This window comes from Azospirillum sp. (assembly GCF_050789165.1).
Genome location: NZ_JBOZRT010000058.1, coordinates 1 through 55178 on the forward strand (window position 1 = coordinate 1; position 55178 = coordinate 55178).

Genomic DNA, 55178 nt, shown 5'->3' on the forward strand with positions numbered 1-55178 from the left:
CGGCCGGTGTGCGGCGCCCCCAATAGCCGCACACCGCGCCGCACCGCCACGCCCCCGCTGGCGGAAGCCAGAGCCGCGCGCTATGTTGCGCGCCATGAGCGAGACCACTCCCCCCGACTCCAAGCCCAGCGCCGGCCAGGAAGGCCAGTGGTTCGGCTTCCGCCCCGTCGACCCGGACGCCAAGTCCGGCCTCGTGCGCGCCGTCTTCGACAGCGTGGCGGGCAAGTACGACCTGATGAACGACCTGATGTCGGGCGGCATCCACCGGCTGTGGAAGGACACGCTCATCTCCCTGGTCGATCCGAAGCCGCACCAGACCCTGCTGGACGTGGCCGGCGGCACCGGCGACATCGCCTTCCGCTTCCTGGAGCGCGGCGGCGGGCGCGTGGTGGTCTGCGACATCACCGAGGCGATGCTGCGCGTCGGGCGCGACCGCTCGGTCGACCGCGGGCTGCTGGGGGGCCTGAGCTGGGTGGTCGGCGACGCCATGAAGCTGCCGGTCGCCCCGCGCTCGGTGGACAGCTACACCATCGCCTTCGGCCTGCGGAACGTCACCCACATCGACCAGGCCATCGCCGAGGCGCACCGCGTGCTGAAGCCCGGCGGCAAGTTCTTCGTGCTGGAGTTCAGCACCGTGGTGCTGCCGGTGCTGAAGGAGATCTACGACGTCTACTCCTTCCAGCTGCTGCCCAAGCTGGGCCGGCTGGTGGCGGGCGACGCCGAGTCTTACCAGTACCTCGTCGAGAGCATCCGCCGCTTCCCCGACCAGGCGTCGCTGGCCAAGCGGATCGAGGCCGCCGGCTTCGCGTCGGTGCGGGTGCGCAACCTGTCGGGCGGCATCGCCGCCATCCATTCCGGCTGGCGGGTCTAGACGTTGTTCCGGCTGATCCGCAACCTGCTGCGCCTGCTGGTGATCGCGCGCACGCTGGCGCGCCACAACGCCGTGCCCGAGGCGTTCTCCGACATCGCGCCCGGCTTCGCCTTCCTGTGGCGGATCGTCGCGAAGAAGCACGTGCACGGCCGCGAGGGCCAGCGGCTGGCCGCCGCGCTGGCCGAGCTGGGGCCGACCTTCATCAAGCTGGGGCAGATGCTGTCCACCCGCTCTGACGTGGTGGGCGAGCGCATGGCGACCGACCTCGCCGAGCTGCAGGACAAGCTGCCGCCCTTCCCCGGCAAGCAGGCCCGCGCCATCGTCGAGGCCGAGCTGGAGCAGCCCATCGCGGCGCTGTTCGCCAGCTTCGACGAGGTGCCGGTCGCCGCCGCGTCCATCGCGCAGGTGCACTTCGCCGTCACCACCCAAGGCGAGCCGGTGGCGGTCAAGGTGCTGCGCCCCGGCATCGAGCGCGCCTTCGAGCGCGACATCGACCTGTTCTTCTGGCTGGCCGAATGGGCCCAGCGCGTGCTGCCGAAGCTGAAGCGGCTGAAGCCGGTGGAGGTGGTGGACACCTTCGCCCGCACGTCCCGTCTGGAGATGGACCTGCGCATGGAGGCCGCCGCGGCGTCCGAGCTGCGCGACAACTTCACCGGCGACCAGACCTTCCTCATCCCCAAGGTCAACTGGGACCGCACCGCCCAGCGCGTGCTGACGCTGCAGCGCATCGTCGGCTTCAAGGTGGACGAGGTGGAGAAGATCATCGCCGCCGGCTACGACCGCGACGAGATCCTGGCCAAGGCCTCGGCCTCCTTCTTCAACCAGGTGTTCCGCGACGGCTTCTTCCACGCCGACCTGCACCCCGGCAACCTGTTCGTGATCGAGGACGGCAACATCGCCGCGGTCGATTTCGGCATCATGGGGCGCCTGGACCGGGCGACGCGCACGTATCTGGCCGACATGCTCATCGGCTTCCTGACCGGCGACTACCGCCGGGTGGCGCTGGTGCATTTCCAGGCCGGCTACGTGCCGGCGCACCAGTCGATCGAGCTGTTCACCCAGGCCTGCCGGTCCATCGGCGAGCCGTTGCAGGACAAGCCGCTGAACGAGATCTCGGTCGGCCGGCTGCTGGCCCAGCTGTTCGCGGTGACCGAGCAGTTCGAGATGGAGACGCAGCCGCAGCTGCTGCTTCTGCAGAAGAGCATGCTGACCGCCGAGGGCGTCGGGCGCATCCTGAACCCCGCCGTCAACATGTGGGAGCTGGCGCGCCCGCTGATCGAGGAGTGGATGCGCGAGAACCGCGGCCCGGAGGCGCAGATCCTCGACGCCGGCGAGGCGGCGGTGCGCACCATCCGCCGCCTGCCCATGCTGGTCCGCGACGCCGAGCGGGTGGCCGCGCAGATCGCCGACGCCGGCCTGCGCCTGCACCCAACGACCACGCGGCACCTGCTCGATTCCTGGAACCGCCGCCGCGCCTCCGACCGGGTCGCGCTGTGGGCCATCGTCGCGCTGCTGGCCTTCCTGGCGGTGGAGCTGGCGCGGCTGTAGCCCCTCACTTGCCCCCACCCCGCCCCTCCCCCGCCCAGCGGGGAGGGTTGGGGTGGGGGCGACCCGCGGCCTTGACCCTCCCCGCCCCCGGGCGCAGAGTCGGGGTTCCACTCAGGACTCCGCGGGGGCGGCCATGGCCTACGACATCCTCGACGCGATGCTCACCGCCAAGCACGTGGACGACTACCAAGCGTCCCGCACGGTGGAGCGCACCCCGCCGCCGGTGGTCACCCTGGCGCGCGACCACGGCGCCGGCGGCGAGGAGATCGCCGCCAGGGTCGCGGAGCGGCTGGGCGTGCGCGCCTACGACAAGGAGATCCTGGAGGCCGTCGTCAAGCAGGCGACCAGCGACCCGCAGCTGATGCGCCAGCTCGACGAGAAGCTGCCGGAGCGGGCCGGGATGTTCCTCTACGCCAGCCTGATGGGCCTGACCGACCCGCTGAACGAGTACCAGCGGCTGCTGACCCGCGTGGTCAACGGCGTGGCGTTCCAGGGCGGCGTGATCCTCGGCCGCGGCGCGCACCTGCTGCTGCGCGGCCAGCTGCGTTTCCGCGTGCGCGTCGTCGGGTCGGAGGACGTGTGCGCGCTGCGGCTGGCCGGCGGCGACTCCGCCGCCGTCCCGGCGAAGCTGGAGGAGGTGCGCACGGTGAACGCGGCGCGCGAGCGCTTCTTCAAGGAGACGTTCCGGCTCTCCAACCACGACGCCCTGCAGTACGACCTGATCGTCAACACCGACCGCTTCACCGACCTGGACGAGGTCGCCGACCTGATCGTCCAGGCCTACCGGGCGCACCGGCGGTAGGGTGGTTTCCGGAGAGAGTGAACCGCCTCATTCCGTCATGGCCGGGCTTGTCCTCATAGGCGCTGAGGCAAGGGTTTTCGGCGCGTACTCGCCGTTCAACCACCTCCCCATCCCGTCATCCCCGCGAAGGCGCATAGGCGCTAAATTAGTGTCCTGGACATCGGTCCAGATATTTTTTGGCCGTCAGCCCCGCGAAGGCGGGGATCCATAACTCCCGAGGCAAGAGGCTGTGGAACGTATGGATCCCCGCCTTCGCGGGGATGACGGTTTGGGGCAGTGAGTGGTCGCCGAAACCGGCCGCCAAACGCTAAACTGAGCGCCTATGCGCGAAGGCGGGGATCCATAAGTCCCAATGCGCCCGCTGTGCCGGTTATGGATCCCGCCTTCGCGGGGATGACGGCCAAAAAGTGCAGGAGAAGTCGGACCCGTCACCGATCCACCGCAGGCTCCCGCCGTCAACCACCTGTTCACCATGCCTGGGTATGTATGCGAAGCCTCGCCGCGGCGGGGATCGTGTGACCGGGTCGGGAAGCGAACGGATGGAACGCCGTCAGGTCGGTTTGAGGGCGATGGTGGCGCTGACCTGCGCCGCGCTTGTGATCGGCGTGTCGGTGATCCTCGCCGCGCTCACCGAGTTCCGCTCGCGCCAACGCCTGGAGGACGAGGTCGGCCGCTCCCTGGCCGAAATCGCCGGGCAGCTCGCCGACAAGCTCGACCGCTCCATGTGGGCGCGCTCCAGCGAGGTCGGGGTGCTGACCCAGCTCATCGCCCGGCGCGAGGCGGTGAACCCGGCCGAGATGCGCCGGCTGCTGGACGAGTTCCAGGCGGCCTTTCCCACCGTGTCGTGGATGGGCTTCACCGACCCGAAGGGCCGCGTGCTGGCCGCCACCGGCGGCGTCCTGCAGGGCGAGGACATCTCCCGCCGCCCGGTCTACCTGAACGCACGCGACGGCATGTTCATCGGCGACGTGCACGACGCCGTGCTGCTGGCCAAGCTGCTGCCGAACCCCAGCGGCGAGGCCATGAAATTCGTCGACATCTCCGCGCCGGTGCACGACGCCGACGGCCGCCTGCTCGGCGTGCTCGGCGCGCACCTGAGCTGGGAGTGGATGCAGGACACCGAGCGCTCGCTGATGGAGGCGCTGCGCGGGCGCGAGGAGCTGACCCTGCACGTGGTCGCCGCCGACAAGACCGCCCTGGTCGGCCCCAAGGCGACGATCGGCTCCCGCCTCGACCTCGAGTCGGTCCGCCGCGCGCAGGCCGGCCGCGGCAGCGGCTGGCTGGTCGAGACCTGGCCGGGCGGGCGCCCCGCCCTGACCGGCTACGCCTTCGGCAAGGGGGTGAAGGACTACAAGGGGCTGGGCTGGACGGTGCTCGCCCGCCAGCCGCTGGACGTCGCCTTCGCCGCCGCCGACGCGCAGACCCGCGAGACGGTGGCGGCCGGCGTGGTCATGGCGCTGGTGTTCAGCGCGCTGGGTTGGGTCGCCGCGCGCCGGATCACCCGGCCGCTGCGCGGCATCACCGAGGCGGCCGAGCGCATCCGCGACGGCGAGTGGAGCCACCGCATCCCGACGCTGGGCGGCGCCCGCGAGATCCGTTCGCTGGCCGCCGCGCTGAACGACCTGGTGGAGAGCCTGACCGACCAGCGCACGGCGCTGACGCGCATGGAGGACATCGCCTACCAGGACCGCCTGACCACCCTGCCCAACCGCCGCTTCTTCGAGCAGTACCTGGAGGCCGCCACGGTGCGCGGCGGCGCCGGGGGCAGTCCCTTGACCTTCCTGTACATCGACCTGGACGGCTTCAAGCCGGTGAACGACCGCCTCGGCCACGACGCCGGGGACGCGGTGCTGCGGCAGGTCGGCGTGCGGCTCGCCGCGTGCTTCCGCGGCGACGACGTGGTGGCGCGCCTGGGCGGCGACGAGTTCGCCGCGGTGCTGGTCGGCGCGGCGGGCGATTCCGCCGCTCCCGACGTGGAGGCGCTGGCCGCGCGCATCATCGCCACCGTCAACGAGCCGATCGCCGTGCCCGGCGACCGCGTGCGGGTCGGCTGTTCCATCGGCATCGCGCGCTGGCCGGCCGACGGCAAGGACCTGGCGAGCGTCATGCGGCGCGCCGACGAGGCGCTCTACGCCGCCAAGCGCGCCGGCAAGAACCGCGCGGTGGTCTGGGGCACCGACGCCGCGGCGGGGTGAGGGCTACTCCCGCCACCACGTCTCGGTCATCGCGCCGTACACCGGGGTGAGCGGCGGGCGCTGCACGCCGGTCCAGTGGGCGATGCGGTCGACGGGGGAGTGGAACAGCGGCACCATGTAGAAGCCCCACAGCAGCACCCGGTCCAGCGCCTTGACCCGCGCCTCCAGCTCCGGCCGGGTGCGGGCCGAGGCGATGGAGGCGGCCAGCGCATCCACCGCCGGATCCTTGATGCCGGCGTAGTTGCGGGTGCCCGGCGTGTCCGCCGCCTTGGAGCCGTAGTAGTAGACCTGCTCGTTCCCCGGCGACAGCGTCGACGACCACCAGCGCGACACCACGTCGTAGTCGTACTCGTCCAGCCGCGCCTGGAACTGCGCGCTGTCCACCGTGCGCACCTTGGCGGTGATGCCCAGCCGCTCCAGCCCGCGGGCGAACTCCAGCGCCGGGCGCTCGTCGGCCGGGTCGCCCAGCAGGATCTCGAAGACGAAGGGACGCCCGGCGCCGTTCAGCAGCCTCCCCTGCTGGATCGTCCACCCGGCCTCGGCCAGCAGGCGCAGCGCCTCGCGCTGGTTGGCGCGGCTGGCGTACGGGCCGCTGCCGTCGCCGGGCGGCAGGGCGAAGGCGGTGGTGAAGACCTCCGGCGGCAGGATCGGGCGGAACGGCGCCAGCACCTTCAGCTCGTCCGGCCCCGGCAGCCCGGTCGCCGCCAGCGCCGAGTTCGGGTAGAAGCTCGCCGTCCGCTTCAGCGCGCCGTGGTAATGGGTGCGGTTGACCCACTCGAAGTCCACCGCGTAGCCCAGCGCCTGCCGCACCTTGCGGTCGCGGAACAGCGGCCGGCGGGTGTTGAAGATGAAGCCGCGCGCGTATTCCGGCCGGCCGGTCGGCAGCTCCTCCATCACGAACTTCCCCGCGCGCAGCGCCGGCCCCTCGTAGCCGGTGGCCCACTTGGCCGGTTCCAGCTCGCGCCGCACGTCGGCCTGCCCGGCCTTGAACGCCTCCAGCGCCACCGTGTCGTCGCGGTAGTAGTCGAAGACCAGCGTGTCGAAGTTGTTCTGCCCGCGCCGCACCGGCAGCTCGCGGCCCCAGTAGTCGGCCACCCGCTCGTAAACGATGCGTCGGCCGGGCTCGACCTGCCTGATCCGGTACGGGCCGCTGCCCGGCGGCGGGTCCAGCGTGGTGCGGTCGAAGACGCGGCCCTGCCACCACGCCTTCTGCTGCACCCCCAGCAGGCCCATCAGCATGGGCATCTCGCGGTCGATGCCGCCGTCCGGCTCGCGCAGGAAGGCGAAGCGGACGGTGCGCGCGTCCAGCCTCTCGGCCAGCGCCACCTTGGCGTAAAACAGCCGGCGGTTCGGCGTGCCGTACTGCCGCTGCACCTCGTAGGAGAACAGCACGTCGTCGGCCGTCACCGGCGTGCCGTCGTGCCAGCGCGCCTTCGGGTTCAGGCGGAACACCACCGAGGAGCGGTCGTCCGGCACCTCGACGCTCTCCGCCAGCAGGCCGTAGAGCGAGAACGGCTCGTCCTGCGCGCGGGCCAGCAGTGTCTCGTACACGGCGCTCAGGCCGGAGGGCGGGATGCCCTTGACGATGTAGGGGTTCAGCGTGTCAAAGGTGCCGACCACCGCCTGGCGCAGCGCGCCGCCGCGCGGCGCGTCGGGGTTGACGTAGTCGTAGTGCTTGAAGCCCGCCGGGTACTTGAGGTCGCCGTGCATAGCGATGCCGTGGGTCGGCTCCGCCGCGGCCGAAAGGGTGGAGGCGGCGAGGATCAGGGCGACGAGGATTGTTCGCATGGCCCCGCAATTGTCGCAGTGCAGCAAAATTTGCGCAAGTGCCTTGGACTCACCTTGGACTCCGCGGGCGATCCGCCTAAACTCCGCCGCCATGGGCGCCGGGAGGCATAGGCCTTTCGGCCGGGCATCCTGGGCAAGACAAGAACAAGGAACCGATCTATGGATCTGAGCAAGGTTCCGGCGGGCAAGAACCCGCCGTGGGACGTGAACGTGGTCATCGAGATCCCGTTGCGCGGCGAGCCGGTCAAGTACGAAGTCGACAAGGAGTCGGGCGCCGTCTTCGTCGACCGCTTCATGCACACGGCGATGTACTACCCCTGCAACTACGGCTTCATCCCGCACACGCTGTCGGGCGACGGCGACCCGGTGGACGTCTGCGTCATCGGCCGCCACTCGGTGATCCCCGGCGCCGTCCTGCGCTCGCGCCCGATCGGCGTGCTGATCATGGAGGACGAGGCCGGCCAGGACGAGAAGCTGATCGCCGTCCCGGTGGACAAGCTGCACCCGTTCTACTCGGACGTCGCCAACTACACCGACCTGCCGTCGATCCTGACCGAGCAGATCGCCCACTTCTTCCAGCACTACAAGGACCTGGAGAAGGGCAAGTGGGTGAAGATCATCCGCTGGGGCGACGCCGAGGAGGCCGCGCGCATGGTCACCGAAGGCCTGGAGCGCGCCGTCGCCGAGAACAAGGGCAAGCCGGGCCCCGTGGTCTGATGAGCCCCGCGGCGGCCCGCGTGAGCGTCGTCGAAGGCGACATCACGCGGGTCGCCGTGGACGCGGTCGTCAACGCCGCCAACAGCGCCCTGAAGCGCGGCGGCGGCGTCGATGGCGCGATCCACGCCGCGGCCGGCCCCGAGTTGCAGGCCGAGCTGGACCGCATCGGCGGCTGCCCGACCGGCGCGTGCCGGATCACCCGCGGGTACCGCCTGCCCGCCCCGTGGATCATCCACGCCGTCGGCCCGGTGTGGCGCGGCGGCACGGCGGACGAGGATTCCCTGCTGGAGTCCTGCTACCGCACCGCCTTCGCGCTCGCCCGCCGGCACGGCCTGGCAAGCCTCGCCTTCCCGGCGATCAGCACGGGCATCTACGGTTTTCCCAAGGACCGCGCGACGCGCATCGCCGTGGCGGCGGTGCTGGACGAACTCTCCCGGGACGGCACGGTCACGGACGTGCGCTTCGTCTGCTTCGACGCGGAGACGGCGGGGCTGTACCGGGCGGAGCTGGCCGGGCGCTGAGCGCCGGCGCTCAATGCGTCTCCTGCACCCGGCTGAGATCCTCGGTGAGGGTGTCGAGACGGCGGATCAGCTTGGCTTCGTCCTTGCGCTCGATCTGCCCCCGGCGCTGGGCGAGATGCAGGGCCGCTTGCGCCTCCTCCAGGCAGTCCAGCGTGTGGCGCAGGTAGTCATGGTGATCCATCCGTCGGTCCCCTTCTGCTGTAGGCCTCCAGGCCGCAAACAGGGACATGGACGAAGCGTTCCGCGAAAAATCCTTTGCGATCCTTCCATTCCGCTTGAACAACAATTGCGCTGAGGCAAGACTTTCCGCAACGGATTGCGACTGATTCACACTGTCGCACCCGGCCGCGAAAACGGCTAGGATCCGTGTGCAGCGCAACATGAGCGGCGTTTGGTCGCGTTTACGGGGGCATCGTATCGGGTCCACCCCTGTTGCCGCTATCGTCACCCCGCTCACCCACGCCAGATCGGAACCGGTTCATGACCGTTCGCAACCTCGACCGCATGTTCAAGCCCACCTCCATCGCGCTGGTCGGGGCCAGCCGCAAGGCGGGCACGATCGGCGCGCTGGTGGCGCGCAACCTGTTCCACGCCGGCTTCGACGGCCCGATCATGCCGGTCAGCCCCACCGAACGCGCGGTCGAGGGGGTGCTGACCTACAAGACCATCGCCGACCTGCCGATCACCCCCGACCTCGCGGTGATCTGCAACCCGGCCGACCAGGTGCCCGGCATCCTGGAGCAGCTCGGCCAGAAGGGCAGCAAGGCGGCCATCGTGCTGTCCGGCGGCTTCACGCCGGAGCAGATGCGCAAGGTCTACGACGCGGCCAGCCCGCACCTGATCCGCCTGCTCGGCCCCAACAGCCTGGGCGCCATGGTGCCGGGGCGCGGCCTGAACGCCAGCTTCGGCCCGGTGTCGCCGAAGAAGGGCGACGTGGCGCTGGTGGCGCAGTCGTCGATGGTGGTGACCTCCATCGTCGATTGGGCGACGGCGCGCGGCATCGGCTTCTCGCACCTGATCTCGCTGGGCGAGAAGGCGGACGTCGACTTCGGCGACCTGCTGGACTATCTGGCCGCCGACGGCGCGGTGCGGGCCATCCTGCTGTACATCGAATCGATCAACGACGCGCGCAAGTTCATGTCGGCCGCCCGCTCGGCCGCCCGCCAGAAGCCGGTCATCGTCATCAAGGCCGGCCGCTCGGAGGAGGCGATCCAGGCCGCCAGCTCGCACACCGGCGCGCTCGCCGTGTCGGACGCCGTCTACGACGCCGCCTTCCGCCGCGCCGGCCTGCTGCGCGTCGATGAGCTGGGCGAACTGTTCGACGCGGTGAACACGCTGGCCACCGGCGCGCCGGCGATCTCCGGCGACCGGCTGGTCATCCTGACCAACGGCGGCGGCATGGGCGTGATGGCCACCGACAGCCTGGTCAAGGCCGGCGGCCGGCTGGCCGCGCTGTCGGAGGAGACGCAGGCCAAGCTGGACGCCGCGCTGGGCTCCTCGGCGGCGCCGCGCGGCAACCCGCTGCGCATCGGCGCCGACGCGCCGCCCAAACGCTACGCCGACGCGCTGGAGGCGCTGCTGGGCGACACCGGCAACGACGCCATCCTGGTGCTGAACTGCCCGAACGCCACCACCGACTCGACGGCGGTGGCGCAGTCCGTCGTCGAGACGATCCACAAGACGACCGGCCGCCGCCATCCGGTGCTGACCAGCTGGCTGGGCGACACCTCGGCCGCCGAGGCGCGCCGGCGCTTCTCCGCCAACCGCGTCCCCACCTACGACACGCCCAGCCACGCAGTGAAGGCGTTCATGCACCTGGTCGAGTACCGGCGGAACCAGGAGCTGCTGATGGAGACGCCGCCGTCCGTGCCGAACGACTTCGCGCCGGATGACATCACGGTGCGCAAGATCATCGCCCGAGCCATCGCCGAGAAGCGCGACTGGCTGACCGAGTACGAGGCCAAGCGCGTGCTGGCCGCCTACAACATCCCGGTGGTCGACACCCGCCGCGCCGAGACGCCGGAGGAGGCCGCGCGCTGCGCCGAGGCGATCGGCGGCCCGGTGGCGCTGAAGATCCTGTCGACGGACATCTCGCACAAGTCGGACGTCGGCGGCGTGGCGCTGCACCTGACCGACGCGGGAGAGGTGCGCGCCGAGGCCGAGGCGATGCTGGCCCGGGTGCGCGAGCTGGCCCCCGACGCCCGCATCGAGGGCTTCACCGTGCAGGAGATGGCGGTCCGCCCCGACGCCTACGAACTGATCGTCGGCATGACCGAGAACGAGCTGTTCGGCCCCGTCCTGCTGTTCGGCGAGGGCGGCATCGGGGTGGAGGTGGTGGAGGACTACGCGCTGGCGCTGCCGCCCTTGAACATGCGCCTCGCCACCGAGCTGATGGGCCGCACGCGGATCTGGCGGCGGCTGCAGGGCTACCGCTCGATGAAGGCGGTGGACATCGACGCGGTGGCGCTGACGCTCAACAAGATCTCGCAGCTGATCGTCGATTTCCCGGAGATCGCCGAGCTGGACGTCAACCCGCTGCTCGCCGACCACGAGGGGGTGCTGGCGCTCGACGCCGCCATCCGCGTCGCGGTGCCGAAGCTGCCCGGCGCCAAGCGCCTCGCCATCCGGCCGTACCCGAAGTCGCTGGAGGGCGACATCCGGATCAAGGACGGCCGGCAGTTCTTCGTCCGCCCGATCCTGCCGGAGGACGAGCCGCTGGTGCACCACATGGTCGCCAACCAGACGCCGGAGGATCTGCGGCTGCGCTTCTTCGCGCCTCTGAAGCGGCTGTCGCACCAGGCGGCGGCGCGGCTGACGCAGATCGACTACGACCGCGAGATGGGCCTCGTCGCCGTCGGCCCCGACCCGGAGACCGGCAAGACCATCATGTACGGCGTGGTGCGCATCACCGCCGACCCCGACAACGTGCGCGCCGAGTACGCGGTGATGGTGCGCTCGGACATGAAGGGCCAGGGGCTGGGGTTCCTGCTGATGAGCCGGATCCTCGACTATGCCCGCTCGCGCGGCATCAAGGAGGTGTACGGCGAGGTGCTGCGCGAGAACACCAACATGCTCGGCATGTGCCGGGCGCTCGGCTTCGTGCGCAAGGAGAACCTCGACGAGCCGGGCGTGGTGGAGGTGAAGATCGACCTGGAGAAGGCGCGGGCGGCGGTGTGAGGTATTGCCCCCACCCAACCCTCCCCCGCTTCGCAGGGGAGGGCTTTCAGGGCTGACGGCGGAGTTCCCTCCCCTGCGAAGCGGGGGAGGGTTAGGGTGGGGGCAAGTGTTCCCCCGAAAGCCTCTCCACCCGCCGCTTGAACTCCTCCCACACGTGCGCCGGCGGCCCCTCGGCCGGCCCCGAGCCGCTCGCCGTCATCGGCTGCTCGAACGCCGCGAGCTGGCGGTCGAAGGAATTGCCCGGCCGCCACATGTAGACCACCGTCTCATTCTCGATGTACCAGCCGGTCAGGAAGCGGTCGGCGAGGCGGCGGTAGACCACGTCCTCGTAGAAGCGGAACGGCGGGAAGCCCCCCAGCCGCTGGTGCGCCGCCTTGCGGATGCCCAGCGTCAGGGACGAGGCCGCGGAGACGCCGGGAATCCAGCTGGGGTGGATCGGCCGGCTGGTCTGGAAGCGGGTGCTGACGAAGTCGATCTCCGGCCGCTGCGCGAAGGCGGCGGCGACCGCCGCGAGGTGCGGCGCCAGATACACGTCGTCGGAGTCGAGGAAGCACAGGATGCCGTGCGCCGCCGCGTCCGCACCGGTGTTGCGCGCCGCCCCCGCACCCTGGTTCGTCGCGTGCCGCACGACGCGCACCGGGCAGTCCGGCGTGCCGAACGCCTCGGCCAGAACCGCCGTGGCGTCGCTGGAGGCGTCGTCCACGACGACGACCTCGGCCGTCACCGGCCACTCCGTCCCTGCCGCGAAGGCGACCGCCAGCCGGACGCTGGCGATCGCCTTGCCGATGCAGGACGCCGCCTCGTACGCGGGGATGATGACGGAGATGCCGGTGCCGGACGTCAGACCAAGCCCTCCAACACCCGATCGGGCGGCTTGTGGCCGTCGATGAAGGTCTTGATGTTGACGATGACCTTCTCGCCCATGTCGATGCGGCCCTCGATGGTGGCCGAGCCCATGTGCGGCAGCAGCACCACGTTGTCGAGCTTGATCAGCTTGGGGTTCACCGCCGGCTCGTGCTCGAACACGTCCAGCCCGGCGCCGGCCAGCTCGCCCTTCGACAGCATGCGGGTCAGCGCGTTCTCGTCGATCACCTCGCCGCGCGAGGTGTTGACGACGTAGCAGTGCGGCCGCAGCAGCTTCAGCCGCCGCTCGGACAGCAGGTGGTAGGTGGCCGGCGTGTGCGGGCAGTTGATCGAGATGACGTCCATCCGCGAGAGCATCTGGTCCAGGCTCTCCCAGTAGGTCGCCTCCAGCTCCTGCTCGATGTCCGGGTGCAGGCGGCGGCGGTTGTGGTAGTGGATCGACATGCCGAAGGCGCGCGCGCGCCGCGCCACCGCCTGGCCGATGCGGCCCATGCCGAGGATGCCCAGCCGCTTGCCCCAGATCCGGTGGCCGAGCATGGTCGTCGGCCCCCAGCCCTTCCACTGGCCGGAGCGCACCAGCCGCTCGCCCTCGGCGAGGCGCCGCGCCACGGCGAGGATCAGCGCCATGGTCATGTCGGCGGTGTCCTCGGTGAGGACCCCCGGCGTGTTGGTGACGACGATGCCGCGCTCGCGCGCCGCCTTGTTGTCGATGTGATCGACGCCGGTGCCGAAGGAGGCGATCAGCCGCAGTTGCGGCCCCGCCGCCTCGATGACGGCGCGGTCGATGCGGTCGGTCACCGTCGGCACCAGCACGTCGGCCACCTTGACGGCGTCGATGAGCTGCTGCTGCGTCATCGGGTCGTCGTCGGGGCTCAACCGGGTATCGAACAGCTCCATCATCCGGGTCTCGATGACGTCCGGCAGCTTGCGCGTGACGACGACCAGCGGCTTCTTGTGTTCGGGCATCGAACGGACGCTCCCCCTGATTCTTATGTCTGGCATAGCAGGCCCCGCGCCGCGCTGTCCAGCCACGCCGCCGTCGCAGCGGGCTGTGACGAACGCAGCTGTGACGAACGCACGGCCGGCCCGCGGTGGCCTTGCTCCGACGAGTTACCCCTAACTATAGTGGCCCCCGAAACACCAGCGACCCTTTTTTCCCGCCCTTGCCGAGGCCCACCCGATGCCGTCCGGACGTCTGCTGCCCACCGCCGCGCTGCTGCTGGCCATGCTGGCCGGCGGTCTGCCCGTGCCGGCCCTGGCGCGGGAGAAGAACCCGACGCAGGTCACCGGCCTGCCGGTGCCGCGCTTCGTCACGCTGCGCTCCGGCGAGGTGAACCTGCGCACCGGCCCCGGCGTGCGCTATCCGGTGGAATGGGTGTTCACCCGCAAGGAAATGCCGGTGGAGATCACCGCCGAGTTCGACACCTGGCGCCGCATCCGCGACTGGGAGGGCAGCGAGGGCTGGGTGCACCAGAGCATGCTCTCGGGCAAGCGCGGCGTGATCGTCAAGGGCGAGCAGCGCTCCATCCGCAGGGAGCCCTCCACCGACGCCGCCACCGTGGCCCGCGCCCAGCCCGGCGTTATGGGCTGGCTGTCCAAGTGCAAGGGCGAGTGGTGCCAGGTCGACCTCAAGGGCTACAAGGGCTGGCTGAAGCGCGGCGACGTCTGGGGCGTCTACCCGGACGAGAAGTTCGACTAGCGGTCTCCTCCCGGAGTTTGTGAGGTTATTCGGCCGTCATTCCCGCGAAGGCGGGAATCCATAATTTGCAATGCGTTACGCTGTGGCAATTATGGATCCCCGCCTTCGCGGGGATGACGGACAAAGGCGTGCCTGCCTAAAATCACAGCCTCACACACCATGAATCTTTCATGACGCCCGCCCCGCCGCCCGCGGGATGGTGTAGAGGTACGTCATGACCCCGCCGCTGCCGCTCCGCTCCCGCCTCGCCGCCACGCTGGCGCTGCTGCCGGCCGCTGTCTGGCTGGTGGCCGCGGCGCTGTCCGGCCAGCCGCTGCTTCCGCTCGGGCTCGTCGCCCTGCTGGCCGCCGCGGCCGGCGTCGGGCTGCTGCTGCGCCAGCACCGCCGCGACCTCGCGGTCCTCGCCGACAGCGTCGCCCAGGGCACGGAGGACGAGGAGGAGCGCGCCTCCCCCGCCGCGCACGAGCTGGCCGGCGCGATCGCCCGCCTGCGCCGCACGCTGAGCGACGACGCGGCCGAGGCGCAGGCCCAGCTGGAGGCCGACGAGGCGATCCTGGAGGCGCTGCACGACCCGCTGGTGCTGATCGACGCCGAGCGTCAGGTGGCGCGCGCCAACGCCGCCGCCCGCGCGCTGTTCGGCGACAAGGTGGCCGGCCGCGACCTCGCCGCCAGCGTGCGCAACCCCACCGTCCTGGAGGCGGTGGACGCCGTACTGGCCGGCGGCTCGTCGCGCATCGTCGAGTTCGCGCAGCCGGTGCCGGTGGAGCGCACCTTCGAGGTGCGCGTCACCCCCTTCCAGCGCCGCGCCCCCGGCTCGCCGCGCATGGCGATCCTGACGCTGCACGACATCACGACGATCCGCCGGTCCGAGCAGATGCGGGCGGACTTCATCGCCAACGCCAGCCACGAGCTGCGCACGCCGCTGTCCTCGCTGCTGGGCTTCATCGAGACGTTGCGCGGGCCGGCGCGCGACGACCTGGAAGCGCACGAGCGCTTCCTCGGCATCATGCACGACCAGGCGAGCCGGATGAGCCGGCTGGTCAACGATCTGCTTTCGCTCTCGCGCATCGAGCTGGACGAGCACATGCCGCCGGCCGGCCGGGTGGACGTGCCGGCCTGCATCCGGGGCGTCCTCGATTCGCTGGAGCTGAAAGCCGCCGCGCGCCGCATCGCGCTGCGGCTGGAGGCGCCGGACGGCCTGCCCGCGGCAATCGGCGACGAGGACCAGCTGACCCAGGTGTTCAGCAACCTGATCAGCAACGCCGTCAAGTACACCCGCCCCGACAGCGAGATCTCCGTCACCGTCGCGCTGTCCGACACCGCGGCGGCCGGCCCGGTCCCGGCGGCGCCGGCCCGCCGGGCGCCGCCCGGCCGCTCGCTGGCGGTGGCGGTGATCGACCGCGGCGAGGGCATCCCGCGCCAGCACCTGCCCCGCCTGACCGAGCGCTTCTACCGTGTCGACGCCGCCCGCTCGCGCGCCATGGGCGGCACCGGGCTGGGGCTGGCGATCGTCAAGCACATCGTCAACCGCCACCGCGGCCGCCTGACCATCGACAGCGAGGTCGGCACGGGCAGCACCTTCACCGTCTACCTGCCGGTCGCGGCGCCCCTTGGCGTTGGCGCGGCACAGCCGGCCGCCAAGCGCCGGGCCGGAGATGCGGCCTGACCCCTCCCCCACCGGAGGCGGGGGAGGGCAACAGCATGACAACTCCATGTCCACCGTCACAAAACAGTCATCAAACCGCAATACTCCGGTCTCCGTCGCCCGCTAACGTCCCGCCGACCGCATCGAGGCGTGAAAGCAGGGCCCATGTCCGGTGAGCACATCGTCCGCTCCTTCGAACAGGAGCTTCAGCGAATCTCCAACCTTGTCACCCAGATGGGCGGCGTGGCCGAGGCGCAGGTCGCCGCCGCCGTCAAGGCGGTCGCCCGGCGCGACGTCGCGCTCGCCGCGCAGGTGGTCCAGGCCGACCAGCGCCTCGACGAGTACGAGCGCGCCATCGACGCCGAGGCCTTCCGCCTGCTGGCGCTGCGCCAGCCCATGGCGCAGGACCTGCGCGAGATCGTTTCGGCTCTGAAAATATCCTCGGATCTGGAGCGCATCGGCGACTACGCCGCCAACGTCGCCAAGCGCTCGCTGGCGCTGGCGCAGGTGCCGGCGGTGCGCCCGGTGGTCGGCATCCCGCGCATGGGCCAGCTGGTCGGGAGCATCCTGAAGGACGTGCTGGACAGCTACACCGAGCGCGACGTCAGCAAGGCGATATCCGCCTGGGAGCGCGACCAGGAGCTGGACGACCTCTACACCAGCCTGTTCCGCGAGGTCCTCACCGACATGATGGAGGACCCGCGCAACATCACCCCGTGCACGCACCTTCTGTTCATGGCAAAGAATCTGGAGCGCATCGGCGACCACGCGACCAACGTGGCGGAGACCATCCACTTCCTGGTGGTGGGCGAGCCGCTGGCGGGTGAGCGCCCGAAGAACGACACCTCGTGCGTCACCGTCGTGGCCGCCGGGGAGACACCGCAGGAGATGGGGAATCCATGAATTCGGCGCTGAAGCCGCTCGTCCTGGTCGTCGAGGACGAAGCCGACATCGTCACCCTGCTGAAGTACAACCTGGAGAAGGAGGGTTTCCGCGTGGTCGCCGCCGGCGACGGCGAGGAGGCCCTGCTGCTGGCCGGCGAGCAGACGCCGCACATCGTGCTGCTGGACTGGATGCTGCCGCTGATGTCGGGCCTGGAGGTCTGCCGCCAGCTGCGCCGCAACCCGAAGACCCGCGACATTCCCATCATCATGCTGACCGCCCGCGGCGAGGAGGGCGACCGCGTGCGCGGCCTGAACTCCGGCGCCGACGACTACCTGACCAAGCCGTTTTCGCCGACCGAGCTGGTGGCCCGCATGCGCGCCGTGCTGCGCCGCGCCGCTCCGGCGCTGAACGACGAGACGCTGCGCTTCGGCGACGTGGAGATGGACCTCGCCTCGCACCGGGTGCGCCGCCAGGGCCGCGACGTGCACCTGGGCCCGACCGAGTTCCGCCTGCTGCGCCACTTCCTGCAGCACCCCGGCCGCGTCTTCTCGCGCGAGCAGCTGCTGGACATGGTCTGGGGCCACGACGTCTACGTCGAGCCGCGCACCGTGGACGTGCACATCCGCCGCCTGCGCAAGGCGCTGAACGAGGAGACCGAGGTGGACATCATCCGCACGGTCCGCTCGGCGGGGTATGCGCTGGACGAGAAAGCGGCCTAGATAAGGGGGGTCGCTCCCTTCATCCCGTGGCCTGAATGATCCGACTCTTCGTAGCCCTGGACTTTCCCGCCGACGTCCGCGAACGCCTGGCCGGCCTCGCCGGCGGCGTTCCCGGCGCGCGCTGGACCGAGGCCGGGAACCTCCACCTCACCCTGCGCTTCATCGGCGAGGTGCCGGACGACACGGCGCACGACATCGACGCCGCCCTGTCGGAGATCGCGGCGCCGGGCTTCGACCTGGTGCTCGACGGGGTGGGGATGTACGGCTCCGCCCGCAACGCCCGCGTCCTGTGGGCCGGGGTGGAGCGCAGCGAGGCGCTGTCCCACCTGCAGAGCAAGGTGGAGTCCGCGCTGGTGCGCTGCGGGTTGCCGCCGGAGGAGCGCAAGTTCTCCCCGCACGTGACGCTGGCGCGGCTGAAGGACGCGCCAAAGGACCGGCTCGGCCGCTTCCTGGAGGACCGCGGCCTGTTCCGCGCCGGGCCGATGCGCATCGACCATTTCACGCTGTACCGCAGCCACCTGGGCAAAGGTGGCGCGGTGTACGAGGCGTTGCGGGAGTATGGGCTTAGCTAATCAAGCCCTCCCCCGCCGGAGGCGGGGGAGGGCTTTAACGGCACTCACGCCGACCGCGAGATCGACTTGATCGGCCCGCGCGGGTTGCCGGACATCTCGGCGATCTTGCGGTCCTGCTCCTCGATGAAGCCGCGGATCGGGCCTTCGCCTTCGTAGCCGTTCGCCAGCTCGGCCGGAACCTTGCGGTTGGAGGTGCGCGCGCCGTCCTCGTAGAGGATGTCGAACAGCACGAAGCCGGTGTCCGGCTTCTGGGGTTTCTTCTTGGCCATGGGAACCTCGGGAACTCAGGTGTTTTCGGACTCGGCATCGGCAACAGGCGCGGTGCCGTCCTGTTCGGTGCCGTCCTGTTCGGCCTTGCGCTTGGCGGCCTCTTCCTCGCGGCGCTGGAGCTTTTCCTGCTTCTTCGCCTCTTTGGCGCGGTTGCGCTCGGCGCGCTGCTGGTTGTAGTTGGGCTTGAACGCCATGGGACCTTCTCCAGTACGCAGGCAAACGAAAAAGGGGCACCGGACGCCCGGTGCCCCCCTTTACCATGGGAACGCTCAGGCCGGTCAGACGGCCTTGAGGTTCTCGGCCGAGGTCTTGCCGCGCTTCGGATCGCGCTGTTCCTCGTAGGAGACCTTCTGACCCTCGTTGAGGCCGCGCATGCCGGCGCGCTCGACGGCGGAGATGTGGACGAAAACGTCCGGGCCGCCGTTGTCGGGCTGGATGAAACCATAGCCCTTCGTGCCGTTGAACCACTTCACGGTGCCAGTGGGCATCGCTGTCCTCCAATGATGCGGGGTAGCACCCCACCACCGGCGGGGCGCATCATCTGTATTCCAGGAATCGCAGCGGTCGCAGTGCCCAATGGGCGTAACAGGCCGAACGTCCGAAGCAGAATGACCCGACCAACGTGGGCCTCACCGATGGCGAAAACAAGGCGAATCCCGCGACCCTGAACTTCCGTTAGAGCGGCACCCCCCGAATCATCCTAGGCAGGTCGCCCACAATTCCCATGGCGTGCCGCATCAAAAAACGCTTCACCGGCGGCAGCCGGTTGACCACCGCCATGCCGACGTCGCGCGCCAGTTTCACCGGCCCGATGTTGTTGGAGAACAGGTGCACCAGCCCGTCGCACACCGCCGCCAGCAGCACCGTGTCGAAGCGCCGCCAGCGCTGGTAGCGCGCCAGCACGTTCTCGCCGCCGACGTCCAGCCCCAGCCGGTGCGCGTCGACGATCACCTCGGCCAGCGCCGCCACGTCGCGCAGCCCCAGGTTCAGCCCCTGCCCGGCGATCGGGTGGATGGCGTGCGCCGACTCGCCGACCAGCGCCAGCCGCTGCGCCACGAACGCCTCGGCCAGCAGCACCGACAGCGGCCACGCCTCGCGCCGGGTCAGCAGCTCGATCTCGCCGAGATAATCGCCGGAGCGGCGGCGCAGCTCCTCGACGAACTCCGCGTCCGACAGGCCGAGGTACATCGGCACCAGCTCGGTCTTCTCGCTCCACACGATGGAAGAGCGGTCGTCGGTCATCGGCAGCACGGCGAACGGGCCGTTGGGCAGGAAATGCTCCACCGCCACGCCGCCGTGCGGCTCGGAATGGCGGATGGTGCAGATGATGGCGCTCTGGTCGTAGGCCCAGCGCCGCACCTTGATCCCCGCGCTCTCGCGTGCCAGCGACTTGCGCCCGTCGGCGCCGATCACGAGGCGCGCCTTGACCACCCGCCCGTCGGCCAGCCGGACCCGCGCCCCGGCGCGGTCCCGCTCCACCGCCACCGCCCGCGCCGGGGCGAGGTGGACGAGGTCCGGCAGTTCCTTCGCGCGGGTGAACAGGGCGCGGCGGATGTCCTTGTTGTCGAGGATCCAGCCGAATGGCCGGTTCTCGCCGTCCAGCGTCAGCTCCCGGTGGTCGTAGTGCACGAACAGCGGCGAGAACTGGTCGGCGACGCGGATGTCGAGGATCGGCCCGGCCTGTTCGGCCATGTGGCGCCACACGCCCGCCCCCTCCAGCACCTTCATGGAGGCGTAGGCGATGGCGGTGGTGCGGATGTCGAAGTCGGCGCGGCCGTGGTTCTCCGGGCTGTCCTGGTCGATGCAGACCACCGGCACCTTCGCCGTGGCGAGCGCCGCCGCCATGGTCAGGCCGGCGAGCCCGCCGCCCAGCACCACGACTTCCGTGCTGATCTCCGTTTCCGTGCCGCGCGCCGAGTCGGTCATGACCGGTGCCGTCCTTCCCTGGCTTGAGACTGTCCGGACGCAACAATCGGCGCTGGGCGCCGGCTTGTCCAGAGGGGGTAGCGACGATGCGCCGCCGCTGCACAGAATATGGGCAGACGCCTTGGAATGTGGCAGGCTTGACGCGTGCGGAAGGTGGATTCCCCGGCGCATGACCTCCGGCACGATTCTTGTAGACGTTGCTTTTTGCGGCCGGGGCGAACACGCTCGGGCTGAATTCGGCGCGGGCCGGATCCAGCCGGGCGGGACCGGGCCGGACCATTCTGTTCAAGGGGAGCCACATGAAACTCGTCATGGCCATCATCAAGCCGTTCAAGCTCGACGAAGTGCGCGAGGCGCTGACGTCGCTCGGCATCCAGGGGCTCACCGTCAGCGAGGTCAAGGGCTTCGGCCGGCAGAAGGGCCAGACCGAGATCTACCGCGGCGCCGAGTATTCGGTGAGCTTCCTGCCGAAGGTGAAGATCGAGGTGGCCGTCTCCGACGACCAGGCCGAGCAGGTCGTCGAGTCGATCCAGAAGGCGGCCAACACCGGCCGCATCGGCGACGGCAAGATCTTCGTGCTGGAGATCGCCCAGGCCGTCCGCATCCGCACCGGCGAGACCAACGCCGAGGCCCTGTAAGGGTTGGTGGATCCCGAAGCGCCCCGGGCCCGTGTCCCGTCGTTGCTGACGAGGTTCCGGGGGCCCGCTTCGGCCCGGCACCCCTGCCTGAGCACCCGCGGCCCCCTCCGGGCTCGCGGGGCTTTTTGTTCTTTCCCCTCTCCCGCCCCGGGAGAGGGTTCATCAAGCCCCACCGTTGTCCACCCCGCCGCCCTTGTACCGCCTTTGTGCCGCCGGTAAACTCCGCGCCCGATTCCCCCTTTCGCGCGGATTCCCATGACCACGGCCTCTGCCAACGACCGTCTGGACCGGCTGACCGACTACCCGTTCACCCGGCTGGCGACCCTGCTGTCCGGCATCACGCCGCGCGCCAACGTCGAGCCGACGGTCATGTCCATCGGCGAACCCCAGCACCAGCCCCCCGCCCTGATCGACGAGGTGCTGCGCGCCAACGCGCATCTCTGGGGCAAGTACCCGCCGGTTGCCGGTACCCCCGACTGGCGCGCCGCCGCCGCCGACTGGCTGAACCGCCGCTACGCCCTGCCCGCCGGCCTGTTCGACCCGGAGACCTCGGTCCTGCCCGCCGCCGGCACCCGCGAGGCGCTGTTCCAGACCGCGCTGCTCGCCGTGCCGGAGCGCAAGAACGGCCAGGTTCCCGCCGTGCTGATGCCCAATCCGTTCTACGCCGTGTACGAGGGCGCCGGGCTGCTGGCCGGCGGCGAGCCGGTGTTCCTGCCCGCCACGCGCGAGACCGGTTTCCTGCCCGACCTCGACGCGCTTGATCCCGAGTTGCTGGCCCGCACCGCGCTGTTCTACCTGTGCACGCCGGCCAACCCGCAGGGCGCCGCCGCCGACGCCGCCTACCTGACGCGCGCCATCGCCCTCGCCCGCCAGTACGACTTCGTCCTGGCGGTGGACGAGTGCTACGCCGAGATCTACCTGGACACGCCGCCGACCGGCGTGCTGGAGGTCGCGGCCGGCCTCGACCACGGCGGCCAGCCGTGGGCCAACCTGCTGGTCTTCCACTCCCTGTCCAAGCGCTCCAACGCCGCCGGGCTGCGCTCCGGCTTCGTGGCCGGCGACCCGACGCTGATCGCCAGGTTCAGCCGCCTGCGCAGCTATTCCAACGCCGGCACGCCGCTGCCGCTGCTCGCCGCCTCCGCGGCGCTGTGGCGCGACGAGGCGCACGTGCTGGAGAACCGCGCCGCCTACCGCGCCAAGTTCGCCGCGGCGGAGGAGGCGTTGCAGGGCCGCTACGGCTATTACCGGCCGGCCGGCGGCTTCTTCCTGTGGCTCGACGTCGGCGACGGCGAGGAGGCGACGCGCAGGCTGTGGGCCGAGGGCGGCATCCGCGTGCTGCCCGGCGCCTACCTGACCCGGTCGCTGCCCGGCGAGCCCAACGCCGGCGCCCCCTACATCCGCGTGGCCCTGGTGCACGACACCGAGACGATCGCCCGCGCCTGTTCGGCCTTCCCCCGCATCCTCGGGTAAGCACCCCATGGCCAAGTCCTCCGCGGCCAAGCCGATGCCCAGCAGCCGCACCGCCAAGCCCGCCGGCCGGTCGGAACGGCCGCCGCTGCTGTCGCCGAAGGCGCGCGCCTTCGTCGCCGCCCGCGCCAAGGAGCTGGCCGGCTTCGCGCTGGGCTGCCTGGGCCTCCTGCTGTTCGTCGTGCTGGGCAGCTACAACGCCGCCGACCCGTCCTGGAACACCGCCACGGTCGCCAAGGCGCACAACCTGCTGGGCGTGCCCGGCGCCTGGGTGGCCGACATCCTGCGCCAGACGCTGGGCTGGGCGGCGTGGGTGCTGGCCATCGTGCCGCTGGCCTGGGGCTGGCGGCTGGGCAACCAGAAGAGCATCCGCCACCCGCTGTTCCGCCTGATGCTGGCGCTGTGGGGCGTGCTGCTGGCCGCCGTGGCGTTCGAGGGCTACTTCGACATCCAGGTCGGCGTGCACGGCCAGCCCGGCGGCCTCGCCGGCGCCATGCTGATGCAGGCCACGGCGCGCGCCCTGGGCGGCGCTCGCGAGATGATCGGCACCACCGCGGCGGCGGCGGCCGGCGTCACGCTGTTCTTCGCCTTCGGCTTCTCGCTGCGCGAGTGGCTCGGCGGCTTCCGCACCATGGGCGGCCTCGCCGGCAGGGCCGGCACGCTGGCCCGCACCGGCGCGGGCGAGCTGGGCAAGCGCGGCGCCGAGGCCGCCCGCGCCGCCCGCACCGCCGCCGGCGACATGCTGCGCCGCGAGCCCACCCTGGGCCCCGGCGAGCGCGCCGCCCCCGCTGCCCCAACCTTCGACGCGCCGGCCTTCGACGCACCGTCCGAGGATCCCAACGCGCTCCGCGCCCCGCGCCGCGACCTCGCGGATGTGCGGCCCGCCGAGCCGCCGCCGCGCGCCGTCCCGGTGGTCGCCCCGCCCAAGCCCAAGGCGGAGCCCGCCCGCAAGCCGGACCCGCGCCAGCCGGCGCTGCACCTGGAGGCCGGCGAGGGCGACGGCTACGAGCTGCCGCCGCTCGACCTGCTGCAGCTGCCCACCCCCGCCATGCGGGCCGAGCAGCTGGACGAGACCAGCCTGCGCCGCAACGCCGAGGAGCTGGAGCGCGTGCTGTCCGACTTCGGCGTGCGCGGCGAGGTGCAGAAGGTCCACCCCGGCCCGGTGGTCACGCTGTACGAGCTGGAGCCGGCGCCCGGCACCAAGTCGTCGCGCGTCATCGGGCTGGCCGACGACATCGCCCGCTCGATGAGCGCGGTGTCGGTGCGCGTCGCGGTGGTGCCCGGCCGCAACGTCATCGGCATCGAGATGCCGAACGCCAAGCGCGAGACGGTGCTGCTGCGCGAGATCCTGGCGGCCGAGCACTTCGACCGCAACCAGGGCAAGCTGGTGCTGGCGCTGGGCAAGGACATCGGCGGCCAGCCGGTGGTCGCCGACCTCGCCCGCTTCCCGCACCTGCTGGTGGCCGGCACCACCGGCTCCGGCAAGTCGGTGGCGATCAACACGATGATCCTGTCGCTGCTCTACCGCCTGCCCCCCGACCGCTGCCGCTTCATCATGATCGACCCGAAGATGCTGGAGCTGTCGGTCTACGAGGGCATCCCGCACCTGCTGACCCCCGTCGTCACCGACCCGAAGAAGGCGGTGGTGGCGCTGAAGTGGACGGTGCGGGAGATGGAGGACCGCTACCGCAACATGTCCAAGCTGGGCGTGCGCAACATCGAGGGCTACAACGCCCGCCTGCGCGAGGCCCGCACCAACGGCGAGTCGCTGACCCGGCGCGTGCAGACCGGCTTCGACCCCGACACCGGCAAGCCGCTGTTCGAGGAGCAGCCGCTCGACCTCAAGGAGCTGCCCTACATCGTCGTGATCGTCGATGAGATGGCCGACCTGATGCTGGTGGCCGGCAAGGACATCGAGGCGGCGATCCAGCGCCTCGCCCAGATGGCCCGCGCCGCCGGCATCCACCTGATCATGGCGACGCAGCGCCCGTCGGTGGACGTCATCACCGGCACCATCAAGGCCAACTTCCCGACCCGCATCAGCTTCGCCGTCACCTCGAAGATCGACAGCCGCACCATCCTGGGCGAGCAGGGTGCGGAACAGCTGCTGGGCCAGGGCGACATGCTGTACATGGCCGGCGGCGGCCGCATCACCCGCGTGCACGGCCCCTTCGTCTCGGACAACGAGGTCGAGCAGATCGTCAAGTTCCTCAAGGCGCAGGGCGAGCCCAACTACGTGGACGCCATCACCGAGGAGGACGAGGACGGCGTTTTCGAGGAGGACGGCGGCTCCAGCGGCGCCAGCTCGACCGGCGACGAGATGTACGACAAGGCGGTCGCCATCGTCTGCCGCGAGCGCAAGGCCTCCACCAGCTTCATCCAGCGCCAGCTGCGCATCGGCTACAACTCGGCCGCCCGCCTGATCGAGCGCATGGAGCAGGAGGGCGTCGTCTCCAAGCCCAACCACGCCGGCAAGCGCGAGGTGCTGGCGCGGAACATCGACGAGTAGGGAACGGGCCCCCTACTCCGCCGCCGCGATCTCCCGGTCCGCCGTGAAGTGCTCGAGGATCCAGGTGCGCGCGAAACGGGCGAAGCTCTCGCCGCCGTCGCCGAGGCCGAGGTAGCTGTAGAACGCCCGCGCCACCGTATCGAAGCGCGCGTGGCCGGCGGCGTGCTCGGCCAGCCGCTCGAAGCCGGAGTCGGCCATCAGCCGCTCCTCCCAGGCGAAGTGGCGGCGCAGGAAATAAACCAGCGAATCAATGGTTTCCGCCACCATGTAGGGCGACGCCCGCCGCTCCAGCGCCCGCAGCACGTCGTTGTAGAGAAGAAGGACCGTCTGGTGCTGTTCGTCCACTGCGGTAATTCCGGTACAGAAACTCTCGCACCATTGCAGGCGCGCGCTGCTGTCCTTCATGTCTTGGCCCACTCCGGCTGACCTTGCAGCGCAATACGATGATATGTTCCGCGTGCAGACTGTTTGCATAGTCGCCCATCACGACCCACCTGTCAAATGGCATAGCCGTGGTGCCGGTGAATAGGCCCTTTGGCCGGAACCCGGACCCCCTTGCCGATTCGCCGCGTTTCCGCCACGAATGTCGGGCAGCTATGGAGACATGACGATCGTGCTTCGCCGAATCCTCGCCCCCCTGCTCCTCCTCGCCGCGCTGGCCGCGCCGGCCGCCGCCGCGTCCAAGGGGCATCCGCTGACGGCCGAGGACCGCGCCGTCGTCTCCGAGGCCGAGCAGTACCTGAACGGCATCAAGACGCTGCAGTCGAAGTTCATCCAGGTCGGTCCGGACGGCCGGCAGCTCGGCGGCACCTTCTCGCTGTCGCGGCCGGGGCGCATGCGGCTGGAGTACGACCCGCCGGTGAAGGATTTCGTGGTCGCCGACGGCACCATCCTTACCTACTGGGACGGCGAGATGGAGCAGCAGTCGAGCACGCCCATCGGCTCCACGCTGGCCGCCTTCATCCTGCGTCCGGACATCCGGCTGTCCGGCGACGTCACGGTGACCAACGTGTTCCGCGGCCAGGGCGCGGTGGAGATCACGCTGCTGGAGACCAAGGACCCCGGCAAGGGCACGCTGACCCTGGTGTTCGAGGACCGGCCGTTCCAGCTGCGCAAGTGGCGCGTGGTCGACCCCCAGGGCCTGACCACCGAGGTGGCGCTGCTCAACCCCAAGGCCGGCGTGCAGTTCGCCTCGGACTTCTTCTACTTCCGGGAACCGGCGCGCCGGCGCGACATCTTCAAATGAGGCCGCTGGTCGGCATCCCCGCCTGCGCCCGCATGATGGGCGACCACCCGTTCCACGTGACGGGCGACAAGTACATCCGCGCGGTGTCCGACGGCGCCGGCGCGCTGCCGCTGCTGATTCCGGCGCTCGGCGGTTCGCTGGACCTCGCCGACCTGCTGGACCGGCTGGACGGGCTGCTGATCACCGGCAGCGCGTCGAACGTGGCGCCGCACCTCTACGGCGGCCCGCCCAGCGCCGATGGCACGCTGCACGATCCGGCGCGCGACGCCACCACGCTGCCGCTGATCCGGCTGGCGCTGGAGAAGGGCGTGCCGCTGCTCGGCATCTGCCGCGGCTGCCAGGAGCTGAACGTGGCGTTGGGCGGCACGCTGCACCAGCGGGTGCACGAGGTGCCCGGCCTGTCCGACCACCGCGAGGACACCGCGGCCCCGGTGGAGGTGCAGTACGGCCCGGCCCATCCGGTGCGGCTGACGCCCGGCGGCCTGCTGGAGCGCCTCGCCGGCCGCGCGGAGATCACGGTGAATTCGGTGCACGGCCAGGGAATCGACCGCTTGGCGCCCGGTCTGGCGGTGGAGGCGACGGCGCCCGACGGGCTGGTCGAGGCGGTGCGCGTCGAATCCGCGCCGGCCTTCGCCGCCGCGGTGCAGTGGCACCCGGAGTGGCGCTTCTGGGAAGACCCGTTCTCGGCCGCGCTGTTCGCGGCCTTCGGGGAAGCCGCCGCCGGGCGGACCCGGCGGCGGTAGATCCTTAACCGGCGCGCGCGACCTTGCGCAGCAGGTCGATGAGCTGGGTCTGCTCCGCCGGGGAGAGATCCTTCATCATCGCCTGGTCGTGCGCCTTGATGCGCGGCACCAGATCGCCGAGCAGCTTCTCGCCCTCGTCCGACAGCTTCAGCGCGTAGGAGCGGCGGTCGTTCGGCGACGGCGCGCGGACCACGAGGCCGCGCGACTCGAGCCGGTCGATCACCGCCACCATGGTGGAGCGGTCGATGCCCACCGCGGCGCCGAGATCCGACTGGCTGAGGCCCTCGTTCTCGTGGATCATGATCAGCACGCCGAACTGGCCGGGCGTGATGTCGTGCGGGGCGACGGCGTTCTGGAAGCTCTGGAACACGGCGACCTGCGCCTTGCGCAGGTTGTAGCCGACCAGCTCCGGCAGCGGGCCGAGGCCCAGCTTTCCGTTGCGGCCCGGACGGGCGCGGGTGCGCCGCTCGGCGGGCGCGTTGCCTTCGGTATCACTCAAGGGAAGGACCACTTATTTTCTACAGGACTCATGTCAGCCGGTAAAATGCAGGCAACGGCTTCATTTGTCAGCAAGAACAGTGCGTACCACCTGCATTGCATAGCCCATATTCGTGATGCGCATTGGTCGGCGGTCGCCGCTCACCCAACCTGATTGCTCAAGAAGTGGCCGTTTCCTCCCCCGGGAGCGGTCGCCCGACCCGCGGTTTCCCCTGCCGCGCCAGGGCTCCCCCACGGAGCTTCCGACGCCCGGTCTCCCCCAGGCCGGGCGTCCTCGTTTCCAGGGGTTTGCTTTAGGGTCTTTACGGTCTTGGCAAGCGGCGACCGGCCCGGTACCTCTTGGGGCCGAAGTCCTGCGAGGAGGAGAGCCGCCATGGCCTACGCCGTTCCCCTGTGGCCCCAGCCGACGGTCGCCGTCGCCGGCGGCGACCCGTTCCCGGTGCGCCGCGTCTACTGCGTCGGCCGCAACTACGCCGCCCACGCCCGCGAGATGGGCGCCGACCCCGACCGTGAACCGCCGTTCTTCTTCGCCAAGCCGGCCGACGCCGTGGTCGCCGACGGCGCCACCGTGCCCTACCCGCCGCAGACGAAGAACCTGCACCACGAGATCGAGCTGGTCGTCGCCATCGGCAAGGAAGGCTCGAACATCCCGGTGGAGAGCGCGCTGGAGCACGTCTACGGCTACGCCGTCGGCCTCGACCTGACGCGCCGCGACCTGCAGAACGCCGCCAAGAAGGAAGGCAAGCCCTGGGACATGGGCAAGGGCTTCGACGCCTCGGCGCCGTGCGGCACCATGCGCCGCGCCGCCGACATCGGGCACCCCGACAAGGGCGCGGTGACGCTGAGCGTCAACGGCGAGCTGCGCCAGAAGGGCGACCTCAACGACCTGATCTGGTCGGTCGCCGAGACGATCTCGTACCTCTCCGGCCTCGTCGAGCTGAAGCCCGGCGACCTGATCTACACCGGCACGCCCGAGGGCGTCGGCCCGGTGGTGTCGGGCGACCGGCTGGAAGGCGCCGTCGAGGGCGTCGGCACCCTCACCATCACCATCGGCTGAGCCAGCCATGCGCATCGCGACCTGGAACATCAACTCCGTCCGGCTGCGGATGGAGCTGCTGCTGCGCCTGATCGACGAGGCCAACCCCGACGTCATCTGCCTGCAGGAGACCAAGTGCGTGGACCAGGAGTTCCCGCACAAGCCCCTGGAGGAGCGCGGCTTCGTGCACAACCACGTGCACGGGATGAAGAGCTACAACGGCGTCGCCATCCTCTCGAAGCTGCCGCTGGAGACGCGCGACATCCAGCACTGGTGCAAGAAGGAGGATTGCCGGCACGTGCTGGCGACTCTGCCGAACGGCATCGAGATCCACAGCGTCTACATCCCCTCCGGCGGAGACATTCCGGATCCGGAACAAAATGACAAGTTTGCCCACAAACTTCGTTTCGTTGACGAAATGACAGAGTGGTGGGCGGCGAAGCGCAGCGCCGGCACGCCGATGGTGGTGGTCGGCGACTTCAACATCGCGCCCCTGGAGCACGATGTGTGGAGTCACAAGGAGTTGCTGGACGTCGTCTCGCACACGCCGGTCGAGGTGGAGAAGCTGACGGCCATGCGGAACTCCATCGGCTGGGTGGATGCCGTGCGTCATTTCGTTCCCGAAACGGAAAAGCTCTACACGTGGTGGAGCTACCGCGCGCGGGACTGGGCGGCGTCGAACCGCGGTCGTCGCCTGGACCATATCTGGGTGACCAAGCCGTTGGAATCCCATCTGAAAAGCCACCGCGTGCTGAAGGACGCGCGCGGCTGGGAGCCGAAGCCGTCCGACCACGTGCCGGTGCTGGTCGAGCTGGCGGTCTGAGAAGACGTTTCGGAAACGAAATATTATGCGGTGAGAGTCCCTCCCCCGCCTGAGGCAGGGGAGGGATCATTCACACTCCGGAACGAATTAGCTCCGCCAGTCGCTCCTTCTGCCGACCGGCCTCGTCGAAGTTCGCCGGGTCGAGCCAGCGGTCGAACGCGGCGCGCAGCGCCGGCCACTCCCGGTCCAGGATCGAGAACCACGCCGTGTCGCGGTTGCGCCCCTTGTAAACCAGGGCCTGGCGGAACAGCCCCTCGTAGCGGAAGCCCAGCCGCTCCGCCGCGGCGCGCGACGGCTCGTTCAGCGAATCGCACTTCCACTCGTAGCGGCGGTAGCCCAACTCGTCGAAGGCGCGGCGCATCATCAGCGCCATGGCCTCGGTGGCGGCACGGGTGCGCTGCAGGCGCGGGCTGTAGTTGATGTGCCCCACCTCGACCACCCCGTTCGCCGGGTCGATGCGCATGAAGGCGGCCACCCCCACGGCGCGGCCGGTGTCCGCGGCGACGATGGCGTGCATCATCGGATCCTCGCCGGCCGCCATGGTCTCGGCCCAGGCGCGGTAGGCCTCGCGCGTCGCCGGCGGCTCGACCGACAGGTAGGTCCAGTTGCGCCCGCCCACGTCCTCGGCGTTGGCGGCGAACAGGTCGTCGGCGTGGCGGGCGGGGTCGAGCGGCTCGACGCGGCAGTAGCGGCCCTCCATGGCGGTGCGCGGCGGCCGGGGCCGGGGTGTCCAGCCGGGGACGGGGAAGCCGATGGGCTGGCCAAATCCGTTGTTCTGCGTGGTCATGCTGGTCCGATCCTGATGGGGCGTGCCGCCCATGGTAGCGCATGCCCCGCGACCGGGGGACGCGTTGCGAAACTCCTCAGCGAGCTATACACTTCGTTTTATAATCAACGATTGCTTCGCTCCACCCTTTCCATGCACCCGCCGCTCGCGCCGGACCCGCCGGCCGCCTTCGACCTCTTCGATCCGGACGATGGTGCCGACGCGGTCCTCACCAGCCGGGAACTCTCGGTCACCCGGTCGAAGCTGGGCGACCTGCTGGACCTGTTGCCGGCCGGGCTGCTGATCCACCAGGAGCAGGGCATCGTCTACGCCAACGTCGAGGCGTCGCGGGCCCTCGGGCTGAGCCGTGAGGCGCTGGTCGGCCGCCATTTCCTCGACTTCGTCGCCGACCCCGACCTGCCGGCCCAGCGCGCCCTGTTCGCCGGCTGCCTACACGACGGCGCGCTGGTGCGCACGCAGGACTGCGTGCTGATCGGCGCCGACGCCCGGCAGACCAGCGTGCAGGTCAGCATGTCGCCGCTGCCCTGGGACGGGCTGCCGGTGCTCTACGTGCTGATCAACGACGTCACCGCGCTGAAGCAGACGGAAGCGATGCTGCGCGTGCTGTCGAACACCGACTCGCTGACCGGCGCCTGGAACCGCCGCCACTTCATCGACCTCGCCGAGGCGGAGGTGGAGCGCAGCCGCCGCTACGCCCGCCCGTTCAGCCTGCTGGCGCTCGACATCGACCACTTCAAGCGGATCAACGACGCGCACGGCCACGCGGTGGGCGACGAGGCGCTGAAGGCCTTCACCGCTGCCTGCCGCACCACGCTGCGCACCAACGACGTGCTCGGCCGCATGGGCGGCGAGGAGTTCGCCATTCTGCTGCCGGAGACCGACGGCAAGGGCGCCCGCCGCGTCGCCGAGCGGATCCGCACCCGCGTGCGCGCCCTGACGGTGCCGGCCGGGACCGACACGGTGCGCTTCACCGTCAGCATCGGTTGGGCGTCCTGCCAGGGCGACGGGCGCGACCTCGACGCCATGCTGTCCTGCGCCGACGAGGCGCTGTACCGCGCCAAGGACCAGGGCCGCGACCGCGTGGTCGGGGCGGCCGACGTCGCCTTCGTGTAGACGCTGCCGGATAGGCCGCCGTGCGAGGACAGCCACTCATCGGGCAATCGCTCACCCCCTCATATCGTCATCCCCGCGAAGGCGGGGGATCCATACGTTCCACAGGCACTTGCTTCGGGAGTTATGGATCCCCGCCTTCGCGGGGATGACGGTCAAGGAAGTGTGCGGGGATGTCGTGCGGACAGGCCGCGCTCACCGCACCGCCGTTGTCCGCCGGGTCTTCGCCTCGGCGTCCTGCGCCGCGAGGTTGACGAGCATGTACCGCAGCCTCTGCGCGTCGGCCTCGCTGACGCCGCCCGACGGCTTGGCCGCCGCCAGCACCGGGCCGTCGGGGACGCGGATCTCGGCGGGTTTCGGCGGCGGCTTGGCGGCCTCCACCACCTCCACCGGCGCCGGGCCGGGCTTCGGCCGCGGCGTCGCCCTGGCCTCCAGGATGCCGTCCTGGCGGTTGTCGGGCGTCTTCGGCGTCCAGGTGCGGTACGGGCCGGTGTCGATATGCACGTGGCCGGTGTGCGGGTACAGCGCGTGGCCGCCGCGCCGCATCTCCGCCGCCGCCGCGGCGACGCGCTCCGGCGCCACGCCGGGGATGCGGATGTCCGCCGCCTGGCCGCGGATGTGGTAGCTGTTCTCGGCGACGTTGGGGTTGCTCCGGGCCAGCGACGCGTTGGTCGCCGCCGAGCGGTAGCCGGAGGTGAGGTGGATCGGCGCGCTCTCCGGCAGGCCGACGCGCTGGCGCAGCTCGGCCAGCGTGTCGATCAGCGACGGGTCGACCGGCGCCGTCAGCCCGGTGCGGCGGTCGCGGAACAGGCTGGACAGATCGGCCATCGCCTGCAGGTCGTAGCCGCCGGGCGCGCGCCAGTAGGTGGTGGAGACGGACTCGCCGCTCGCCGGGTGCATCAGCACGATGGAGCGGCCCCCCTCGCCCATCGGCCCGGAACTCGCGCAGCCCGTCAGCAGGGCGCCGGCCAACGCCAGCAGCGCAGCGATACGCAGGAAAGACGGCACGGCGACCTCCGGTTCCCCTCGAGGTTGCGACCGGCCTTCATACCATAAATGTCACAATCGCTTACAGGACGGACTTAGCACGGTACGCGAAATACACCCGTCCTGTGGGATTTCTGCGTCAGTCCGCTGTGCCGACTCGCCTTATCGGGCGTCCAGCACCAGCTCCAGCCCTTCGCGGGCCACCAGCGTGCCGGGACGGCGACGCGCCGCTTCCGCCTCGATGGCGTCGAGCGCATCGTCGGTGCGCGCCGGGTCGTGGTGGAAGATCACCGCCCGCTCCACACCGGCGGCGTCCGCGATGCGCAGGCACTCCTCCCAGGTCGAGTGGCCCCAGCCGACGTGGCGCGGGAACTCGGCGTCGGTGTAGGTGCTGTCGTAGATCATCACGTCGGCGCCGCGCACCAGGTCCAGCACCGCGGGGTCGGGCGTGCCCGGCGTATGCTCGGTGTCGGTGACGAAGCACAGGCTGCGCCCGGCGTACTCGACGCGGTAGCCGACGGCGCCGTTGGGGTGGTTCAGCTCGGCCGTGCGCACGCGGATGCCGGGCGCCGGGTCGATCACCGCGCCACGGTCGAACTCGCGGAAGCTGAGGTCGGCGCGGAACGTCTCGATGGGGATCGGGTAGAGCGGCGGCCTCATCATCGAGCACACCACCTCGCGCATGCTCTGCCCCGGCGGCAGGTGGCCGGACCACACGCGCACCCGGCTGGCCGGATCGAAGATCGGCGCGAAGAACGGCAGGCCGCAGATGTGGTCGAGGTGGCTGTGCGTCAGGAACAGGTCGAGGCCGGCCGGCCCCCCGGCGCGCAGCGCCTCGCCCAGCCCGCGCAATCCGGTGCCGGCGTCGAACACCAGCAGGGCGTCGCCGCAGCGCACCTCCAGGCAGGCGGTGTTGCCGCCGGTGCGCACGGTGTCGGGGCCGGGGGAGGCGATGCTGCCGCGCACGCCCCAGAAGCGCGCACGCAAGGATCGCGACGGATCGGTGGACGAGGCGGGCATCATCGTGTCGCATGGTTGCCCGGACCCGATACCCAAGTCGAGTGAAAACTATCCGTCCGGACGGGGACCGGCGCAGCCGGAGAGCCCCTATATCTTGGGTGTCCAAACCCATAAGATGTGGTAGGTTCCCCGCGCACCTCTTCTTTGCCGCCCGTAGGACGGCGCCGGGATCGTCACGGATGGACCCTGACAAGCTCGCCAAAGTCCTCGCCATGGCCGAGTCGGAGCACCAGGGCGAGGCTCTGTCCGCGTTGCGCGCCGCGCGCATCATGCTGTCGCGCGCCGGGATGAACTTCCGCGACCTCGCCGACGGCGCCCGGCCGCGCCCGGCCGCCCCCAGCGCCCCGCCCGAAGAGCCCCCGCCGCCGCCCGCCAAGGCCCCGCCGCCCGACGAGCTGGTGTTCGGCCTGCGCCGTCAGGTCGGCGACCTGGAGCGCGAGGTGGCGTCGCTGAAGCGCGCGCTCGACAAGGCGACGGGCGAGCTGGACAAGCAGAAGGAGGAGGTCGACCGCTGGCGCTCGCTGGCCCGCGAGACGGCGGAGAAGCTGTGGGACCTCGGCAAGGCGCTGGAGCGCCGGCACGTCCGCCACACCTCGGCCGACAAGCGGCGCGCCATCCTCGACCACCTGCAGGATCCCGGCAGCGCCATGCTGTCCGACCAGGAGATCGCGCGGCGCGTCGGCGCCTCGGCGCAGGTGGTGGCGCACTGGCGCCGCCGTCTGGCCATCGTCGGCCGCAAGGTGCGTCTGATCCCGGTGCAGCCGCGCGGCCGCGGCCTGTGGCGCCCGCAGGGTGCGCGCGTCGGGCCGCTCGACCTGCCCCGCCGCCGCTGGGCCGGCTACGCCGCCGGGGTCACCATCGCCGGACGGTTCCTGAAGTAACCCCCGCGCCCGCGCCTCATACCCCGTCCAGCAGCGCCCGCGCCGCCGCCACGACCGCGTCCGGCGGTACCGTGAAGTCGTGGTCGAAGACGTTTGTGGTGCGGTTGCCCGCCGTGTCGCCGACGACCCGGCGGTAGCGCTGGCCGAGCAGGCCGGTCAGCAGATTGTACTGCGCCAGCGCGATGCGGGCGTGCGCCAGCTCGACGTACGCCGCCCCGGGTGACGCGAAGGCCACGGCGGCCGAACCGCCGCCGATCGGCCCGACGATCAGTTCGGCCGAGGCGAACAGCGTGATCTGCTCGGCCATGCTCAGCCCATCCGGCACCACCGGTTCGACGCCGAGCGGCGCCAACGCGACCAGCACCTCGGCCTCATTCAGCAACAGACGGTAGCCGGCCTGCCGGCGCGACAGGAAGATTCGCCGCCGCGGCGCCGCCAGCCCCTCGGCCATCGCTCCGGCCAGCCGGCGGCGCAGGAAGTCCACGTGCATCGACGCCATGTGCTGGTAAGGATGCGTCAGCGACGGCAGCCACAGCCGCTTCGCCTTCAGCACCGCATCGCCCGGCACCGGCACCATCCGCCCCCGCTCCAGCCCCAGCAGTTCCATGAGGTCGAGGATCGATCGCGGGATCCGCGCATCGACCAGCACCGGCAGCTTGGAGAGCGCCGGAAAACGCTCCAGCACCGCCAGCTTCGACGCCCAGTCGAGCACTCCGTGCGACCAGTTCGGCCCGCCGCCGAGCAGCACCGCCTCCTCTTCGACGGTGACGGACGGCTCCGTCAGGTCAATCAGCATACGGTCGTCCGGGCTGTGCCGCACCAGATGCGGCAACATCGTCAGGCTGACACGCGAGTTGGTGTTGAAGCCATCGACCAGCAGCGCGTCGCCGACGAGCGGGGCGTACAGGTGCGGGACCACCACCGGGTCCTCGGCGAAGGCCAGGAACACCTCGGGCAGATCGTAGCCGAAGCGGGTCCCGTCGCCGCCCGCCACCCGCAGCGACGCGGGCGGCGCGACGACGTGATAGGGCCAGCCGCGTTCGCCGCAGACCTGCGCGGCCGGACGCAGACGTACGCCCCTCGGCGCTTGGCCGGGGTAGCGGCCGCGGTTGTCCACGAGGTCGGCGAAGTCGCGGTAGATCGCCGCCGCCCGCTCCTCATGCCCCTGGTCGAACAGAAGCCCGGCGATGCGCAGCAGCGCGGTGGCGTTGCCGGACAGCCCGGCGGTGGCGGCGCACAGCCCCGCCACCGCCTCGTCCGGCCGTCCCAACGCGTGCCGGGCCATGCCCAGCCCCAGATGCGCGTCGAGCAAGTCGTCCCGCAAGGCGACCGCGGCTGCAAAGGCGTCGGCCGCCTCGGCGACACGGTCCTGCGCACGCAAAACCTCGCCCAGCGCCGCAAGCGTCTCGGCGTCGTCCGGGTCGGCGTCCAGCGCGGCGCGCAGACACGCCTCGGCGCTGCGCGGATCGCCCTTAGCCCGGTGCAGGCCGGCGAGGTGGCGCAGCACCACCGGATCGCCCGGCGCCAGGAGATGCGCCCGCCCGTACAGTGCCGCCGCGTCGGCGGTCCTCGTCTCCCACTCGCACAGGCTGCCGAATCGCACGAGCGCGTCGGTGTCTCCGGGGGCGAGCGCCAGGGCGCGACGCAGGGACAAGACCGCTCCCCCCATGTCCTGGGCAAGCGCCAGCAGTCGTGCCAACGCAAGGTGCGCGCGCGCGGCCTCCGGGTCGGCGTCGATGGCCAGGCGCAGCAGCGCCACCGCCTCGGCCCGGGCGCCGCGCGCCTCGTGCAGCAGAGCGAGCTGGTGCAGCGCCTCCGGGTGGCGGGGGTGGTCGCGCAGCACGGCGCGGCAGGCGTCCTCCGCCTTGGCGGCCCAGCCGGCCTCGCGCAGCGCCTGCGCCATCATCAGGGAACGTGCGGCGGGGTCGTCCGGCGTCACGGCACGAGCCGGTAGCCGCCCGGCTCGGTCACCAGGATTTCCGCGTTGGAGGGGTCGCGCTCGATCTTCTGGCGCAGGCGGTAGACGTGCGTCTCCAGCGTGTGCGTCGTCACCCCGGCGTTGTAGCCCCACACCTCGCCCAGCAGCGTGTCCCGACCGACCACCGCGTCGCCGGCGCGGTACAGGTACTTGAGGATCGCCGTCTCCTTCTCGGTCAGGCGGATCTTGCGGTTCTTCTCCTCCAGCAGCAGCAGCTTGGCGGCCGGGCGGAACAGGTAGGGCCCGATGGTGAAGGTGGCGTCCTCGCTCTGCTCGAACTGGCGCAGCTGCGCGCGCAGGCGGGCCAGCAGCACGCCCAGGCGGAACGGCTTGACGATGTAGTCGTTGGCGCCGGAATCGAGGCCGAGGATGGTGTCGGCGTCGGTGCTGGCCCCGGTCAGCATGATGATCGGGCAGCGCACGCCTTCGCGCCGCATCAGCCGGCACAGGTCGCGCCCGTCCATGTCGGGCAGCCCGACGTCGAGCAGCACCGCGGCGAACCCGCCCTCGCGCGCCAGGGCCAGCCCGGCGGCGCCGTCGGCGGCCTCCGCCGTCTCGAACTCCTCGTGCAGCTGGAGCTGTTCGGCGAGCGACTGGCGCAGCGCCTCGTCGTCGTCGACCAGGAGAATGCGTTTGGCCGAAGTCATGCACCCAGGTCTTCGTTCCGTTCCCGGCACGGACCTTAGCACGCTCCCGGCACCGTTGCACGCCGCGCAACGGACTGGCGCGGGGACTGCGCTTGCCTTGCCCGCGCCGACGTGGGACGGTCGGGGCCCTTGGAAAGCGGGGCCCGGCCGCCCAGATCGTGCGGACGGTTTTGCTTTTCTCCGCCCGGGCCGCTAGGGTTCCGGCCCGGTACCAGGATCCGGTTTCTGACGATGTACGCTGACCTCAGCCCCGAACCGACCCAGCCCTTCGACGAGGCCGCCATGCGCGCCGTCGACCGTGCGCTCGCCGCGCTCCGCCGCGGCGAAGCGGTGGCGGTCGCCTGCGCCGACGGCCGCGTCGCCCTGGCGCTGGCGGTGGAGACGGTCGGCGCCGACGCGCTGGCACGGCTGAAGCGCCTGTCGGGGGGCGAGCCGGTGCTCGCCGTCACCCGGCGCCGCGCGCTGGTGCTGGGCGTGATGCCCGAGGGCTTCCAGGCGGGCGAGGGCGGCGCCGTGACGCTCGCCGTCGCCGGCGGCCTGACCGCCGGGGACGCGGTGGCGCTCGCCGACGCCGAGCAGCGCCCGGACGGCCCGCTGCCCGCCGGGCTGAGCGCCACCCCGGCCGAGCCCGGCTCGCGCGAGGCCGCCGCGGTCGACCTGGCCAAGCTGGCCCGCCTGATCCCCTCCGCCGTGGTGGCGCCGGTGCGCTCCACGCCCGATCTTATGAGAAGGGGCGGCCTGGAAGCCTGGGCCAAGCGCAACGACCTGCTGTGGGTGCGCGCGGCCGATGTCGCCGACTACCGCACGCACGTGGTGCGCACGCTGCGCCAGGTGGCCGACGCGCAGGTGCCGCTGGTCGGCGGCGCCGAGAACACCCGCGTCGTCGCCTTCCGTCCGGCCGACGGCGGACCGGAGTACCTCGCCATCATCATCGGCGATCCGGACCCCGAGCAGCCGGTGCTGGCCCGCCTGCATTCCGAATGCTTCACCGGCGACCTGCTGGGTAGCTTGCGCTGCGACTGCGGCGACCAGCTGCGCGGCGCCATCGCCGAGATCGCCCGGCGCGGCAGCGGCGTGCTGCTCTACCTGGCACAGGAGGGGCGCGGCATCGGGCTGGTCAACAAGCTGCGCGCCTACCGCATCCAGGACCGCGGCTTCGACACCGTCGACGCCAACGAGATCCTCGGCTTCGAATCCGACGAGCGCGTCTACCTGCCGGCCGCCGAGATGCTGCGCCAGCTGGGCTTCCGGTCGGTGCGGCTGATGACCAACAACCCCGACAAGATGCGCCAGCTCGCCCGCTGGGGCATCGAGGTGGTCGAGCGCGTGCCGCACGTCTTCCCCTCGAACCGCCACAACGAAGCCTACCTGCGCACCAAGGCCGAGCGCAGCGGACATATGTTCTGAGCGTTGCCGGGACGGACTGTCCGGGCAGGAATCACCCCCCACCCGGCAGGAGTTGCCGGGACTCCGTGACCAAAAGCGGGCATTGGCGCCTTTTTTGCCGGAATCTGCTGGCACGGCGGTTGCAATACCCCGAGTGACCCAATCCGCCGGGAGTGCCGACCATGTCCATCGCCGCCGTGCCGCTCGACAGCGCCGCCCCGCGTTCGGCCAGCGCTCCCATCGACGCTTCGGTCAGCAGCATCGTCCGCAGCCGGACCGACGATCCGTACAACGAGACGGCGGACATGTCGTTCGGCGACTTCCTCGACATGATCAACCCGCTGCAGCACATCCCGGTGGTCGGCACCATCTACCGAGCGGTCACCGGCGACACCATCAAGCCGGCGTCGCAGGTGATCGGCGGCATCGCCTTCGGCGGGCCGATCGGCGGCGTCGCGGCGATCGCCAACGCCATCTTCGCCCAGGCCAACGGCCGCAGCCTCGAGGACACCATGCTGGCCGGCCTCGGCGTCGGCACCGGCGAGCCGGCCGTCGAGGTCGCCGAGGCGTCCGCCGCCGCGGCCCAGGCCCCGGCGCCGCAGGCCGCCCCCGCCGCTCCCACGACCGGCGCCGCGCCGGTCGCCGCGCCCGCGGTCCAGGCCGCCGCCGCGCAGGCCGCCGCCCAGCCGGCCCCCCAGACCGTCGCCATGAAGCCGGCCGACAAGGCCGCCTCGCCGATCGGCGACCACAAGCCGAGCAAGATGCCGGTGCGCGACACCATGCTGGCCACCTCGCTGCAGAGCAAGAACGCCGCGGCGATCGCGCAGAAGAGCCGGCTGCAGGCGTCCACGCCGCCCGTGCTCAACCCCGGCACCATCACCACCGCCAGCGCCGCCAACGCCAACGCCGCCGCGCCGGCCCAGCAGCAGCCCCAGCAGCCGGTCGCGGTGCCGCCGGAGATGATTTCCGACGTGATGATGCGTAACCTGGCGAAGTACGAGGCCGCCAAGAAGGCGCTGAACCCCACCCCGCCGAGCATCCGCACGGCCGGCTGACGCTGACGGAGCCTGCATGGAGATCACGGTCACCGCCGATGGCCGCCTGATGTGGCCGGGCGGCGGTTTTCGCTGCGCGCTGGGCCGCGGCGGCGTCAGGGCCGACAAGCGCGAAGGCGACGGCGGCACCCCCGTCGGCGTCTGGCCGCTGCGCCGCGTGCTGTGGCGTGCCGACCGGCTGGAACGGCCGCGCACCGCGCTGCCCGCGGCGCCCATCGCGCCGGACGACGGCTGGTGCGACGAGCCTGCCGACCCCGCCTACAACCGCCCGGTCACGACGCCCTACCCGGCCAGCCACGAGGCGCTGTGGCGCGAGGACGGCGTCTACGACGTCATCGTCGTGCTGGGCCACAACGACGATCCCGTCGTGCCGGGGCTGGGCAGCGCGGTGTTCCTGCACGTCGCCCGCCCGGACTGGGAGCCGACCGCCGGCTGCGTCGCGCTGCCGCTACCCGACCTGCTGCGCCTGCTGGAGGACTGCGGGCCGGGCACCGTGCTGCGGGTGGTAGAGCCTACTCCGTGAAGCTCGGCCCAGTAAAACTAGGACGGGCGCCGAAGATCGCCGTGCCGACGCGCACATGCGTGGCGCCGAAGCGGATGGCGGAGGGGTAGTCGCCGCTCATCCCCATGCTGACCTCGGCCAAGCCGTTGCGCCGCGCCATCTCGGCCAGCAGGGCGAAGTGCATGGCCGGCTCCTCGTCCACCGGCGGGATGCACATCAGCCCTGTCACCGGCAGCTTGTGCACGTCGCGGCATTCGGCGACGAAGGCGTCGACGTCGGCGGGCAGGATGCCGGCCTTCTGCGGCTCCTCGCCGGTGTTCACCTCGATCAGGCAGCGCGGCCGGCGGCCGGTCTTCGCCATCTCGGCGGCCAGCGCCTCGGCCAGCTTCGGGCGGTCCACCGTCTCGATGACGTCGAACAGCGCCACCGCGTCCTTGACCTTGTTGGTCTGCAGCGGGCCGATCAGGTGCAGCTCGAGGTCCGGGTGCGCCGCCTTGAGGTCCGGGAACTTGGCCCTGGCCTCCTGCACGCGGTTTTCGCCGAACACGCGCTGGCCGGCGGCCAGGGCCTCGGCCACCGCCTCGGCGCCGTGCGTCTTCGAGACGGCGACCAGGGTGACGGTTCCCGAGTCGCGGCCGGCGTCGGCGCAGGACTCGGCGATGGTGCGGCGCACCTCGTTCAGGCGGGATGCAACGGAGTCGGTCATGGGTGAAGGCTCCCGGATGGTCCGCGCGAGGTATACACCGGCGGGCGCGGCGTGGTAACGGACCGCTCGACGAAACGCAAGCCTCCGAGGAGTCACCGGATGCGTGGTTGGATGTACACCGCACTCGTGGCCGCGCCGCTGGCGCTGGCCGCCGCGCCGCACGCACACGCCCAGCAGCAGGCCCAGCCGCAACCCCAGACGCAGACCCAGGCGGCGCCCGCCGGCAAGCACCAGGTCCGCATCGCCAAGGGCTCGCCCACGGCGAAGGTCTTCTTCGGCGAGCCGGCCCAGCTGCTGGACGACGACGGCACCTACGCCGACGCCATGAAGCGGGTGGCCAACGACCTGTCGCAGAGCTGCGGCGCCATCGAGAGCTTCGGCTGGGAATTCAACGAGTCCGACCTCGCCGAGCGGCAGCAGCACGCCAGCAAGGTCTTCGACTCGACCATGCAGGCGTTCGTGCAGGCCGGCTACAAGCTGGTCGAGCGCAAGGTCCGCGCCATCCCGGACCCGGAGACGGTGGTCTTCACCGCCGAGAGCAAGGCCAAGAAGCTGATCATGGTGTGGTCGCCGACCGGCGACGCGACGCTGCTGCTGCTCTGCGACGCGGGGGCGGGGGCGGGGGCGGGCGCCGCTCCGGGCGGCAAGACCCCGCCGGCCAAGAAGTAGGCCGGAAACGGAAACGGCGGCGGGTCGCCCCGCCGCCGTCCGTCGAGTGGATCCGCGCCGCGATCAGAACGCGAGGCGGGTGTCCAGCATGACGATGCTGCCCTTGTCGTTGCGGTCCGGGGCAACCAGGTCGTTGTCCTTGGCCTTGAAGTAGCTGTACTCCAGACCGGCCGTCAGGCCCGGGGCCACGGTGTAGGTCACGCCGGCCTGATACAGGTCCAGCTTGGAGTTCAGGCGGTCCGACACGACGGCGCCGGCGTCCTTGTAGCTCTGGTAGTTGACGGCCAGGATGACCGGGCCCAGCGTGTAGTTGGCACCGACGATCCAGGTCTCCTGGTTGTCCGCACCGCTGGTGGTCACGCCCGACTGGTAGCCGCTCTTGCCGGCGTTGCGGTACATGGCGCCGACCTTGAAGCCGGCGAAGCCGACGTTGGCGGCGACGTTCCAGGACGACAGGTCCTTGTAGTTAGGGCCGGCGGCCGAGGACTTGGCGGCGTCGCCGAACTCGTAGAAGGCCGAGGCCTCGAGGGCCACCGGGCCGATCTCGCGGCTGTAGATGCCGCCCAGCTCGACCACGTCGTGGAAGCTGCTCTGGTACGTGCCGGCCGACACGTACTTGCTGCGGCTGATCGAGTTGTTGTTGTTGTCGTTGCGCGGCGCGTAGGCGACGCCACCCTGGAAGCCGGCGAACTGCGGCGTCAGGTAGACGACGCGGGTCGCGATGTCGCCGCTGTGCAGGTTGCGGAAATTGGTGGCGCGGCCGGCGACGCCCACGTCGTAGATGGCCGAACCCGACAGGAAGTCCAGCGTGCCGTTGTCGGCGCCGCCGGCGATGCCCTCGATGTTCGGACCGATGAAGCCGTACTCGTCCGACAGGCCGTTGATCGTGCCGGCCTGCACCGTGCCGAAGAAGCCCTTGGCGAAGATGTAGGCGCGGTCATTGCCCAGGTTGCGGGCGCCGTTGCTGGTCGCCGACGTATCCGAGCGGACGCGCAGGCGCGCACCGTACTCGAGGCCGTTGTCGGCCTTCGCCGACGGGGTCAGGGTGAAGCGGAAGCGGTTGCGCGCTTCGAACGACCGCAGGCCCGCGTCGCCCTTCTGATCGACGAAGCCGCCCTGGAAGTAGGCGTCGCCACCGATGGTGAGGTCGAACTTGGTCTGCGCGGCGGCGCTGCCGGTCCCGGCGGCCAGCGCGACGGCGGCACAGGCGAGGGCGAGAGAACGCTTCATGATGGATCAATCCTTCAACGGATGGCCTGTTGCGGCCGAGCGATGTCGTTGCTGAAAGGAGTTAATCCTGTGCAAGGGAAGCGTGCAAGGGGCAATGACACGCTCACGGTGCGCACATGAAACAGCGTTGCATCACAGACACACATATAAGTGTCTGATTTTACTAAGAAAATTTGATTTGCTGCAAAAACAGCACTTTCCCTGCCGCGATAACGGGCATTGTGCCCAAGCTTGAGGCATGAAAAAAGGGCGGCAGCCGAAGCTGCCGCCCTCGTTTCCGCACTCTGACTTTGGATTAGAAAGCCAGGGTGGAGTGCAGGATGACGATCGAGCCCTTGTCGTCCGAGCTGCCGCCCAGAGCGGTGTTCGGGATATCGCTGTCCGCCTTGAAGTAGTCGTAGCGGATGCCGACGCCGAAGCCCGGGGCCACGGTGTAGGCAGCGCCGATCTCGTAGACGTCGAGCTTGCGCTTGCCAGCGATGGCCGTGCTGCCCGAGTCCTGACCGCGCATCCAGCCGCCGCCGACCACGATCGGGCCCGCGGTGTACTGGGCGCCCAGCTGGTAGACGGTGGCCTTGTCCTGGAAGCGGAAGGCCGCAGCCGACGACTTGTTCAGACCGGCCTTGCCGAAGTCGGTGACGCTGCCGCCGACGGTGAAGCCGGCGAAGCCGACCTGCGCACCGGCCTGCCAGGCGTTCAGGTTCTTGAACGACGCACCGGCGACGTCCGAAGCCGAGCCGCCGTAGTAGGAGGCCTGGGCCTTCAGCTTAACAGCGCCGAAGGTGTTGTCGTAGTTGACGTTGGCTTCCCACAGGTCCTGGAAGGACGGGTTCACCGCCGAGGCAGCCGTGGCGGCCGTGGTGAACTTGCTGCGGTTGATCGAGTTGCCGCTGTCGTCGTTACGCGGCGTGTAGCTGGCACCCAGCTGGAAGCCGGCCAGACGCGGCGAGAAGTACTTCACGCGGGTCGAGGCGTCGCCGAAGGTCGGCCAAGCCATGCTCTGACCGTAGATCGAGCCGAGCTGACCACCAGTGATGTTGGCGCCGACGAACGGGCCGGTGATGCCACCGGTCTGACCGCCGCCCATGAAGCCGAGCGCCTGGTCGAACAGGCCGAACGGCAGGTAGTCGATCGGGCGCGACACAATGGTGTCGTCGTTCGTGGTGGCGTCGAGGCCGAGACGGACCTGACCGAAGCCGCCCTGGGCGAAGATGTAGGCCTTGTCGTAGCCGGTGTTGCGGCCGGCATTGCCGGTGGCCGTCTGGTCGGCGCGGACGCGGATGCGCGCACCGTACTCGAGGCCGTTGTCAGCCTTGGCCGACGGGATCAGGTTGAAGCGGAAGCGATTGCGCGCCTCGGTCGAACGGAGACCGGAGTCCAGGTCCTGGTCGACCCAGCCCCACTCGAAGAAGGCGTCGCCGCCAACCTTCACCTCGAACTTGGCCTGGGCATTGGCAGCGCCGCTTCCCATCGCCAGAGCAACGGCGGCGCAGCCCGCCAGCAGATACCGATTCATAGTGTTGCCTCCATCCTGGCAGCAAATTGTTCAGCCGGGTTCTTCATCCCTGCTGAGACTGTGGTACGCACACCGGGCGGCGGCAGCAAGCCGAAACGTGCCTTCTTTGCTGCATTGATGGGACAGTGTGGCGTTCACACCACACAGTGCACTGCGGCGATTTTCGCTTTTATAAAGGCGTAGGATGGCCCCGGCGCCCTACGCCTTGTGTAACGCCTGTTGCGCCAGCGGACGGTTTTATGGTCTTTTCAGCGGCGTCCGCCGCGCCCTTTTGGCGCGCGCCCCCACTGCCGTGATGTAAAGCTCCGCCATGCGCCGTATCCGTATCGCCATTGCCGCTCCTCTCGTCCTCGGCTCGCTGGTTCTGGCCGGCTGCTCCAGCTGGGGCGGCCAGAACGACAACACCACGATGGATCAGCTGCGGAAGGACGAGTACAAGTTCGGCAGCCTGCTCGGCACCGACGGTGGCCTCAACCTGTTCGGCGGCAACAAGCGCAAGGGCGCGGCCGACGCCGGCGACCCCAACGGGCTGGGCGTCAACAGCTATCTGTGGCGCGCCTCGCTGGACACGCTGTCCTTCCTGCCGATCGCCTCGGCCGATCCGTTCGGCGGCGTGATCCTGACCGACTGGTACACCCCGCCGGACGCGCCGAACGAGCGCTTCAAGGTCAACCTCTACATCCTCGACCGCCAGCTGCGCGCCGACGGCGTGCGCGTGTCGGTGTTCAAGCAGGCGCGCGCCGGCAGCGACTGGCGCGACACCGCCGTCTCGCAGGAGACCGCCGGCCAGCTCGAGGACGCGATCCTGACCCGCGCCCGCCAGCTCCGCGTCGCCCAGCAGGCCGCCAAGTAAGGCCTCCAGGCACCCGATCCAGCACCCAGACCCGAACGGACAGCCTTTTTCATGTCGCGCTACAACGTAAAAGAGACCGAGGCCAAGTGGCAGGCTGAGTGGGAGCGGCGGTCCTGCTTCACCGCGGCCGAGGACGCCGGCCGGCCCAAGTACTACGTGCTGGAGATGTTCCCCTATCCCTCGGGGCGCATCCACATGGGCCACGTGCGCAACTACACGATCGGCGACGTGATCGCGCGCTTCAAGCGCGCCAAGGGCTTCAACGTCCTGCACCCGATGGGCTGGGACGCCTTCGGCCTGCCGGCCGAGAACGCCGCGCTGGAGAAGAAGACCCACCCCGCGAAGTGGACGCGCGAGAACATCGCCACCATGCGCGGCCAGCTGAAGACCATGGGCCTGTCCATCGACTGGAGCCGTGAGGTCGCCACCTGCGACGTGGAGTACTATCGCCACGAGCAGAAGATGTTCCTCGACTTCATGAAGGCGGGCCTCGCCTACCGCAAGGAGTCGTGGGTCAACTGGGACCCGGTCGACAACACCGTGCTGGCCAACGAGCAGGTGATCGACGGCCGCGGCTGGCGCACCGGCGCACTGGTCGAGAAGCGCAAGCTGTCGCAGTGGTTCCTCAAGATCACCGCCTACGCCGAGGAGCTGCTGAAGGGCCTCGAGTCGCTGGACCGCTGGCCCGAGCGCGTGCGCCTGATGCAGGAGAACTGGATCGGCAAGTCGACCGGCGTGCGCTTCCGCTTCGACATCCAGGGGCGCGACGACAAGCTGGAGGTCTTCACCACCCGTCCGGACACGCTGTTCGGCGCCTCCTTCGCCGCCATCTCCGCCAACCACCCGCTGGCCTCGGAACTCGCCGTGAACAACCCGGCGCTCGCCGAGTTCATCGCCGAGTGCAACCGCCTGGGCACCAGCGAGGAGGCGATCGAGACGGCGGAGAAGAAGGGCTTCGACACCGGGCTGCGCGTCGTCCACCCCTTCGACTCGAACTGGACGCTGCCGGTCTACGTCGCGAACTTCGTGCTGATGGAGTACGGCACCGGCGCCATCTTCGGCTGCCCGGCGCACGACCAGCGCGACCTCGACTTCGCCCGCAAGTACGATCTGCCGGTCACGCCGGTGGTCATCCCCGCCGACGTCGATCCCGCGGCCTTCGACGTGGGCACCGAGGCCTACACCGGCCCCGGCGTGCTGAAGAACTCCCGCTTCCTGGACGGCCTCGACGTCGAGTCGGCCAAGCAGGAGGTCGGCAAGCGCATGGAGTCGGCAGGGCAGGGCGAGCGCACCACGCAGTACCGCCTGCGCGACTGGGGCGTGTCGCGCCAGCGCTACTGGGGCTGCCCGATCCCGGTCATCCACTGCCCCGAGCACGGCATCGTGCCGGTGCCGGACGACCAGCTGCCGGTCGTGCTGCCGGAGGACGTCACCTTCGACAAGCCCGGCAACCCGCTGGACCACCACCCGACCTGGAAGCACACGACCTGCCCGACCTGCGGCAAGCCGGCGCTGCGCGAGACCGACACCTTCGACACCTTCATCGAGTCGAGCTGGTACTTCGCCCGCTTCTGCTCGCCGCACACCGCGACGGAGGCGTTCGAGCGCAAGGCGGTCGACTACTGGCTGCCGGTGGACCAGTACATCGGCGGCATCGAGCACGCGGTGCTGCACCTGCTCTACTCGCGCTTCTGGACGCGGGCGCTGACCCAGTGCGGCTACCTGGACGTGGCGGAGCCGTTCGCCGGCCTGTTCACCCAGGGCATGGTCAACCACGAGACCTACAAGGACGCCAACGGCGCTTGGCTGTCGCCGGCCGACATCGTCAGGGACGACAAGGGTGACTTGGTCGCCGCCGACGGCGGCCCGGTGACGGTCGGCCGCGTCGAGAAGATGTCGAAGTCGAAGAAGAACGTCGTCGACCCGGCGAACATCATCGACACCTACGGCGCCGACGCCGCCCGCCTGTTCATGCTGTCCGACAGCCCGCCCGAGCGCGACCTGGAGTGGACCGAGGCCGGCATCGACGGCGCGTGGCGCTACATCAACCGCCTGTGGCGCATGATCACCGAGGCGCCGGCGGCGCTGCCGGCCGCCGGCTCGCCGGCCCCGGCCGAGCTGTCGGACAAGGCGCTGGCCGCCCGCCGGCTGATCCACAAGACGATCGCCGGCGTCGGCGAGGACCTCGACAAGTTCCGCTTCAACAAGGCGGTCGCCCGCGTGCGCGAGCTGTCCAACGCGCTGGCCGAGCTGGACGGCAAGGGCGCCGGCGAGGCCTGGGTGCTGCGCGAAGGGTACGAGGCGCTGGTGCGCATGGTCGCCCCGATGATGCCGCACCTCGCCGAGGAGCTGTGGGCGCACCTGGGTCACGCCACGCCGCTGGTCGAGCAGCCCTGGCCGGAGGCCGACGCCACGCTTGCCACCGACGACGTGGTGACTATGGCGGTGCAGGTGAACGGCAAGCTGCGCGCCACGCTGGAGCTGCCGCGCGACATCGCCAAGGACGAGGCGGAGAAGCGGGCGCTGGCCGACGCCAACGTCCAGAAGGCGCTGGAGGGCAAGCCGGTGCGCAAGGTCATCGTCGTTCCGAATCGGGTGATCAATGTCGTCGTCTAAGCGGAACCTGCTGCGGACGGGCGCGGCGCTGGGATGTCTGGCGCTGCTGTCCGCCTGCGGCTTCCGCCCGCTGTACGGCGACCAGGGCGTCGCCGGCGGCGGTGCCGCCGACAAGCTGGAAATGGTGGCGATCTCCAACATCCCGGACCGCCCGGGGCAGATCCTGCGCAACCTGCTGATCGACCGCTTCCACCACAACGACCGCGGCGTTCAGACGCCGTACCGTCTGGACACGCGCATCGTCGCGACCGAGCAGAAGCTGGCGCTGCGCCAGGACGCCTCGGCCGAGCGCGCGCAGCTGCTGCTGAACGTGCCGTTCCGCCTGATCGAGAACAGCACCGGCCGCACGCTCTTCGAAGGCACCAGCCGCTCCTTCGTGCCGTACAACGTGCTGGAGGAGCGCTACGCCGGTCTGGTGACGCTCGACCACGCCTACAACCGCGGTCTGGCCGAGATCTCCGACGAGATCACCGCCCGCGTGGCCATGTATCTGGCGAAGGGACAGTAACGCTTTTCCGCGGGCCGTGGCGTCGGGGGGCAGGCGTTCCCACGGATTGCACGGATTGGGGCACGGATTCCACGGATCTCCTGGTCCGTGCCCGGCGATGGTCCGCAGACCGCCGCAGGCCCGAAACATTCCGTGCAATCCGTGCCGCCAATCCGTGTAATCCGTGTCGATGTTGCCTCGGTCGCGACCGTCGGCACTTCCAGCAGGCGCCCCGCCCCATGAAGCTCCAAGGCAAGGCCATCGACTCGTTCCTGAAGCACCCCGACCCGAAGGTTCGGGCCGTGCTTCTGTACGGCCCCGACGCCGGTCTGGTGCGCGACCGCGCCGACACGCTCGGCAAGACGGTCTGCCCCGATCTCAACGACCCGTTCCGCGTCGCCGACTTCCTCGGCCGGGCGCTGGTCGACGACCCCGCCCGGCTGGCCGACGAGGCCGCGGCGATGGCGTTGACCGGCGGCCGCCGCCTGATCCGCGTGCGCGACGCCGAGGACGTGACCACCACCGCCTTCACCGCCTTCCTCAAGGACCCGCCGCCCGGCGACAGCCTGGTGGTCGTCGAAGCCGGCGACCTGTCCAACCGTTCGCGCCTGCGCGCCCTGTTCGAAGGCACCGAGGCCGGCGCCGCCATCCCCTGCTACGTGGAGGAGGAGGCGTCGCTCGGCCGCGTCATCGCCGACCTGCTGTCCGCCCAGGGCCTCTCGGCCGACGTCGACGCGCTGAGCTTCCTGGCCGGCAACCTCGTCGGCGATCGGCTCGTCGCCCGTGGCGAGATCGAGAAGCTGGCCGTCTACATGGGTGCCGACAAGCGCGTGACGCTGGAGCACGCCCAGGCCTGCATCGGCGATTCCGCCGCGCTCGACATGGACGAGCCGGTGTGGGCCGCCGCCGACGGCGACTTCGCCGCGCTCGACCGCGCGCTGGCCCGCCTGTTCGCCGAGGGCATGAGCCCGGTGCCGATCCTGCGCGCCACCCAACGGCATTTCCAGCGCCTGCATCTGATCGGCTCGCAGGTCGCGGCCGGCAAGTCGCCCGAGACGGCGGTCGACTCAGTGCGCCCGCCGGTGTTCTTCAAGCTGCGCCCGCGTCTGGTCAATCAGGCGCGGCGCTGGACGCCCAACCTGGTGCGCGCCGCGCTGGAGCGTCTGGTCGACGCCGAGGCCGACTGCAAGCGCACCAACATGCCCGACCAGACGATCTGCGCCCGCGTGCTCTTCCAGCTGGCGTCGCTGGCCCGCCGGTAGGGCAGCCCGGCGGAACGCCCATGGACCGCTCCTGTTGAACGGGAGAGGTTTTTCCCACCGAGGACAGAGTCATGAGGATCCTGACGATGACGGCCGCAGCGGCCGTCGCGCTCGGCTTGGCTGCGCTGTCGCCGCCGGCCGACGCGAAAGGGTGCGCCAAGGGAGCGGCGGTCGGCGGTGTCGCCGGCCACGAGGTCGGCTCCGGCCACGGCGTGGCCGGCGCGGCGGTCGGCTGCGCGGTCGGCCGGCACGAGGCCAACAAGAAGGACAAGGAAGCCGCCAAGCAGCAGGCCCAGGCGCCGAACAACCAGCCCGGCGAGCAGCCGGCCGACCAGCAGCCGAACGGCAAGAAGAAATAGGGCAGGGGACCGCCGTCCCCCACGGCCGGCGGTCCTGCCCCACCCAAACGGGGCCTTGGCACGGCGCCCGACTTGATTGATCCTCATGGCCTGGGTCCGCCGGAAGGGAATGGCGATCGGATGCCGAGGATCGGGCGCGCGGTGTTGGTGCTTCTGGCTGGTCTGGCGCTGCCGCTGGCGGCGCACGCCGAGACGTGGGAACTCAAGTTCGAGGCCTATGGCGGCGGCCTGCCGCTGGCCACCGGCGGGCTGCGGCTGGCGATCGACGGCAGCAAGCGGTACGACGCCCGGTTGGAGTCGGCCAACGCCTCCTGGTTCAACATGCTCACCCGCTTCCGCTACGACGCCGAGGCCGCCGGCACGGTGTCCAACCCATCCGTCGCGCCCCTGCGCTTCCGCGGCGAGCGCAACCTGCGCTCGAAGCGCGAGGTGACGGCGCTGAACTACGCCGGCGGCGGCGTGTCGGTGCACACCGAACCGCCGATGAACCCGGAAAAGGCCTCCCTGGTGCCCGAATCCATCCGCCGCGGCAGCGTCGACCCACTCAGCGCCGGCATCGGCGTGGTGGTCACCGCGGGCGGTCCGGCCGCCTGCACCGGCACTTACCCGGTCTATGATGGGCGCCGCCGCTACGACATCACCGCGAAGCCCGCCGGCACCGAGATGCTGGAGCCTTCCAAACGCCGCATGGCCTCGGGGTTGGCGAAGCGCTGCATCGTGTCGCTCAAGCCGGTCGCCGGCTTCCAGACCGACAAGGATCGCCCGAACCGCTTCTTCGTGGAGGGGCAGGAGCGCTCCGCCACCCTGTGGTTCCTGCCGGTCAATGGCCGAACCATCCCGATCCAGGTGGAGGTGGAGACGGACTTCGGCAGCTTCTTCGTTCACACCACCGGCTTCACGGTCACACCGTAGCCCGGAACAGCGCCGCGCAGCCCACCAGTTCGACCGCGTGCGCGGCGAACCGCGCCGCCAGCCCCGCGTCCAGCGCCTCGACCGTATCGTCCTGGTTGCAGAAGATGCCCTTGCGGTTGTAAGCGGCCATCAGCCGCCGCGCCATGGCGGAGCGCGGCGCCGATCCCTGCACCAGCGTTGCCCCGAACAGCACCGCGCCGTCGTTCATCAGCGGCCGCAGATGGTCGAACACCACCGCCTTCTCCGCCATCGCGCCGGGCAGGCAGTGCAGCAGGTAGCACAGCCCCACCGAGTCGAAGCGCGGCCCGTCGAACGGGATCGGCTCCAGAACGTTGCGCCGGTGGGTCTCCGGCGCGTGGCGCGCGACGCGGCCCGCCGCATGCTCCAGGCAGTTCGGGTTGAGGTCCATCAGCGCCAGCCGCGGGCCCTTGAAGGAAGATTGGGGCGAGGGGAAGCGGCAATGGTCGAGAAACCACCCCGTCCCGACCCCGACGTCCAGGTGGTTCGCCGAGACGTTGGCGTCGTAATGCGCCAGCAGCCGCGCCGTCGGACACTTCCAGATCAGCGGGTTGGAGACGCCCAACACCACGCCGTCGTACAGCAGCCGCAGCACCAGGCCGCTGTAGACCGCCTGACCGGCGTGAACCGCCTCGGCGCTCACGTCATTCGCCGCGGCCGAGCCGCCGCAGCACGTCGTCGAGCTGGTCGAGCGTCTGGTAGTGGATGGTGACCATGCCGCGCTTGCCCTGCGGCGTGATCTCGACCTTCAGCCCGATGGTGGCGGAGATCTCGTCCTCCAGGTTCTGGAGGTCGATGTCCTTGGCCGGCCCGTCACCGCGCTTGCCACCGCCGCCGCCCTTGGCCGGCGCCTCGTCCTTGCGCACGAGGTCCTCGGTCTGGCGGACGTTGAGGCCGCGCTTGATGACCTCGTGCGCCACCAGTTCAGGGTTGTCGACGGTCAGCAGCGCGCGGGCGTGGCCGGCGGTCAGCCGGCCGTCGTTGACCATGCCCTTGACCGGGTCGGGCAGGGCCAGCAGGCGCAGCATGTTGGCGACGTGGCTGCGGCTCTTGCCGATGACCTTGGCGAGGTCTTCCTGGGTGTGCTCGAACTCGTCCATCAGGCGGCGGTAGCCCTCCGCCTCTTCCAGCGGCGTCAGATCGGCGCGCTGGATGTTCTCGATCAGCGCGATCTCCAGCGCCTCGCGGTCATCCAGCTCGCGCACGACCACCGGCACTTCGGGCACGCCGGCCAGCTGCGCGGCGCGCCAACGGCGCTCACCGGCGATGATCTCGAACTGGTTCACCGCGCCGTTCGGCACCCGGCGGACCAGCAGCGGCTGCAGGACGCCCTTCTCGCGCACCGACTCGACGAGGCCCTTGATCGCCTCCTCGTCGAAGCGGCGGCGCGGCTGGTAGCGGCCGGGCTGCAGGTACTCGATGGGCACCATCTTGGACAGCCGCACCTTATCGACGGCGGCGTAGTCGTCGGTGTCCTCGCCGAACAGGGCGGAGAGGCCGCGGCCCAGGCTGCTGCGCTTGCCTTCGGACATCAGGCGGCGAGCCTCTTCTCGCGGCGCAGCACTTCGCCGGCCAGGTTGATGTAGGCCTGGGCGCCGGGGCAGCGCATGTCGTAGATCAGCACCGGCTTGCCGTGCGACGGCGCCTCGGAGACCTTGACGTTGCGCGGGATCACCGTCTCGAAGACCTTCTCGCCGAAGAAGCCGCGCACGTCGGCGGCGACCATGTCGGAGAGGTTGTTGCGCTTGTCGAACATGGTCAGCACGACGCCGTGGATGTCCAGGTTCGGGTTGAAGGTGCGCTTCACCCGCTCGATGGTGCGCACGAGGTGGCTGAGGCCCTCCAGCGCGTAGAACTCGCACTGCAGCGGCACCATGACGGCGTTCGACGCGACCAGCGCGTTCAGCGTCAGCAGGCCGAGCGCTGGCGGGCAGTCGATCAGCACGAAGTCGTAGTCCAGCGCGCTGGCGGCCACCGCCTCGCGCAGGCGGAACTCGCGCTGCGTGGCGCCGACCAGCTCGATCTCCGCGCCCGACAGCTCGACCGAGGAGGTGATGATCCACAGGTTTGGCACGTTCGATTCGATGGCCGCCTTGTCCAGCGCCACGCCGTCGAACAGCACGTCGTAGATGCCGACGCTGCGCTTGGCGCGCGGAATGCCGAGGCCGGTCGACGCGTTGCCCTGGGGATCGAGGTCGATCACCAGGACGCGCTTGCCGATGGCGGCGAGCGCCGTGGCCAGATTGATGGCGGTCGTCGTCTTGCCGACGCCTCCCTTCTGGTTGGCGATGGCGATGACGCGCGCGCCAGAATCCCGGGGGGTCATTACAGCCTCGTGAGCCTGTTTGCGGGGAAAGGGTGGATCGTGGACTTAGACACGGACGATGCCACTCAAGCGCAGGATGGAGCCGGAAGGGTCGGTGACGCTGTCGAAGCGTTCGGTGCGCATCTTCCAATATTTGGTGGAGTCCGTCAATTCGTCCTCCACATTTTGGCCTTTGAGGAACAGGGCCACACCATCCGCGGTGAGGAAGCGGGCGCCCCAGTCCAGCAGGTCCGCGAGCGGCGCCAGCGCGCGGGCGGTCAGCGCGTCGGCCTGGAGGCCCTGAACCGCCTCGATCCGTTTGGAATGCACGGTCACCGGGGCGCCGGTGGCGCGGGCCGCCTCGCGCAGGAACGCGCCCTTGCGCACGTCGCTCTCGATCAGGTGAACCTCCGGCACGCCCAGGATCGCCAGCACCAGGCCGGGAAAGCCGGCGCCGCTGCCGAGATCGACCAGCACCCGGGTCGACTCGGGCAGCAGCGGGTGGAGTTGTGCCGAGTCGAGGAAGTGCCGGTTCCACGCGTCGTCCAGCGTCTTCGGCCCCACGAGGTTGATCGTCTTCTGCCATTTGCGCAGCAGCGCCTCGTACACCGTCAGACGCTCCAGTGTTTCACGTGAAACACCGGTGGCCTTCCGGAAGCCCTCCGCACCCAGCCGCGCCATCACGCCACCTTCACGTCGCGGCGCTTCACGTGCCGCAGCAGCGCCACCAGCGCCGAGGGAGTCATGCCGGGGATGCGGGCCGCCGCGCCCAGCGTGGCCGGGCGAACCTGCCGAAGCTTGGTGCGGATCTCGGTGGACAGGCTGCCCACCGCGTCCACGTCCAGATCGTGGGGCAGGGCGAGCGACTCGTCCTTGCGGAACGCGCGGATGTCGGCCTCCTGGCGGTCGAGATAGCCGGCGTACTTGCCGTCGATCTCCAGCTGCTCGCCGACGTCGGCGGGGATCTCGCCAAGCTCCGGCCACACGCGCGTCAGCACCGACAGATCGATGTCCGGGTAACGCAGCAAGTCGGCGGCGGAGCGGCGCACGCCATCCTGGTTCACCGCGATGCCCAGCCGCACCAGCTCCGCCGGCGTCGCCTGCAGCGAGCGCACGAGCGTTCGCCCAGCGGTGAGCGCCGTCTCCTTGGCGCCGAACGCGTCGCGCCGGGCCGAGGCGACGCACCCAATGGCCAAGCCCTTCGGCGTCAGCCGCTGGTCGGCGTTGTCGGCGCGCAGCAGCAGCCGGTACTCGGCGCGCGAGGTGAACATGCGGTAAGGCTCGTTGGTGCCGCGGGTGATCAGGTCGTCGATCAGCACGCCGATGTAGGCGTCGGCACGGTCCAGCACGAACGTCTCCTCGGAGCCGCCTGTCGCCAGCGCCGCGTTGATGCCGGCCATCAGGCCCTGGGCCGCCGCTTCCTCGTACCCGGTGGTGCCGTTGATCTGGCCGGCGAAGAACAGGCCGGGCGCGCGCTTGGTCTCCAGCGTCGGCTTCAGCTCGCGCGGGTCGACGAAGTCGTACTCGATGGCGTAGCCGGGGCGCAGCATCACCGCGCGTTCCAGACCGGGCATGCTCGTCAGGATGCCGAGCTGCACATCGCGGGGCAGGGAGGTGGAGATGCCGTTCGGATAAACGGTGTCGTCGTCCAGCCCTTCCGGTTCCAGGAAGATCTGATGCCGCTCCTTGTCGGCGAAGCGCACCACCTTGTCCTCGATGGACGGGCAGTAGCGCGGCCCCGTGCTCTGGATCTGGCCGGAGTACATCGGCGCCCGGTGCAGGTTGGCGCGGATGAGGTCATGCGCTTCCGGCGTTGTCCAGGTGATGGCGCAGTCGACCTGCGGGGTGTCGATGCGGTCCGTCAGATAGGAGAAGGGCGGGGGCGGGACGTCGCCCGGCTGCTTCTCCAGCGCGGCCCAGTCGATGGTCTTGCCGTCGAGCCGCGGCGGCGTTCCGGTCTTCAACCGGCCGAGCGGGAAGCCGAGCTTGGCCAGCGTATCGGACAGCCCCAGCGCTGGCGCCTCGCCGACGCGGCCGGCCGGGATGGTCTCCTCGCCGATGTGGATCAGGCCGCGCAGGAAGGTACCGGTGGTCAGCACCACCGCACCGGCGCGGATCGTCTCGCCACCGCCGGTCACCACGCCGGTGACGCGCTGGTCGGAGTCGACCGTAAGGTCCTCGGCACCGCCGGCCTCGATGGTCAGGTTCTCCTGCGCGGCGAGGATCGCCTGCATGGCCTGCCGGTACAGCTTGCGGTCGGCCTGGGCGCGCGGACCGCGGACCGCCGGACCCTTGGAGCGGTTCAGGATGCGGAACTGAATGCCGCCCGCGTCGATGGCACGCGCCATGACGCCGTCGAGCGCGTCGATCTCGCGCACGAGGTGCCCCTTCGCCAACCCGCCGATGGCCGGGTTGCACGACATCTCGCCGATGGTTTCGACCTTGTGGGTGAGCAGCAGCGTGCGCGCACCCATGCGCGCCGCCGCCGCGGCTTCGCAGCCCGCGTGGCCGCCGCCGACAACTATGACATCGAATGTCCGCATGGGCGGGAACATAGGGGAAGTGGGGGGAGGAGGTAAAGCCCCGGCACGCCCGCTGTCAGTGTTTCACGTGAAACATCACTTGCCGATGCAGAAGTCGCGGAAGATCACGTCCAGCAGATCCTCCACGTCGACCCGCCCGGTGATGCGGCCGAGCGCCCGGCTGGCCAGCCGCACGTCCTCCGCCGCGAGT

55 protein-coding genes (1 of these 55 running past the window's edge) are annotated in these 55178 nt (G+C 70.4%); 31 read left to right on the top strand and 24 right to left on the bottom strand.

The window, feature by feature from the left end:
- Positions 1-94 precede the first annotated feature (94 nt).
- The 4 genes from ACRWK7_RS13445 to ACRWK7_RS13460 all read left to right on the top strand — a co-directional run bounded on the left by ACRWK7_RS13445 (position 95) and on the right by ACRWK7_RS13460 (position 5416).
- Entirely contained in the window at positions 95-871 is a 777-nt protein-coding gene (locus ACRWK7_RS13445) for a class I SAM-dependent methyltransferase (RefSeq protein ID WP_431856748.1), read from the top strand.
- 3 nt (positions 872-874) lie between these two features.
- Positions 875-2419: a 2-polyprenylphenol 6-hydroxylase gene (gene ubiB / locus ACRWK7_RS13450; RefSeq protein WP_431856749.1), complete on the top strand. Its 1545-nt coding sequence runs from the start codon at positions 875-877 to the stop codon at positions 2417-2419.
- A gap of 133 nt (positions 2420-2552) precedes the next feature.
- On the top strand, positions 2553-3221 hold the full coding sequence (locus tag ACRWK7_RS13455; RefSeq protein WP_431856750.1) for an AAA family ATPase: 669 nt from the start codon (positions 2553-2555) through the stop codon (positions 3219-3221).
- Between the two features lie 539 nt (positions 3222-3760).
- Positions 3761-5416: a sensor domain-containing diguanylate cyclase gene (locus ACRWK7_RS13460; RefSeq protein WP_431856751.1), complete on the top strand. Its 1656-nt coding sequence runs from the start codon at positions 3761-3763 to the stop codon at positions 5414-5416.
- A gap of 3 nt (positions 5417-5419) precedes the next feature.
- Here ACRWK7_RS13460 and ACRWK7_RS13465 read toward each other — a convergent pair whose 3' ends face one another.
- On the bottom strand, positions 5420-7204 hold the full coding sequence (locus ACRWK7_RS13465; RefSeq protein ID WP_431856752.1) for an extracellular solute-binding protein: 1785 nt from the start codon (positions 7202-7204) through the stop codon (positions 5420-5422).
- A gap of 159 nt (positions 7205-7363) precedes the next feature.
- Here ACRWK7_RS13465 and ppa point away from each other — a divergent pair, with 159 nt between their 5' ends.
- Positions 7364-7921: an inorganic diphosphatase gene (ppa, locus tag ACRWK7_RS13470; protein ID WP_431856753.1), complete on the top strand. Its 558-nt coding sequence runs from the start codon at positions 7364-7366 to the stop codon at positions 7919-7921.
- A gap of 20 nt (positions 7922-7941) precedes the next feature.
- The gene (locus tag ACRWK7_RS13475; protein ID WP_431856754.1) at positions 7942-8442 is read left to right on the top strand and encodes an O-acetyl-ADP-ribose deacetylase; all 501 of its coding nucleotides are present in this window, start codon (positions 7942-7944) and stop codon (positions 8440-8442) included.
- A gap of 10 nt (positions 8443-8452) precedes the next feature.
- On the opposite strand, the gene ACRWK7_RS13480 is transcribed toward ACRWK7_RS13475, so the two are convergent.
- Positions 8453-8623: a hypothetical protein gene (locus ACRWK7_RS13480; RefSeq protein ID WP_431856755.1), complete on the bottom strand. Its 171-nt coding sequence runs from the start codon at positions 8621-8623 to the stop codon at positions 8453-8455.
- Between the two features lie 299 nt (positions 8624-8922).
- Here ACRWK7_RS13480 and ACRWK7_RS13485 point away from each other — a divergent pair, with 299 nt between their 5' ends.
- Complete coding sequence (locus tag ACRWK7_RS13485) at positions 8923-11619, top strand: GNAT family N-acetyltransferase (protein WP_431856756.1); 2697 nt, start codon at positions 8923-8925, stop codon at positions 11617-11619.
- 91 nt (positions 11620-11710) lie between these two features.
- Here ACRWK7_RS13485 and ACRWK7_RS13490 read toward each other — a convergent pair whose 3' ends face one another.
- Positions 11711-12463 carry a glycosyltransferase family 2 protein gene (locus ACRWK7_RS13490; RefSeq protein ID WP_431856868.1) on the bottom strand — a complete coding sequence of 251 codons (753 nt, stop codon included), beginning with the start codon at positions 12461-12463 and terminating at the stop codon, positions 11711-11713.
- Positions 12460-13449, bottom strand: a complete 990-nt coding sequence (locus tag ACRWK7_RS13495) for a 2-hydroxyacid dehydrogenase (RefSeq protein ID WP_431856757.1) — start codon at positions 13447-13449, stop codon at positions 12460-12462. The genes ACRWK7_RS13490 and ACRWK7_RS13495 overlap by 4 nt, the downstream gene beginning before the upstream one ends.
- A 214-nt stretch (positions 13450-13663) precedes the next feature.
- Between ACRWK7_RS13495 and ACRWK7_RS13500 the strand changes: the two genes are divergently transcribed.
- From ACRWK7_RS13500 to thpR, 5 genes are all read left to right on the top strand, one after another.
- Positions 13664-14182, top strand: coding sequence for an SH3 domain-containing protein (locus ACRWK7_RS13500; protein WP_431856758.1), 519 nt, complete (start codon positions 13664-13666; stop codon positions 14180-14182).
- A gap of 214 nt (positions 14183-14396) precedes the next feature.
- Positions 14397-15848, top strand: coding sequence for an ATP-binding protein (locus ACRWK7_RS13505; RefSeq protein WP_431856760.1), 1452 nt, complete (start codon positions 14397-14399; stop codon positions 15846-15848).
- Between the two features lie 144 nt (positions 15849-15992).
- Entirely contained in the window at positions 15993-16730 is a 738-nt protein-coding gene (phoU, locus tag ACRWK7_RS13510; protein WP_431856762.1) for a phosphate signaling complex protein PhoU, read from the top strand.
- Complete coding sequence (gene phoB / locus ACRWK7_RS13515) at positions 16727-17431, top strand: phosphate regulon transcriptional regulator PhoB (protein ID WP_109119735.1); 705 nt, start codon at positions 16727-16729, stop codon at positions 17429-17431. Before phoU ends, phoB begins: the two co-directional genes overlap by 4 nt.
- A gap of 35 nt (positions 17432-17466) precedes the next feature.
- The gene (gene thpR, locus ACRWK7_RS13520) at positions 17467-18003 is read left to right on the top strand and encodes an RNA 2',3'-cyclic phosphodiesterase (RefSeq protein ID WP_431856763.1); all 537 of its coding nucleotides are present in this window, start codon (positions 17467-17469) and stop codon (positions 18001-18003) included.
- Positions 18004-18047: 44 nt separating this feature from the next.
- Here the strand turns inward: thpR and ACRWK7_RS13525 are convergent, their stop codons facing one another.
- From ACRWK7_RS13525 to ACRWK7_RS13540, 4 genes are all read right to left on the bottom strand, one after another.
- Positions 18048-18272 carry a hypothetical protein gene (locus ACRWK7_RS13525; protein WP_431856764.1) on the bottom strand — a complete coding sequence of 75 codons (225 nt, stop codon included), beginning with the start codon at positions 18270-18272 and terminating at the stop codon, positions 18048-18050.
- Positions 18273-18287: 15 nt separating this feature from the next.
- A complete protein-coding gene (locus ACRWK7_RS13530) occupies positions 18288-18467 on the bottom strand; it encodes a hypothetical protein (RefSeq protein WP_431856765.1) in 180 nt (59 codons plus the stop codon).
- Positions 18468-18551: 84 nt separating this feature from the next.
- Positions 18552-18761 carry a cold-shock protein gene (locus tag ACRWK7_RS13535; RefSeq protein WP_109119732.1) on the bottom strand — a complete coding sequence of 70 codons (210 nt, stop codon included), beginning with the start codon at positions 18759-18761 and terminating at the stop codon, positions 18552-18554.
- 187 nt (positions 18762-18948) lie between these two features.
- The gene (locus ACRWK7_RS13540) at positions 18949-20199 is read right to left on the bottom strand and encodes a UbiH/UbiF/VisC/COQ6 family ubiquinone biosynthesis hydroxylase (protein WP_431856766.1); all 1251 of its coding nucleotides are present in this window, start codon (positions 20197-20199) and stop codon (positions 18949-18951) included.
- Between the two features lie 299 nt (positions 20200-20498).
- On the opposite strand from ACRWK7_RS13540, the gene glnK reads away from it, so the two are divergent.
- The 3 genes from glnK (at position 20499) to ACRWK7_RS13555 (ending at position 24813) form a co-directional block, all read left to right on the top strand.
- Positions 20499-20837, top strand: a complete 339-nt coding sequence (glnK, locus tag ACRWK7_RS13545) for a P-II family nitrogen regulator (RefSeq protein WP_109119730.1) — start codon at positions 20499-20501, stop codon at positions 20835-20837.
- Between the two features lie 255 nt (positions 20838-21092).
- A complete protein-coding gene (locus tag ACRWK7_RS13550) occupies positions 21093-22307 on the top strand; it encodes an aminotransferase class I/II-fold pyridoxal phosphate-dependent enzyme (RefSeq protein WP_431856767.1) in 1215 nt (404 codons plus the stop codon).
- Positions 22308-22314: 7 nt separating this feature from the next.
- On the top strand, positions 22315-24813 hold the full coding sequence (locus ACRWK7_RS13555) for a DNA translocase FtsK (RefSeq protein WP_431856768.1): 2499 nt from the start codon (positions 22315-22317) through the stop codon (positions 24811-24813).
- A gap of 12 nt (positions 24814-24825) precedes the next feature.
- Here ACRWK7_RS13555 and ACRWK7_RS13560 read toward each other — a convergent pair whose 3' ends face one another.
- Positions 24826-25218, bottom strand: a complete 393-nt coding sequence (locus ACRWK7_RS13560; protein WP_431856769.1) for a bacteriohemerythrin — start codon at positions 25216-25218, stop codon at positions 24826-24828.
- 199 nt (positions 25219-25417) lie between these two features.
- Here ACRWK7_RS13560 and ACRWK7_RS13565 point away from each other — a divergent pair, with 199 nt between their 5' ends.
- Both ACRWK7_RS13565 and ACRWK7_RS13570 read left to right on the top strand, forming a co-directional pair.
- A complete protein-coding gene (locus tag ACRWK7_RS13565) occupies positions 25418-26059 on the top strand; it encodes a LolA family protein (protein ID WP_431856770.1) in 642 nt (213 codons plus the stop codon).
- Positions 26056-26802, top strand: coding sequence for a gamma-glutamyl-gamma-aminobutyrate hydrolase family protein (locus tag ACRWK7_RS13570; RefSeq protein ID WP_431856771.1), 747 nt, complete (start codon positions 26056-26058; stop codon positions 26800-26802). Before ACRWK7_RS13565 ends, ACRWK7_RS13570 begins: the two co-directional genes overlap by 4 nt.
- 4 nt (positions 26803-26806) lie before the next feature.
- On the opposite strand, the gene ACRWK7_RS13575 is transcribed toward ACRWK7_RS13570, so the two are convergent.
- Positions 26807-27301: a MarR family winged helix-turn-helix transcriptional regulator gene (locus ACRWK7_RS13575; protein WP_431856772.1), complete on the bottom strand. Its 495-nt coding sequence runs from the start codon at positions 27299-27301 to the stop codon at positions 26807-26809.
- 372 nt (positions 27302-27673) lie between these two features.
- On the opposite strand from ACRWK7_RS13575, the gene ACRWK7_RS13580 reads away from it, so the two are divergent.
- Both ACRWK7_RS13580 and xth read left to right on the top strand, forming a co-directional pair.
- Positions 27674-28357 (top strand): fumarylacetoacetate hydrolase family protein, encoded by a 684-nt coding sequence (locus ACRWK7_RS13580; protein WP_431856773.1) that lies wholly within the window; start codon positions 27674-27676, stop codon positions 28355-28357.
- A gap of 7 nt (positions 28358-28364) precedes the next feature.
- Positions 28365-29159, top strand: coding sequence for an exodeoxyribonuclease III (gene xth / locus ACRWK7_RS13585; protein ID WP_431856774.1), 795 nt, complete (start codon positions 28365-28367; stop codon positions 29157-29159).
- A 70-nt stretch (positions 29160-29229) separates the two neighbouring features.
- On the opposite strand, the gene ACRWK7_RS13590 is transcribed toward xth, so the two are convergent.
- Positions 29230-29946 carry a GNAT family N-acetyltransferase gene (locus ACRWK7_RS13590; RefSeq protein ID WP_431856775.1) on the bottom strand — a complete coding sequence of 239 codons (717 nt, stop codon included), beginning with the start codon at positions 29944-29946 and terminating at the stop codon, positions 29230-29232.
- Positions 29947-30078: 132 nt separating this feature from the next.
- Here ACRWK7_RS13590 and ACRWK7_RS13595 point away from each other — a divergent pair, with 132 nt between their 5' ends.
- Positions 30079-31059 (top strand): GGDEF domain-containing protein, encoded by a 981-nt coding sequence (locus tag ACRWK7_RS13595; RefSeq protein ID WP_431856776.1) that lies wholly within the window; start codon positions 30079-30081, stop codon positions 31057-31059.
- Positions 31060-31251: 192 nt separating this feature from the next.
- On the opposite strand, the gene ACRWK7_RS13600 is transcribed toward ACRWK7_RS13595, so the two are convergent.
- Both ACRWK7_RS13600 and ACRWK7_RS13605 read right to left on the bottom strand, forming a co-directional pair.
- The gene (locus ACRWK7_RS13600; protein ID WP_431856777.1) at positions 31252-32064 is read right to left on the bottom strand and encodes a YcbK family protein; all 813 of its coding nucleotides are present in this window, start codon (positions 32062-32064) and stop codon (positions 31252-31254) included.
- A gap of 141 nt (positions 32065-32205) precedes the next feature.
- A complete protein-coding gene (locus ACRWK7_RS13605) occupies positions 32206-33066 on the bottom strand; it encodes an MBL fold metallo-hydrolase (RefSeq protein ID WP_431856778.1) in 861 nt (286 codons plus the stop codon).
- A gap of 176 nt (positions 33067-33242) precedes the next feature.
- Here ACRWK7_RS13605 and ACRWK7_RS13610 point away from each other — a divergent pair, with 176 nt between their 5' ends.
- Positions 33243-33944: a hypothetical protein gene (locus ACRWK7_RS13610; protein ID WP_431856779.1), complete on the top strand. Its 702-nt coding sequence runs from the start codon at positions 33243-33245 to the stop codon at positions 33942-33944.
- A 16-nt stretch (positions 33945-33960) separates the two neighbouring features.
- On the opposite strand, the gene ACRWK7_RS13615 is transcribed toward ACRWK7_RS13610, so the two are convergent.
- Positions 33961-35883, bottom strand: a complete 1923-nt coding sequence (locus ACRWK7_RS13615; protein WP_431856781.1) for a glycosyltransferase 61 family protein — start codon at positions 35881-35883, stop codon at positions 33961-33963.
- The gene (locus ACRWK7_RS13620; protein ID WP_431856782.1) at positions 35880-36569 is read right to left on the bottom strand and encodes a response regulator transcription factor; all 690 of its coding nucleotides are present in this window, start codon (positions 36567-36569) and stop codon (positions 35880-35882) included. The genes ACRWK7_RS13615 and ACRWK7_RS13620 overlap by 4 nt, the downstream gene beginning before the upstream one ends.
- A 231-nt stretch (positions 36570-36800) precedes the next feature.
- Between ACRWK7_RS13620 and ribA the strand changes: the two genes are divergently transcribed.
- The 3 genes from ribA (at position 36801) to ACRWK7_RS13635 (ending at position 39533) form a co-directional block, all read left to right on the top strand.
- Positions 36801-37976, top strand: coding sequence for a GTP cyclohydrolase II (ribA, locus tag ACRWK7_RS13625; protein ID WP_431856783.1), 1176 nt, complete (start codon positions 36801-36803; stop codon positions 37974-37976).
- Between the two features lie 161 nt (positions 37977-38137).
- A complete protein-coding gene (locus ACRWK7_RS13630; RefSeq protein WP_431856784.1) occupies positions 38138-39010 on the top strand; it encodes a hypothetical protein in 873 nt (290 codons plus the stop codon).
- Positions 39011-39026: 16 nt separating this feature from the next.
- Entirely contained in the window at positions 39027-39533 is a 507-nt protein-coding gene (locus ACRWK7_RS13635) for a L,D-transpeptidase family protein (protein WP_431856785.1), read from the top strand.
- Here the strand turns inward: ACRWK7_RS13635 and ACRWK7_RS13640 are convergent.
- Positions 39523-40218 carry a YggS family pyridoxal phosphate-dependent enzyme gene (locus tag ACRWK7_RS13640; protein WP_431856786.1) on the bottom strand — a complete coding sequence of 232 codons (696 nt, stop codon included), beginning with the start codon at positions 40216-40218 and terminating at the stop codon, positions 39523-39525. The genes ACRWK7_RS13635 and ACRWK7_RS13640 overlap by 11 nt on opposite strands.
- 111 nt (positions 40219-40329) lie before the next feature.
- On the opposite strand from ACRWK7_RS13640, the gene ACRWK7_RS13645 reads away from it, so the two are divergent.
- Positions 40330-40887: a hypothetical protein gene (locus ACRWK7_RS13645; RefSeq protein WP_431856787.1), complete on the top strand. Its 558-nt coding sequence runs from the start codon at positions 40330-40332 to the stop codon at positions 40885-40887.
- A 63-nt stretch (positions 40888-40950) separates the two neighbouring features.
- Here the strand turns inward: ACRWK7_RS13645 and ACRWK7_RS13650 are convergent, their stop codons facing one another.
- Both ACRWK7_RS13650 and ACRWK7_RS13655 read right to left on the bottom strand, forming a co-directional pair.
- Positions 40951-42117, bottom strand: coding sequence for a porin (locus tag ACRWK7_RS13650; RefSeq protein ID WP_431856788.1), 1167 nt, complete (start codon positions 42115-42117; stop codon positions 40951-40953).
- A 295-nt stretch (positions 42118-42412) separates the two neighbouring features.
- Entirely contained in the window at positions 42413-43633 is a 1221-nt protein-coding gene (locus tag ACRWK7_RS13655; protein WP_431856789.1) for a porin, read from the bottom strand.
- A gap of 310 nt (positions 43634-43943) precedes the next feature.
- Between ACRWK7_RS13655 and ACRWK7_RS13660 the strand changes: the two genes are divergently transcribed.
- The 6 genes from ACRWK7_RS13660 (at position 43944) to ACRWK7_RS13685 (ending at position 50122) form a co-directional block, all read left to right on the top strand.
- Positions 43944-44486: a DUF3576 domain-containing protein gene (locus tag ACRWK7_RS13660; protein WP_431856790.1), complete on the top strand. Its 543-nt coding sequence runs from the start codon at positions 43944-43946 to the stop codon at positions 44484-44486.
- A gap of 51 nt (positions 44487-44537) precedes the next feature.
- Positions 44538-47102 carry a leucine--tRNA ligase gene (gene leuS / locus ACRWK7_RS13665; RefSeq protein WP_431856791.1) on the top strand — a complete coding sequence of 855 codons (2565 nt, stop codon included), beginning with the start codon at positions 44538-44540 and terminating at the stop codon, positions 47100-47102.
- A complete protein-coding gene (gene lptE / locus ACRWK7_RS13670) occupies positions 47089-47610 on the top strand; it encodes an LPS assembly lipoprotein LptE (protein ID WP_431856792.1) in 522 nt (173 codons plus the stop codon). The genes leuS and lptE overlap by 14 nt, the downstream gene beginning before the upstream one ends.
- Before the next feature lie 218 nt (positions 47611-47828).
- A complete protein-coding gene (gene holA / locus ACRWK7_RS13675; RefSeq protein WP_431856793.1) occupies positions 47829-48851 on the top strand; it encodes a DNA polymerase III subunit delta in 1023 nt (340 codons plus the stop codon).
- A 71-nt stretch (positions 48852-48922) separates the two neighbouring features.
- A complete protein-coding gene (locus ACRWK7_RS13680) occupies positions 48923-49210 on the top strand; it encodes a hypothetical protein (RefSeq protein WP_431856794.1) in 288 nt (95 codons plus the stop codon).
- Positions 49211-49330: 120 nt separating this feature from the next.
- Complete coding sequence (locus tag ACRWK7_RS13685; protein ID WP_431856795.1) at positions 49331-50122, top strand: DUF3108 domain-containing protein; 792 nt, start codon at positions 49331-49333, stop codon at positions 50120-50122.
- Here the strand turns inward: ACRWK7_RS13685 and ACRWK7_RS13690 are convergent.
- The 6 genes from ACRWK7_RS13690 to mnmE all read right to left on the bottom strand — a co-directional run.
- Positions 50112-50783 carry a class I SAM-dependent methyltransferase gene (locus ACRWK7_RS13690; protein WP_431856796.1) on the bottom strand — a complete coding sequence of 224 codons (672 nt, stop codon included), beginning with the start codon at positions 50781-50783 and terminating at the stop codon, positions 50112-50114. The two genes, ACRWK7_RS13685 and ACRWK7_RS13690, sit on opposite strands and share 11 nt — an antisense overlap.
- Before the next feature lies 1 nt (position 50784).
- Positions 50785-51672, bottom strand: a complete 888-nt coding sequence (locus ACRWK7_RS13695) for a ParB/RepB/Spo0J family partition protein (protein ID WP_431856797.1) — start codon at positions 51670-51672, stop codon at positions 50785-50787.
- On the bottom strand, positions 51672-52466 hold the full coding sequence (locus tag ACRWK7_RS13700) for a ParA family protein (RefSeq protein WP_431856798.1): 795 nt from the start codon (positions 52464-52466) through the stop codon (positions 51672-51674). Before ACRWK7_RS13700 ends, ACRWK7_RS13695 begins: the two co-directional genes overlap by 1 nt.
- A 45-nt stretch (positions 52467-52511) precedes the next feature.
- Positions 52512-53117, bottom strand: coding sequence for a 16S rRNA (guanine(527)-N(7))-methyltransferase RsmG (rsmG, locus tag ACRWK7_RS13705; protein ID WP_431856869.1), 606 nt, complete (start codon positions 53115-53117; stop codon positions 52512-52514).
- 8 nt (positions 53118-53125) lie between these two features.
- Positions 53126-54988 carry a tRNA uridine-5-carboxymethylaminomethyl(34) synthesis enzyme MnmG gene (mnmG, locus tag ACRWK7_RS13710; RefSeq protein ID WP_431856799.1) on the bottom strand — a complete coding sequence of 621 codons (1863 nt, stop codon included), beginning with the start codon at positions 54986-54988 and terminating at the stop codon, positions 53126-53128.
- 75 nt (positions 54989-55063) lie between these two features.
- Positions 55064-55178, bottom strand: the final stretch of a protein-coding gene (gene mnmE / locus ACRWK7_RS13715; RefSeq protein WP_431856800.1) for a tRNA uridine-5-carboxymethylaminomethyl(34) synthesis GTPase MnmE. 1205 nt of this gene lie beyond the right edge of the window; only the last 115 of its 1320 coding nucleotides appear in the window; the start codon falls outside the window, past its right edge; it ends in the stop codon at positions 55064-55066.

Bases quoted from the DNA above. Each gene is read 5' to 3' on its own strand.
- ACRWK7_RS13445 (WP_431856748.1), top strand. From the start codon at position 95: ATGAGCGAGACCACTCCCCCCGACTCCAAGCCCAGCGCCGGCCAGGAA.
- ACRWK7_RS13455 (WP_431856750.1), top strand. From the start codon at position 2,553: ATGGCCTACGACATCCTCGACGCGATGCTCACCGCCAAGCACGTGGAC.
- ACRWK7_RS13460 (WP_431856751.1), top strand. From the start codon at position 3,761: ATGGAACGCCGTCAGGTCGGTTTGAGGGCGATGGTGGCGCTGACCTGC.
- ACRWK7_RS13465 (WP_431856752.1), bottom strand. From the start codon at position 7,204: ATGCGAACAATCCTCGTCGCCCTGATCCTCGCCGCCTCCACCCTTTCG.
- ppa (WP_431856753.1), top strand. From the start codon at position 7,364: ATGGATCTGAGCAAGGTTCCGGCGGGCAAGAACCCGCCGTGGGACGTG.
- ACRWK7_RS13480 (WP_431856755.1), bottom strand. From the start codon at position 8,623: ATGGATCACCATGACTACCTGCGCCACACGCTGGACTGCCTGGAGGAG.
- ACRWK7_RS13485 (WP_431856756.1), top strand. From the start codon at position 8,923: ATGACCGTTCGCAACCTCGACCGCATGTTCAAGCCCACCTCCATCGCG.
- ACRWK7_RS13495 (WP_431856757.1), bottom strand. From the start codon at position 13,449: ATGCCCGAACACAAGAAGCCGCTGGTCGTCGTCACGCGCAAGCTGCCG.
- ACRWK7_RS13500 (WP_431856758.1), top strand. From the start codon at position 13,664: ATGCCGTCCGGACGTCTGCTGCCCACCGCCGCGCTGCTGCTGGCCATG.
- ACRWK7_RS13505 (WP_431856760.1), top strand. From the start codon at position 14,397: ATGACCCCGCCGCTGCCGCTCCGCTCCCGCCTCGCCGCCACGCTGGCG.
- phoU (WP_431856762.1), top strand. From the start codon at position 15,993: ATGTCCGGTGAGCACATCGTCCGCTCCTTCGAACAGGAGCTTCAGCGA.
- phoB (WP_109119735.1), top strand. From the start codon at position 16,727: ATGAATTCGGCGCTGAAGCCGCTCGTCCTGGTCGTCGAGGACGAAGCC.
- thpR (WP_431856763.1), top strand. From the start codon at position 17,467: ATGATCCGACTCTTCGTAGCCCTGGACTTTCCCGCCGACGTCCGCGAA.
- ACRWK7_RS13525 (WP_431856764.1), bottom strand. From the start codon at position 18,272: ATGGCCAAGAAGAAACCCCAGAAGCCGGACACCGGCTTCGTGCTGTTC.
- ACRWK7_RS13530 (WP_431856765.1), bottom strand. From the start codon at position 18,467: ATGGCGTTCAAGCCCAACTACAACCAGCAGCGCGCCGAGCGCAACCGC.
- ACRWK7_RS13535 (WP_109119732.1), bottom strand. From the start codon at position 18,761: ATGCCCACTGGCACCGTGAAGTGGTTCAACGGCACGAAGGGCTATGGT.
- ACRWK7_RS13540 (WP_431856766.1), bottom strand. From the start codon at position 20,199: ATGACCGACTCGGCGCGCGGCACGGAAACGGAGATCAGCACGGAAGTC.
- glnK (WP_109119730.1), top strand. From the start codon at position 20,499: ATGAAACTCGTCATGGCCATCATCAAGCCGTTCAAGCTCGACGAAGTG.
- ACRWK7_RS13550 (WP_431856767.1), top strand. From the start codon at position 21,093: ATGACCACGGCCTCTGCCAACGACCGTCTGGACCGGCTGACCGACTAC.
- ACRWK7_RS13555 (WP_431856768.1), top strand. From the start codon at position 22,315: ATGGCCAAGTCCTCCGCGGCCAAGCCGATGCCCAGCAGCCGCACCGCC.
- ACRWK7_RS13560 (WP_431856769.1), bottom strand. From the start codon at position 25,218: ATGAAGGACAGCAGCGCGCGCCTGCAATGGTGCGAGAGTTTCTGTACC.
- ACRWK7_RS13565 (WP_431856770.1), top strand. From the start codon at position 25,418: ATGACGATCGTGCTTCGCCGAATCCTCGCCCCCCTGCTCCTCCTCGCC.
- ACRWK7_RS13570 (WP_431856771.1), top strand. From the start codon at position 26,056: ATGAGGCCGCTGGTCGGCATCCCCGCCTGCGCCCGCATGATGGGCGAC.
- ACRWK7_RS13580 (WP_431856773.1), top strand. From the start codon at position 27,674: ATGGCCTACGCCGTTCCCCTGTGGCCCCAGCCGACGGTCGCCGTCGCC.
- xth (WP_431856774.1), top strand. From the start codon at position 28,365: ATGCGCATCGCGACCTGGAACATCAACTCCGTCCGGCTGCGGATGGAG.
- ACRWK7_RS13590 (WP_431856775.1), bottom strand. From the start codon at position 29,946: ATGACCACGCAGAACAACGGATTTGGCCAGCCCATCGGCTTCCCCGTC.
- ACRWK7_RS13595 (WP_431856776.1), top strand. From the start codon at position 30,079: ATGCACCCGCCGCTCGCGCCGGACCCGCCGGCCGCCTTCGACCTCTTC.
- ACRWK7_RS13605 (WP_431856778.1), bottom strand. From the start codon at position 33,066: ATGATGCCCGCCTCGTCCACCGATCCGTCGCGATCCTTGCGTGCGCGC.
- ACRWK7_RS13610 (WP_431856779.1), top strand. From the start codon at position 33,243: ATGGACCCTGACAAGCTCGCCAAAGTCCTCGCCATGGCCGAGTCGGAG.
- ACRWK7_RS13620 (WP_431856782.1), bottom strand. From the start codon at position 36,569: ATGACTTCGGCCAAACGCATTCTCCTGGTCGACGACGACGAGGCGCTG.
- ribA (WP_431856783.1), top strand. From the start codon at position 36,801: ATGTACGCTGACCTCAGCCCCGAACCGACCCAGCCCTTCGACGAGGCC.
- ACRWK7_RS13630 (WP_431856784.1), top strand. From the start codon at position 38,138: ATGTCCATCGCCGCCGTGCCGCTCGACAGCGCCGCCCCGCGTTCGGCC.
- ACRWK7_RS13635 (WP_431856785.1), top strand. From the start codon at position 39,027: ATGGAGATCACGGTCACCGCCGATGGCCGCCTGATGTGGCCGGGCGGC.
- ACRWK7_RS13640 (WP_431856786.1), bottom strand. From the start codon at position 40,218: ATGACCGACTCCGTTGCATCCCGCCTGAACGAGGTGCGCCGCACCATC.
- ACRWK7_RS13645 (WP_431856787.1), top strand. From the start codon at position 40,330: ATGTACACCGCACTCGTGGCCGCGCCGCTGGCGCTGGCCGCCGCGCCG.
- ACRWK7_RS13650 (WP_431856788.1), bottom strand. From the start codon at position 42,117: ATGAAGCGTTCTCTCGCCCTCGCCTGTGCCGCCGTCGCGCTGGCCGCC.
- ACRWK7_RS13655 (WP_431856789.1), bottom strand. From the start codon at position 43,633: ATGAATCGGTATCTGCTGGCGGGCTGCGCCGCCGTTGCTCTGGCGATG.
- ACRWK7_RS13660 (WP_431856790.1), top strand. From the start codon at position 43,944: ATGCGCCGTATCCGTATCGCCATTGCCGCTCCTCTCGTCCTCGGCTCG.
- leuS (WP_431856791.1), top strand. From the start codon at position 44,538: ATGTCGCGCTACAACGTAAAAGAGACCGAGGCCAAGTGGCAGGCTGAG.
- lptE (WP_431856792.1), top strand. From the start codon at position 47,089: ATGTCGTCGTCTAAGCGGAACCTGCTGCGGACGGGCGCGGCGCTGGGA.
- holA (WP_431856793.1), top strand. From the start codon at position 47,829: ATGAAGCTCCAAGGCAAGGCCATCGACTCGTTCCTGAAGCACCCCGAC.
- ACRWK7_RS13680 (WP_431856794.1), top strand. From the start codon at position 48,923: ATGAGGATCCTGACGATGACGGCCGCAGCGGCCGTCGCGCTCGGCTTG.
- ACRWK7_RS13685 (WP_431856795.1), top strand. From the start codon at position 49,331: ATGCCGAGGATCGGGCGCGCGGTGTTGGTGCTTCTGGCTGGTCTGGCG.
- ACRWK7_RS13695 (WP_431856797.1), bottom strand. From the start codon at position 51,672: ATGTCCGAAGGCAAGCGCAGCAGCCTGGGCCGCGGCCTCTCCGCCCTG.
- ACRWK7_RS13700 (WP_431856798.1), bottom strand. From the start codon at position 52,466: ATGACCCCCCGGGATTCTGGCGCGCGCGTCATCGCCATCGCCAACCAG.
- mnmG (WP_431856799.1), bottom strand. From the start codon at position 54,988: ATGCGGACATTCGATGTCATAGTTGTCGGCGGCGGCCACGCGGGCTGC.